Genomic DNA, 56,077 nt, shown 5'->3' on the forward strand with positions numbered 1-56,077 from the left:
CCGACAGGATCGGATTGCTCGGGGCCCTGCAGGTGGTTCCGCTGATCTCGCTGGTCGCAGCCGCCGTGTTCTTCATCGCCAGGCCGCGCTACCTGCGCGACCTGCGGCTTGCCGAAGCGCGCAATGAGGCAGAGCGCGCCGGCGCCTGACTCCTCCTTCACCCGCTGAGTAAACAACAAGATGCATCACATTGAATTACCCCCGATCGTCATCGTCCCCGGCCTGCGCGACCATGTCGCGGATCACTGGCAAACCTTGCTGGCCGACAAGTTGCGCGCCGACGGGCGCCAGGTCAGCATCGTGCCTCCGCTGGAGCACAACAAGCTTGACTGCGCCGTGCGCGTCGCTGCGCTGGAACGCACGCTGGCGAGCCTGCGTGAGCCGGCCTTGCTGGTGGCCCACAGCGCCGGCGTCATGATTACGGTGCACTGGGCGCGCCGTTCCGCGCGCGCCGTGCGCGGCGCGCTGCTGGCCGCGCCGCCCGATTTCGATCATCCGTTGCCTGAAGGCTATCCGGACGAAGATGCGCTGCGCCTGAACGGCTGGACACCAGCACCGCGCGCGGCCTTGCGCTTCCCAAGCATCGTCGCGGCCAGCCGCAACGATCCGCTTGCCCGTTTCGAGGAAGTCGCCGCGCTGGCCAGCGCCTGGGGCAGCCGCCTGGTCGACCTCGGCAACGTCGGCCACCTCAACCCAGCCGCCGGCTACGGCCAATGGCCGCGCGCCGAGCCGCTCATTCAGGAACTCTCCGAAATGACTGAACTGATTGGCCAGGGCAAGCAGCGGACGGCTTGACAGTCCAACGCCCCCTCAGGTCATGGCAGGACGCACCGCGACGCCTGGCTGCACTCGCTGTTGGTGCCTTCCATTTCGAAGACCTGATCGCAAGCCACCTCGGCCCCGGCCAGTAGCACGTTCATGTGGCCAGGCATGCGGCCTGCCGCCGCGAGGATCGCGTACTTCACCGCCACCCCCTTCCCTACCCGCTTCCCGGTCAGTTCCTGACAAAGCGGCGATTTGCCGCCAAACGAATCTCGACCTCGCGCTGTCAGCGGCAGTGCGGGGCGGGCCACTTCGATCCGGAAGCACCGCGCACAGGTAGCGTCTCCCCGACCCCACCAGCCCTGCGTTATCAATACGCATCGCGCGGGCCGCCTTTCCCGTCACCTTCAGCTTCCTTTGCTTCCCTTTGACAAGCCCTGACCCGCTACCGAACCCCCGTCGTCCATTTGCACCCATGCGCAGAAAATCTCTTGGTATCCGGAGAATCCCGCCCCCCTGCCATTGGGGGGCGCACGGCGCCCAATTCTTTGCATGATGACGGCGTCAATAACAGACGTAAACATGGATATGAGGAGGACAGGTAGTGAAATCGTCTAGGAAACTGAGCAAGCTTAATCTTGCACTCATTGCTTCGGGCGCAATCTGCGCCGGCAGCGCCCACGCACAGAGCAGCGTGACGCTGTATGGCGTGGCGGATATGAACGTTGAGTTCGCCAACCATGTCGGCGCCGTTCCCACCGCTGCCAACAAGTTCAATGCGGGCCCGTCCAACAACGTCTACCGCGCGAACTCCGGGGGCCTGTCCGGCTCGCGTTGGGGCTTGCGCGGTGCGGAGGATCTCGGCAATGGCGTGAAATCCGTTTTCGTTCTGGAAAGCGGCTTTAACCTGGATACCGGCACATCGCAGCAAAGCGGCCGCCTGTTCGGTCGCCAGGCATACGTAGGCCTGCAGAGTACGCAGTTCGGCCAGGTGACCTTCGGCCGCCAGTACACTTCGATGTTCGAGAGCATCGCGAACTTCGTGCCGGCAGCCTTTGCCACCCAGTATGAACCGATCGTGATGCTGACCGGCGCCAACTTCCGCGAGGACAACACCATCAAGTACTCCGGCCAGTTCGGTCCGGTGTCCGCACTGGCGCACTGGTCCTTCGGTACCGGCCTGGCGTTGCCGACGACGGTAGCCAACGGCCCGCTCCTCGGCGGTAACGGCGAAGTGCCGGGCCAGTTCCGCCGCGATACCGCCTATGGCGCGGCGCTGACCTACATTGCCGGCCCTGTCGGTGTGGCCGTTGCCTACGACCAGTTCAACCCGACCATTTCCAACCCGGCGACCGCGGCTGCCCTCGGCAGCGGCAGCTTCAAGAAGGCGACAATCGCGGGAAGCTATGCGTTCGGCCCGGCAAAGATCATGGGCGGCTACCGCTGGGGTCAGAACAAGGACCAGAATGGCAGCCTGATCGAGCGCGACGACTTCTACTGGATCGGCGCCAACTACCAGGTGACGTCGGCGCTTAGCCTGACGCTCGAATACGACTACGACAACGTCAAGAGCTTCTTCGCCAACAAGTCGGTGCCGAACCCATGGCAAGTTGCCTTTATCGCGGACTACACGCTTTCCAAGCGGACTGATGTCTACCTGACCACGGCATATTCAAAGAATGCGGGTCTGGGACTGGATTCCCCGATGATTGGCTTTGCTAACAGCCTTTCCCTTGGCAATAGCTACGCGCTTGCCAGCGGCCAAAGCAACATGCTCGGTGTCGCCGTAGGTATTCGCCACAAGTTCTGACGATAGTTCAACGGTATGTGACAAGGCCATATTTGCGCAGTGGTGCGGGCAGTCCCGCAGGGAAGCTCGCGTGCATCCAGCCCCACCCATGCTCTTTGTGCCGCTTCGGCGGCATTTTTTTTGGGTTCGGAGGTTCCTCGAAGTGCGCGATGGGGACCAGGGAAGAACCGGGCGAATAGCGATAGCCAGTGACAGCTCAGATCAAATCAGACGCCAAAGGCACGCATATCGCGATACCAACGGGAGCCACACCAGGATCATCGAGAGGACGGTTAGGCAGCGCAAGGGATGCGCTCCGATCAAAGACGGATGTCGCGTTACGCGAACACTTTCAGGCCCCTCAGCACGGCAGGCCTACGCGCAACCTCCCGATACCAGCGAGCAAGTTCTGGATGCTCGCTCCATTCGATGGCGTCGTGAAATGCGCGTGCAATGGTGAATGCCGCGATGTCGGCAACCGAAAACGACTCGCCTGCCATAAAAGCGGAAAATGCCAGGAACCGGCCGCCGTCAAGTAGTGCGGATACGGCGAGTTCGTTGATGGATTTCGCCTGGTCGGACGCTCCGATCTGTTGGAGCTTGAATGCCCCATGGCTCACCGCAATGACGTCGGTCAAAAAATAGAAGAACCGCTCGTACACCTTGGCCCGCGCGACTGGATCGGCCGGCAGCAGAGTGGTCGGAGAGGACTCTGCCGCGAACAAGATGATGGCGTTGGACTGCGCGAGGACAAACCCGGCGCCAGAGGCACGTTGGACAAGAACCGGAACCTTGCCGAAGGGGTTCAACGACCGTAGCTCCTGCCCCTGGTGCTCTCCAGTTGCCAAGTTGACGGGTCTTGCGGAATAGGCAATACCAGCCTCTTCCAGCGCGATGGCGGCACGGATGCAATTCCCGGTTTGGGCCCCGTACAACTCCAGTGCATTCTGCATATAGGCCCCTCTCTCCCTGCGATCATCACTAGATTGCCGCTCTGGAGTGTATATGAGATCCGGAACAAGGGCAGGGTCATCCATATGCCACCTCATGCCTGGCTGCGAATGCCATCAGGTTTCGATACGGTTCCGCGGCTTTCCCGTCGGCATCCCCGGCAAGTGGAACCGGCATTCCCATTCGTTTCCATTTTCGATGCCTGGCACGAGACGACAGGACCTTCATTCGCCCCCTCGATATCGATGAAATGTTCGTGGCGATCACGGTCCCGGCGCGCGCCATCGACTCAATCTGGCGTCTTCATGACAAACGCCGCCCCAGCGTTTCGGGCACCATCGCGAGTCCGATCAGCGAGACAACCCCGCAGCCAATGACATAGAGAGCCGGCGCGTTGGGGTTGCCCGTGACCTGCATCAGCATGGTCGAGAACAACTGCGCGAAGCCGCCGAACAGCGCGATCGCCACGTAATAGGTCACCGACATGCCGGTTGCGCGCAGCCGCTGCGGCAGCACCTCGCTGACCAGCACCATCGTGGCAGGAGACGTCATCGCCATCGGTACGGCCAGCAGCCCTACCACGATCAGCAGGCAGGTCAGGGATGGAATGCGGTTAAGGAGCGAGAAGGCCGGATAGATCATGACGAGCAGCGCCACCCGGGACCACCACACGACTTTCCGGCGCCCGACGCGATCGCAGAGCCAGCCGGACAGCGGTGCGAACACCGCCAGCACCAGGGAGGCGACGAAGCCTGCCCAGATGGCATCGCCGCGCGAGATGTGCAGCTGGAAGGTCGCGTAGTTGGCCAGGTAGAAGGCGATGACGTGGATCGAGGCCGCGAGGCCGATCATCAGCAGGACGCTCGCCACCAATTCGCGCCAATGCGCCCTCATCAGCTGGCGGCCGGCGCCCTTCTTCGACGCCTTCTTCGGCTCCGGCACCAGCGTCTCCTCCAGGCGGCGCCGGATGACCTGACCGATCGGAATCACCAGAATGCCAATCAGGAAGGCGACGCGCCACCCCCACGACTCAAGCGCGGAAGGCGGCAGCGCATTACTCAGCACCAGTGCGACCAAGGCAGCGAACACAGCGGCAACGCCCTGGCTGGATGCCTGCCAGCTAGTGTAGAAGCCGCGCGAGCGCTCATCCGCATACTCGAGCAGCATCGCGCTGGCGGAGCCCATCTCGCCGCCAATGGCGAAGCCCTGGATCAGGCGGGCGAGGATCATCAGCACGGGGGCAAGGACGCCGAGTTGGGCATAGGGCGGCGTCAGCACCAGAATCAGCGCGCTGAAGGCCATCAGCCACATCGAGAGCACCACTGCCGGCTTGCGGCCGACGCGGTCGGCATACGCACCGATCACCAGTCCGCCCAGTGGCCGCATCAGGTAACCGGCCCCGAACGTGCCGAAGGACAGCAGCAGCTGGCCGAGCGGATTGCCGACGGGAAAATACAGGGGAACGATCAGCAGGGCGAAGAAGTTGTAGACACCCGAGTCATACAATTCCAGGGCGCCGCCAATGGTAATGGCCGAAACGGCCGAAACCTTGGATAGCGGCTTGGGTGCCGTCGCGTTAGGCGTGGCGCATCGGGATGTGGCTCCCATCGCGGTTGGATCAGAGGGCATTGGTGTCTCCTGCCTTGCGGCGGTGGATCAGCGAGTACATGGCTCGCCGTCGGTAGTCGTTGCTGAGCGGATGGCAATCTCAGAGTCGAAGATTCAGTTGCCTGACCAGGCTTGCCCAACTCACCTGCTCCGCCCCGATCAGCGCGGAGAACTGCTCGGCCGTGCCGCCGGCGGGTTCAAAACCCTTGTTGGCGAGGCGCGCATGCACATCCGGCATATTCAGGGCTTTCACAATCTCGCCATTGAGCCGCGCCACGATGTTCTTCGGTGTCCCGGCTGGCGCGACCACGCCATACCATTCGGTTGAATCGACGCCCGGGAATCCCGCTTCCGCCATGGTCGGCACGTCCGGCAGCAGCGCCAGACGCCGTTTGCCGACCACCGCGAGTGCCTTGAGTTGCCCGGACTTGAGCAGTGGCTGGACCACCGGGAGGCCAGGGAACATCATCTGGATATGGCCGCCGATCATGTCCGTCAGCGCCGGCGGCGCACCCTTGTAAGGCACGTGCACGATATCGATGCCAGCCTGCTGCCTGAATGCTTCGCCGAGCAGGTGCAGCTGGGTTCCGGGCCCGGACGACGCGTAGCTGATCTGCCCCGGGCGGGCCTTGGCTTGCACGACCAGCTCCTTGACCGAGCTGGCCACGGCCGGGTTCACCACCAGCACATAGTTCAGCGTGACCAGCAAGCTCACCGGCGCGAAGCTCTTGACCGTGTCAAAAGGCAGGCCGCCATAGAGGCTCTGGTTGATGAGCATCGGGGTGGTCGCCACCAGCAGCGTATAGCCATCGGGCGCGGCCTTGGCGCCGGCCGCCGCGCCAATATTCCCGCCTGCCCCGGGCCGGTTGTCGACTATGACCTGCTGCCCGAGGCTGAGTGTCAGTTTCTCCGCAACAATCCGCGTGGCGACATCGACACTGCCTCCGGCCGGCCAGGGTACGATCATCCGGATCGGACGGCTGGGAAAGCCGTCCTGCGCCCAGGCCGGGGACAGGCTTGCCGCAAGCGTGATGACGCACAGAGCGCGCTGCGCGAGACGCCGTACGAATCTCATATGGATTCCCTGTATGTTGTTTCCATGAGGTAGCAACCCCGAAGGCAATGGCTCTGCGCTTCCGCACAGGTATCCGCTAATCCAGGCGCACCCCGGATTGCTTGACCACGATGGCCCACTTCTTCTGCTCGGCAGCGATAAACGTGCTGAACTGCTCGGGGGTGTTGCTGGCCGGTTCATAGCCTCTGCCGATCAACTGATCGCGGACACTTGGCATGTTCAGGGCTTTCCCGATCTCCGTGCTGAGACGAACCACGATCTCCTTCGGCGTCCCGGCAGGCGCCACCAGGCCATACCATTCGCTCGCCTCGATACCGGGAAACCCCGCTTCCGCCATGGTCGGCACATCCGGCAGCAAGGCCAGGCGCTGCTTGCTGGCGACCGCGATGGCTCTGAGCTGGCCGGATTTCATGAACGGCAACACCGCGGGAAGGCCGTGAAACATCATCTGGATATGGCCGCCTACCATGTCGGTCAGCGCCTGCGGCCCCCCCTTGTAAGGGGCGTGGATGACCTTGATGTGGGCGGCTTCCTTGAATGACTCTCCGATCAGGTGCTGTTGCGTCCCCGGCCCTGGCGATGCATAGCTCATCCGCCCCGGCTCCGACCTGGCGCGGGCCACCAGTTCCGTCACCGATTTCGCCACCGCCGGATTCACCACCAGCACATAGGGTGAACTGGCCAGCAGGCTGAGCGGTGCAAAATCCTTGCTCGTGTCGAAGGGCAGGTTGCTGTAGAGGCTCGGGTTGATCGTCATCGGCGCGCTTGCCACCAGCAGCGTATAGCCATCCGGCGCCGCCTTTGCGCCCATGCCCGCGCCGATATTGCCGGTGGCGCCGGGCCGGTTGTCCACCAGGACCTGCTGGCCAAGGCTGATGGAGAGCTTTTCCGCAACCGTACGGGTGACGGAGTCGACGCCGCCGCCAGCGGGCCACGGTACGATGATGCGAATCGGCTTGTTTGGGTACCCACCCTGCGCCCACGCGCCGGGGACAGTAGCAGCCAGTGCTATGGCGGACAGAAGCAGGCCTGCACGGCGCAGTACGAAGTTCATCACGGTCTCCAGTCTTTATAGTGTTTTGATGATGCTCTACACACAAATCTGCCTATGGGCACGCTGCCTTTAGCTCAGGCATTGGCCTTGCGCTTCGGCCCGGCTTCGCTCGGGGCGCCCTGCGCGTCATGCCACTGCGCCATCAGGCGCTCCCATCTGGCCCGCACAGCCACGAGATTGCGTGCCTTGACATGGCCATAGCCGCGGATGTCTTCCGGAAGGCGTGCGATTTCCAGTGCCAGATCGAGATTCTGTTGCGACAGCGTCGGCAGAAGCGCTTCGATGCTCTTGCGGTACTCGCCAATCAGTGCTCGCTCCACCTTGCGTTCCCCGGTGTAGCCGAAGGCGTCGAACGGGGTACCCCGCAGGCCTTTCATCTGGGCCATCACGCGGAACGCAGTGCGCATCCACGAACCAAATGGCCGCTTGACGAGTTCGCCCTTCTCGTTCTTCCTGGCCATCATCGGCGGTGCGAGATGGTGGACCAGCTTGAAGTCGCCTTCGAACATCGCGGCAACCTTCCCGATGAAGGCCGGGTCGGTATGCAGCCGCGCCACCTCGTACTCATCCTTGTAGGCCATCAGCTTGAACAGGTAGCGTGCGACCGCTTCGGTGACCTTGCTGCTGCCGAGGCGCGACTCCACCGCCTGCACCCTGGCGACAAAATCTTCATACTGCGCGGCATAGGCGCGGTTCTGGTAGCTGACGAGGAACTCGGCGCGCTTGTCGATGAAATCGCCGAGCGATGGCTTCCTGACGAACTGAACCACCTGGGCATCGGCGGATCGCACCGGCACCTTGGCCAGATCGTGCGCGCAGTGCCGGCCCCACTCAAAGGCCGCCTTGTTGTTGTCGACCTGCACGGCGTTGAGTTCGATCGCGCGCATCAGCGCTTCACGCGACAGCGGCACCCTGCCCTTCTGCCAGGCGTAGCCGAGCAGCATCAGGTTGGAGTAGATCGACTGGCCGAGCAATTGCGTCGCCACTTGCTCGGCATCGAAGATGCCGAAATGGCCTGCCTCGACGCCTTGCGCGATCGCCGCAATGGCCTGGTCGCTGTGAGACTGCCAGTCCGGATCGCGGACAAAGGCCGAAGTCGGCGTCACGTGGCTGTTGAGCACGACAAAGGTGCGGCCCTGCGACAGGGTCGCCAGCGTTGCCTTGCTGGCGCCGACCACCGTATCGGAGGCGATCACCAGGTCAGCCATGGCGACATCGACGCGCGTTGCGTGCAGGGCGTCGGGCCCGTCGGCAATCTGGATGTGGCTCCAGGTCGCGCCACCCATCTGCGCCATGCCGGTGGCATCCTGCGTGATCACGCTCTTGCCTTCCAGGTGGGCCGCCATGCCGAGTACCTGGCCGATGGTGACGATCCCCGTCCCGCCGACGCCCGCCACCACGATGCGCTGGGCCTTGGCGGCATCCGGCAGCTTCGGCTCGGGCAGTACCGGCATATCGGAGAGCTTCGCCTTGCGCGCCGCTTCCGGCTTCTTGAGCTTGCCGCCCTCCACCGTGACGAAACTCGGGCAGAAACCCTTGACGCAGGAAAAGTCCTTGTTGCAGGTGTTCTGGTTGATCTCCCGCTTGCGGCCGAACTCGGTTTCGAGCGGCTGTACCGCTACGCAGTTGCTCTCGACCGAACAATCCCCGCAGCCTTCGCAAACCAGCTCATTGATGATGACCCGCTTGTCCGGATCGACCATCGTGCCGCGCTTGCGTTCCCGCCGCTTCTTGGTGGCGCACGCCTGGTCGTAGATGATCACGGTGGCACCCTCGACCACCCGCAACTCGCGCTGCACGGCATCGAGCTCATCGCGGTGGCGTATGGTGACGCCCGGCGCCAGGTCCTTGACGACGGCATATTTCTGCGGCTCGTCGGTCACCACGACAATGCGCTTCGCTCCCTCCGACGCCAGTTCGCGCGTCATGCCCGGCACGTCCAGTTGCCCGTCGACCGGTTGCCCGCCCGTCATGGCAACGGCGCTGTTGTAGAGGATCTTGTAGGTGATATTGACGCCGGCATTGATCGATTGCCGCACCGCCAGCGATCCGGAGTGGTTGTACGTGCCGTCGCCAAGATTGGCGAACATGTGCGCGCGCTTGCTGAACGGCGCCTGCCCCATCCAGGGCACGCCCTCGCCGCCCATCTGCGTCCACGACGTGGTCGAACGGTCCATCCAGACCACCATGCCGTGGCATCCGATCCCGGCCATGGCGATCGATCCTTCCGGCACGCGCGTGCTGGTGTTATGCGGGCAACCGGGGCAGAACCACGGGAGACGGTCGGTGCCGCGGCTGTCGCCCTGGGGGAACTGGCGATCCTTGGCCTCGATTTGCGCCAGGCGCACGTCCATCCGCGCGGCGATATCCGGGGGCACGCCCAGCTTCTTCAACCGGCCCGCGATGGCCTTGGCGATCAGCGCGGGGGTCAGGTCGGCCTTGGCGCGCAGCAGCCAGTTTTCCGCCGGCTTGCGGTGACTCCATTCACCGCCGGCGCCTTCACCGTCGGCCGGTTCGTACTTGCCGATCACGGCAGGCCGCGCGTCGGCGCGATAGTGGTACAGCTCATCCTTCAACTGCTGCTCGATGATCGGGCGCTTCTCCTCGACCACGAGGATTTCGCGCAGGCCGTGCGCGAACTCGCGCACGCCCGCCGGCTCGAGCGGCCACACCACGCCCACCTTATGGAGCCGCACGCCGATGGCGCGGCACAAGGCATCGTCCAGGCCAAGGTCGGCCAGCGCCTGCCGGGTATCGCTGTAGGCCTTGCCGCTGGCAATGATGCCGAGACGGTCGTTCGGCCCTTCAATCACATTGCGGTTAAGCCGGTTGGCGCGGATATAGGCAAGCGCCGCCGGCCACTTGATCTCCATCATCCGCGCTTCCGCCGCCAGCGGATCGTCGGGCCAGCGGATATGCAAGCCGCCCTCCGGCCTGGCAAAGTCCTCGGGCAGCAGGATGCGCACCCGGTCGGCATCGGTCACCACCGATGCGCCCGCCTCCACCACCTCCTGCACGGTCTTCATGCCGGCCCACAAGCCACTGAAGCGGCTCATGGCGAAGGCATGCACGCCCAGGTCCAGAATGTCCTGCACGCTGGCGGGAAAGAACACCGGCAGCCCGCAAGCGATGAACGTATGGTCGCTCTGGTGCGCGAGCGTGCTGCTCTTGGACACATGGTCGTCCCCGGCCAGTGCGATCACACCACCCAGCGGCGCCGTGCCCGCCAGATTGGCGTGCTTGAGCGCGTCGCCGCTGCGGTCCACCCCCGGGCCCTTGCCGTACCAGATGCCAAAGACGCCGTCGTACTTCTTGCTCTCGGCATCGAACTCGAGTTGCTGCGAGCCCCACACCGCGGTTACGCCGAGTTCCTCGTTGACGCCGGGCTTGAAGACGACATGATTGTCCGCGAGGTGCTTCTTGGCCTGCCACAACGCCTGGTCATATCCGCCAAGCGGAGAGCCCCGGTAGCCGGAAATGAATGCGGCGGTATTGTGGCCGGCCAGGGTATCGCGCTTGCGCTGCAGCAGCGGCAGGCGCACCAGTGCCTGGACGCCGCTCATGAAAGCGCGCCCCGTGTCCAGTGCGTACTTGTCGTCGAGCGTGACGATTTCCATGGCCTTGCGTGAGGCGTCTGAGAGAGGAGCATTCATAGGACTGGTACTCGCCAATTATGTTGTGGGGAGGGCGGCCAGCGCCCGCCGGGCTCGCAAGGACCCGGTAAGTCTGGCGCTTCTGTGCTTATGCTGATGCTGATGTCGGAAACCGCACGCCGAGCCGTTCGCCAAGCGCGCCTAACTCCTGCGCGATCGCGGCGGGCAGCGCAATACCATGCTCGCGTGCCTCGCGCTCCAGGGCATCGCCACGATTGCCAGGCAGCCGCGCGTCGTCGCCGCCCGCGCAAAGGTAGGTGTCGGTCCACTGCTTCATATAGTCGCCAAAGGGCGCCTGCCCGGCGAAGGATTCCGGCTTTACCATCCACAGGAATCCGTCCTGCATGGCGGCGGCACGGCCATGCGGACTATTGCCCGGCGCCGGTGCGTGAGGCGCCGCGGTGGCCGCCAGGGCACCGGCGAGGCACTCCACCATCATGGCAATGCCGATGCCCTTGTGCCCGCCCATGGGCAGCAGTGACCCGCCCAGCGCGCGCTTTGCATCGGTGGTGGGCCGGCCGTCCGCATCCAGCGCCCACCCTTCCGGGATCGGCTTTCCCTCACGCGCCGCGAGCAGGATATGGCCGCGCGCGGCCACGCTGCACGCCACATCGAATACGATCGGCGCTTGCCCCGGCAGCGGGCAACCGAACGCAATCGGGTTGTGCCCGATCGCCGCGCGCGGGAATCCCTCCATCGCGAGCGCCGGCGGCGTGCGTTGCCCGATCATGGAGAAGGCTCCGGCCTCCGCCGCCAGCAGGGCGTGGATGCCGAGCGCCCCCAGATGGCCGCACGATTGCAGCACGATCAGTACGGAAGCGCTGGTCTCCAGGGCTTCCAGTCCCAGGCGCACCGCATAAGGACCGGCGATCTGCCCCATGGCGCCATCGGCCTGCAGCACGATGCCGCCGGGGAAGGATCGGTATGCCATCACCGGCCCGGGATTGAACTCGTTCGCCCGCAGCCGCTCCACATAAGACGCCAGGCGGGTCATGCCGTGCGTCTTGTAGCCCCGCAACTCGCTGCGTACCAGGATCGCGGCGGCTTCGGCCGCTTGCTCCGGCGGCACGCCGCAGCCTTCGAATACCCGGGTCGTCCATTGCTCCAGCGCCTGAACGTTCCAATGCGTGCTCATGAGGCCTTCTCCCGCACCACCATGAGGCGCTCTGAAAACGGGCCGGCATAGACCGTCTGGTAATACAGGGGGCGGTCACGCAGCGTATAGCCACGCAGTTCCATGACGAAGCCCGGCTGCCCGGCTTCGAGGCCAAGCTCGCGGGCCGCTACCGACGGGATTTCGTCGAATCGCACCCACTGGTCCACGCGCAGCGTCGGTAGCGCCAGGCGCTGCCCGAGCAGTTCCCGCAGATTCTTTTCGAGTTCGTCGCGTTCAACGCCGCCCAGTTGCGCGAATTCCTCCTCGCGCAGCCAGAACTCGCTGTACAGGTCGAAGCGCCCGCCCACATTGATGATGCGTTCAATGCGAACGAAGGCTTCGCCATCGAGAAACTCCGACCACGGCCCTTTGCGCTTGAGCCGCTTGACCGAGCGCGCATGGACGTAGGAAGGCAGCTCGTTTCCCTCGGCATCGCGAAAGCGCAGGTAGCGCACATCGGCAGGCGCGACCCTGGCGCCCGAGACGAAGGTGCCGCGGCCCTGCTCGCGGGTGATCAGTCCGGAGTTCGAAAGGCGCGCCAGCGCCTTCTGGATGGTGCCCACGCTGACGCCGTGCGCCGTGGCAAGCTCGCCCTCGGAAGGCAACCTGTCGCCCTCGCGCAGCGCGCCGGATTCAATGGAACGGATAATGGCGTCGGAGACGCTGATCAGCTTTGTCATGTTGACTCAGAGGCTAAGTGCAAATCGACTGATTGCGGTTTCCCTGATGTCGAGTATCTCGCTGCTGAGACGGGTGCCGGACGCCACATCCATGGCGTAGGCATACAGCCGATCGCCCACATCCGAGATCTTCTGTCCCTTCTCGAGGATCCCGCTTGCGTCGAAATCAATGTTATCGGCCATGGTTTCCAGCGTATTGACGTTGCCGCAAACCTTGACCGTCGGCGCGACCATGCTGCCGATCGGATTGCCGACCCCCGTACCAAAGAAGGTGAGCTGGCAACCGCCGGCGGCAAGTGCACTGAGATTTTCCACTGCCGCCGCCGGAGCGTCCATGAAATGCAGGCCTTTTTTTACCGGGGCCTCGCCGTAGCGCAGCACGCCGACCAGTGGGCTCGACCCGGCCTTGGCCATCGCGCCCAGCGCCTTCTCCTCAACCGTGGTCAGCCCGCCGCGCTTGTTGTCGGGCGAGGGCTGGGATTCGCGCATGTCGACGCCGCGCTCGATCGCGAGGTTCTCCATGCCGCGGACCGCCTTGACGAAGGCATCCCTCACCGAATCGTCGACGGCGCGTTCCGCGAAGAGGTGCTCCGCGCCGATGAACTCGGACGTCTCGGAAATAATGATGGTGCCGCCTGCTTCGATCACACGGTCGGCCAGACGGCCGATCGTCGGATTGCAGCTCAGGCCGGAGGTGGTATCCGAACCGCCGCACTCGACGCCCAGTACCAGGGCCGAAACCGGGCAGGGTTCGCGCCTGGCACGCGAGGCCGCAAGCGAGAGCTTCAAGGCCTTGCGGGTGCCGGCGGCAATGCAGTCGATCGTGCCATTCGGTTGCAGATGCACCGTTTCCACGGGTTTCCCCGTAGTCCGGATACGGCGCGCCACCTCCTCCGTCGACGAATCTTCAAGTCCCACCAGCAGGACTGCGGCGACATTGGGATTGCGTCCCAGTCCTGCCAGCGACTCATAAGCGAAATCCAGGTCCGCGCCGAACTGCCCACGCACGAACAAGGTGGTGACGGGAATGCAGCCGCTGACGGTTTGCGCAATGGTGCGCGTGACCGGGTTGCAGTTGTCCATCACGGAAATCACCGCTACCCAGTTGCGTACGCCAACTGCGTCGTTCTCGCGGCGGTAGCCAAGGAATGTCATTGCCATTTTCTTACCTCTTTTCCAGATCGCCGCGGGCGCGGGTCGACTCGATGTTGTGCACGTGCATGTGTTCACCAGCCTTCAGGTTCCGGCTGGCCCGCCCGATGACCTGGCCGTACTTCAGGACATTGGCGCTCTGCGGGGTATCCGCGATACAGACCTTATGGCCGAACGGCACATCCTGGAGCAGGGTCATCTGGCCCGATACCTCTCCTTGCAAGGTGCAGGGCTCGCCGGCACGGCCGGCATCGAGCAGCGTGGCGACGTTGTCCGCCTGGTTGAGTACGATGGCACGTGGCATTTTCTGGATTCCTATATAGGTGTTTGATGTACTGTAGTTAACGGAAAGCCAGCATGTCAAGGCTTACTGGGGGAATCCACTAGTCCAAAAGTCAAAGTCCTATATAGAAGTTCTTGACAGCAAGGCGCGCTGTGCCTATCTTCACAACAAGGGCGGCACAGCAGTGCCCGCCAATTCAGGAGACAAGGCATGAAGGTGGCTTCCCACATGGAGAAGATTGCGAAACTCGAAGCATTGCGCGAACGCCTCGATCCCCTACAGGACTTCGAGCTGTGGTTCTGGACCGGGATGACGGCTGGCACGCACGCCGTCAATGCAGCACTCCATCATGCCGCCGTCACGCTGGACGACGACGTGTTCCCGACGCAGCCAGGCGCCTACCTGGTGCCACAGCCGGACGGCTCGCTGCGTGCGGCATTCGGCCCGCTCGGCGATGTGCTGCACGTGGGCAGGCCGAAGATCGATGCACCGGTCCCGGAGGATGTGGCGGCGATGATGCATGAGATGGAGATCGTCGAACGCCATCGGGATCCCTGCCTGCGCGAGGGGGTGGCGCCCACGGCGGCCATTGCCGGGGAATGCGATGCAGCCCTTGCCCGTTGCCTGCGGCTGCTGGCCTGCCGGATGCAAGGAGAAAAAGATGCACGTTGAAGCCCACATCGCCATCGCGCGCCGGATCGAGCGCTCGCTGCAGAAGTGCGGCCCAGCCGACTACGAGATCAAGATCGAGGCCGCCATGCTGGCGGGCACGCACTGGTTGAACGCCGCGCTGCATCGCCTGCGTGCGAACCAGCCGGATAGCGACGTCTTTCACACTTACCTGCTGACCATCAACGAGTTCCGACGGCTCAGCATCGCGGACGGCGAGTTGATGCAGATGCTGGCCGAAATCGAGGATATCCGGCCGCCCTTTGTCCGCGGCAACCTGGCGGGCGGCGAGCGCGCCGCCGAGCGCGCCCTTGAATTGCTGGCGCTGATCCGCGCGAAGGCCCGCGCCAGCGAGTGATCAATCTACTGCAGCACCATATGAAAAGGAGACCGCAGTGAAAGCAGTACGAGTCATACCGAGCCCTACTGGCGGCAAAGTGGAAATACAGGACATCCCGGCTCCGGTTGCTGGCGCCGGCCAGGTTCTGGTCAGGGTGCGTGCCGCCGGTCTGAACCGGGGCGAAATCAACCAGGCCCGCGAATTGCGCACGGGCAACACGATCACCGCGGGCGTCGAGTTTGCGGGCGAGGTGGAAGCGGTCGGCGAAGGCGTGCACGGGTGGCGCGAGGGGGATCGGGTCATGGGCCACGGCCGTGCGTGCCAGGCCGAGTATGTGATTGCCGATCCACTGGCGCTGATGGCCGTGCCCGATGGTCTTTCCTGGATCGATGCCGCGGCGTTCCCCAATGTCTTCATCACGGCCCACGACGCCGTGGTGACCAATGGCCAGTTGCGCGCCGGCCAGGCAGTACTGATCAATGGCGCGTCCGGCGGCGTGGCCATGGCCGCGATCCAGATCGCTTCGCTGATGGGCGCCAAGCCGGTGATCGCCACATCGCGGTCGGCCGCCAAGCTCGATCGCCTGAGCCAGTTCGGTGTCGATGTGGGCATCAATTCATCGAGCGAATCCCAGGTCGACGCCGTCATGGCGGCCACCGACAATCGCGGGGTGGATCTCATAATCGACACCGTGGGCGGCCCGGTCTTCGAAGACAACATGAAGAGCCTCGCGGTCAAGGGACGGCTGGTCAATATTGCCCGCTTGGGTTCGAACACGGCCCAGATCGACCTGAGCCTGCTCTGGCTCAAGCGCCTCACGCTGGTTGGCGTGACATTCCGTACCCGCTCCGAGCAGGAACGCCTGGAATGCATCCAGGCCTGTGCGCGCGACATGCTGCCCTTCCTGGCGGCTGGGCGGATCCGCCTGCCGATCGACCGTACCTTCCCGATGACTGCCATTGGCGAAGCGCACGCCTATATGCAGCAAGACCAGCACGTCGGCAAGATCGTTCTTGTCGTCGAGTAATCCAGTCTTCCAGAATTCCCATACAGATTCGAGAAACGAACAGGAGACATCCATGAGTATCCAGATCACACCGCTCACCGGCTCGGTTGGCGCGTCGGTGGAAGGCGTCAATCTGAACGAACCGGTGAGCGATGCGGCCTTCGAAGTGCTGCATCGGGGGTTCCTTGAATACGGCGTGCTGGTCTACCGCGGCCAAAACCTTCAGCCCGCGGCGCAGATTGCCTTCGCCCGGCGCTGGGGCAAGCCCGTGCAGGGTAACCCGCTGCTGAAAGGCCTCTCGGACTTCCCGGAGCTCGCCCAGGTCACCAAGATTCCCAAGGAGACGGCATCCACCGAGGCCTGGCACTCCGACTCCATCTATACCGAGGTGCCGCCCAAGATCTCCATTCTTTCCGCGGTGGTGGTCCCGCGCGGCGGAGACACGATGTGGTGCAATCAATATCTGGCCTATGAGCGTCTTTCGCCCGCAATGCAACGCATGCTCGAAGGCCTGCGCGTGCGTTTCACGGGACTGCGGCTCGCCAGGATGACGGGATCGGATGCGGTGCCCTCGGCGGTCCACCCGCTGGTTCGCACCCATCCGGAGACACGCCGCAAGGCGCTCTATGTGGGGCATCCCGATACGGCTCACTCCATCGAGGGCATGACGCCCGCCGAAAGCCGGCCTTTGCTCGACTTTCTCTACGAACACTCGACCAGCCCCGATAACGTCTACCGCCATATGTGGCAGGAAGGCGATGTCGTGATGTGGGACAACCGGTGCACCATGCACTACGCCGTACACGACTACGGCGAGGCCGAGCGCATCCTGAACCGGGTGACGCTCGAAGGCGAAGTCCCCTGTTGACCGTTTGACCTGTTGACCTGTTGACAAGCAGCGGGCCCGGCGGCGGTGCATTCGCCGCCGGTGCCCATGCTGTCGGCGGTTTCTTTCCAGCAAGTCCGGATCGAGACCCTGTCCCCAGATGCTAGCAACGGCTTCACGCGAGCCACGCGGGTTCTCCATGATCCGCCAGGGCTCTGCGTGGGGAAGCGCTTCTTGAACTGAAGGCGCCCGGCAGTCCGGTCACGAGGCCGCGCGACGGCAAGACAAGAGCATAGGAGAATACACAATGCAGATGGGTATCCCGACAGAAGTGCGGGCAGGCGAAGCACGCGTTGCCGCCACCCCGGAGACAGTCAAGAAATATGTAGCACAGGGCCACCAGGTTATCGTGCAAGCCGGTGCGGGATTGCGCGCCAGCCAGCCCGACGCTGCCTACGAGGCGGCCGGTGCCCGCATCGGCAGCGCCGCCGACGCCTTGGGCGCGCAGTTGGTGCTCAAGGTCCGCGCCCCGACCCCGGCCGAACTGGACCGGATGAACGAAGGCGCTGTGCTGGTCGGCATGCTCAACCCTTTCGATGCGGAAAACAAAGCCCGCATGTCTGCCGCCGGCATTATCGGCTTCGCGCTCGAGGCGGCGCCGCGCACCACCCGCGCGCAGAGCATGGACGTGCTCTCCTCCCAGGCCAATATCGCAGGCTACAAGGCCGTGCTGGTCGCCGCCCACCACTACCAGCGCTTCATGCCGATGCTGATGACCGCCGCCGGCACCGTCAAGGCGGCGCGCGTGCTGGTCCTCGGCGCCGGCGTGGCCGGCCTGCAGGCCATCGCCACCGCCAAGCGGCTGGGCGCGGTGATCGAAGCATCCGACGTGCGCCCCGCCGTCAAGGAACAGATCGAATCGCTGGGTGGCAAATTCCTCGATGTGCCCTTCGTCACCGACGAAGAGCGCGAGATCGCGCAGGGCGTGGGCGGCTATGCCCGCCCCATGCCACCCGACTGGATGCGGCGCCAGGCCGAACTGGTGCACGAGCGCGCCAAGGCCGCCGACATCGTCATCACTACCGCGCTGATCCCGGGCCGCCAGGCGCCGGTGCTGCTCAAGGAGGAGACCGTGAAGGCGATGAAGCCGGGCTCGGTGGTGGTCGACCTGGCCGCGGCGCAGGGCGGCAACTGCCCGCTGACGGTGGCCGACGAAGTGGTGGAGCGCCATGGCGTCACGCTGATCGGCCACACCAACCTGGCCGGCATGGTTGCGGCGGACGCCTCCGCGCTCTACGCGCGCAACGTGCTGGACTTCCTCAAGCTGATCACCGACAAGGATGGCAAGCTTGCCATCGATATGAAAGACGACATCGTAGCGGCTTGCCTGATGACCAAGAGCCGTGAACTGGAACTGACAAGCTGAGGAGAAGTCGATGGAAATGGTGAACCACACGGTGATCAACCTGATCATCTTCGTACTGGCGATCTACGTGGGCTACCACGTGGTCTGGACGGTCACACCGGCCCTGCACACCCCGCTGATGGCGGTGACCAACGCAATCTCGGCCATCATCATCGTCGGCGCCATGCTGGCGGCCGGCCTGACCGAGGGGCCCGTGGGCCGCACCATGGGCGCGCTGGCGGTGGCGCTCGCCGCGGTCAACGTGTTCGGCGGCTTTCTGGTGACGCAGCGCATGCTGGAGATGTTCAAGAAGAAGGAACCCAAGGCCAAGCCCGCGGGCGCCCATGGCAAGGAGGCCGCGGCATGAGCAATCTCGTGAGCATGAACCTCGTCACCCTGCTCTACCTGCTGGCCTCGGTGTGTTTCATCCAGGCGCTCAAGGGCCTCTCGCATCCCAGTTCCGCACGGCGCGGCAACGCCTTCGGCATGACCGGCATGGCCATCGCGGCGGTAACCACGCTGGTGTTGATCGCCAAACTGAGGAACGACTTCATGGCGGCAAGCGCCGCCCAGTCGTCGGTCGCCGAAGGCCTGGCATTGATCTTCGGCGCGCTGGTGGTCGGCGGCGGCATCGGTGCCTACGTGGCGAAGAAGGTCGAGATGACCAAGATGCCCGAACTGGTGGCCGCCATGCATTCGCTGATCGGCCTGGCCGCCGTCTTCATCGCGGTGGCCGCGGTGGCTGAGCCAGCCGCCTTCGGCATTGCGCCCGCGGGCTCGCATGACATCCCGCTGGGCAACCGCATCGAGCTGTTCATCGGCTGCTTCGTCGGCGCCATTACCTTCTCGGGTTCGGTGATCGCCTTCGGCAAGCTGGCCGGGCGCTACAAGTTCCGGCTGTTCCAGGGCGCGCCGGTGTCCTTCGCCGGCCAACACATGCTCAACCTGCTGCTGGCGGTGGCGATGATCGGCTTCGGCGTGGCCTTCTTCCTGTCGCAGGCCTGGATGCCCTTCCTGCTGATGCTGGCGATCGCCTTCGTGCTGGGCGTGCTGATCATCATCCCGATCGGGGGCGCCGACATGCCCGTGGTGGTGTCGATGCTGAACTCATACTCGGGCTGGGCGGCCGCCGGCATTGGCTTCTCGCTCAACAACCCGATGCTGATCATCGCCGGCTCGCTGGTTGGCTCCTCCGGCGCCATCCTCTCGTACATCATGTGCCGCGCGATGAACCGCTCGTTCTTCAACGTGCTGCTCGGCGGCTTTGGCAACACCGCGGCGGCCGCCACGGCAGGCGGTGCGGAACAGCGCAATGTCAAGGCCGGCTCGGCCGACGACGCGGCCTTCCTGATGAGCAATGCCGAGACCGTGATCATCGTCCCTGGCTACGGCCTGGCGGTGGCGCGCGCGCAGCACGCGCTCAAGGAACTCACCGAAAAGCTGGTCGAGAAGGGGGTGACGGTGAAGTACGCCATCCACCCGGTGGCGGGCCGCATGCCGGGCCATATGAACGTACTGCTGGCCGAGGCCGAGGTCCCTTACGACCAGGTCTTCGAGATGGAAGACATCAACAGCGAGTTCGGCCAGGCCGACGTGGTGCTGGTGCTGGGCGCCAACGACGTGGTGAACCCGGCCGCCAAGACCGATCCCGGCTCGCCGATTGCCGGCATGCCGATCCTGGAAGCCTACAAGGCCAAGACCATCATCGTGAACAAGCGCTCGATGGCGGCTGGCTACGCGGGCCTGGATAACGAACTGTTCTACATGGACAAGACCATGATGGTGTTCGGCGACGCCAAGAAGGTGGTCGAAGACATGGGCAAGGCAGCCTGAGGCAGCATAGGCTGGCCGCCTTTGCCCGCAGGCGACGGGTGGCCGGGCAACACCGGCATCCATTCTGGCAATCAAAGGAGATTTTGCATGAAAGCGCATCCCGCCCCTAACCTGTTTGCCGACCTGGAGGGCAAGGTCGCGCTGGTGACCGGCGCATTCGGCGGCCTGGGCCGGCACTTCGCCCTGACCCTGGCGCGTGCCGGATGCCGGGTTGCACTGGCCGGACGGCGCGTCGGCGAAGGCGAGGCACTGCTTGCCGCGCTCCGCGAGGAAGGCGCTGAAGGCTGCGTGGTTTCGCTCGACGTCAGGGACCCGGCCTCGGTGGCGTCGGCCTTCGCGGCCGCGGCCAGCGCGTTGGGCACGGTCGACATCGTGGTCAACAGCGCAGGCATTGCTGTCACGCGTCCCGCCATCGAGGTGGCGGAGGACGAATGGCAAAGCGTGATCGACACCAACCTGAGCGGCGCGTGGCGGGTGGCACAGCATGCGGCGCAGATGATGCGCGATGGCGGCAAGGGCGGCAGCATCGTCAACATCGCCTCGATCCTTGGTATGCGCGTTGCCCAGCAAGTGCCCGCCTATGCCGCGGCCAAGGCTGGACTGATTCACCTGACACGGTCGCTCGCGCTGGAATGGGCGCGGTATGGTATCCGCGTCAATGCGCTGGCACCGGGGTATTTCGAAACCGACATCAACCGGAGCTTCTTCGAGACCGACAGCGGCCAGGCACTGGTCAAACGGATCCCGCAACGCCGGCTTGGACAGCCGGAGCAACTCGACGGCGCGCTGCTCCTGCTGGCATCGAACGCTTCGGATTACATCACCGGCGCCGTATTGCCGGTGGATGGCGGGCACATGGTCAGCACGCTTTAGCCCGAAGCGAACGACACAACCAATCGAAGAGACCCCGTAGTGGATCGGGGCACAGGGAGACAGACACGATGACGCATGCCAGCGCGCAACGCGAGACCGCCCCGGCGGATAAACACCCGCCGGATCTGGATTGCACCAGGCTGGCGGCCTTGCTGCACGGCCAGGGCCTGATCGAGCGGCCCTCGCTCATGGCGCAACGGCTGGCCGGCGGCCAGTCCAATCCCACCTATCGGATCTGGTGCGAAGGGCGGCAATATGTACTGCGCACCAAACCGCCCGGCAAGCTGTTGTCGTCCGCCCATGCCATTGACCGCGAATATCGCGTAATGCATGCACTGCGGGACAGCGAAGTGCCCGTCCCGCAACTGTTCCTCTACAGCGAGGATACGTCGATCCTGGGCAGCCCCTTCTACGTCATGGAGTTCCTGCAAGGCAGGGTCATGTTCGACCAGTCGCTGCCCGGCCTGTCGCGTGAGGAACGCACGGCGATCTACCGGGAAATGAACCGGGTGATAGCGGCATTGCATCGGGTGGACTATCAAAAGGCAGGTCTCGCCGACTATGGCAAAAGCGGAAACTACATCGCACGGCAAGTGAGCCGCTGGGCACGCCAGTGCCAGGACACCGGCACGGACGGCAATACCGCGCTGGAGGCCCTGGCCGACTGGCTTCCACGCCATCTTCCGCCGGAACACCAGACCAGCCTTGTCCACGGCGACTTCCGCATGGACAACCTGCTCTTTCATCCAACCGAGCCGCGCGTACTCGGTGTCCTGGATTGGGAATTATCGACGCTGGGCCACCCGGTGGCCGACCTTGCCTATCAGTGCATGGGTTGGCATATCCCGGCATCGCTCTGGCGCGGCATTGGCGGGCTGGACCTGCACGACCTGGGCATTCCGGACGAGGCCACCTACATTCGGTGGTATGGCGATGCCAACGGCATGCAGGAGATGGAACATTGGGATTTCTACCTCGCCTATAACTTCTTCAGGCTGGCCGCCATCATGAACGGCATTGCGCGGCGCGCGGAAGGTGGCAATGCGGCGGCCGCGGATGCGCTGGAAACCGGCCGCAAGGCAAGGCCGCTTGCAGAACTGGGCTGGGAATATGCGACCCGCTACGGGGCAACGCGGTCAGTCGGCGGCAAGTGCGCCTGAAGTGTCGTTTTCCCGGCGCATGAAGCGGCCTGATGGTGCCAGCCCGCTTGCAGGCCAGCGGGTAGCCGGGCGCTTCGCCCGGCCAGCCCCGGCTGGCCTCCCCCTCACGCCACCTTCGGGAAATCCACCACGGTATCGTTGACGCGATTGACCATATTGGTGAACAGGATCGCACTGACCGCCTGGATGGCCTCGATGATCTGGCGGTCGGTATAGCCGGCTTCGCGCACATTGGCGACAGCGCTGGCGGGCAACGTGCCGGCGGTCTTCACCAGGGCCAGCGCAAAGCGGACCAGGGCGTCGATCTTGCTGTCTTCCGGGTAGCTGCCGGCGCGCAGTTCGCGTGTCTGCTCCGCGCTGTAGCCCGCCATCTTGCCGGTCATGGTGTGCGCGGCGACACAGTAATCACAAGCCGAGGCTTCGCTGACAGAGAGATTGATGGCCTCCAGCTCGCGGGCGCTGAGGGTGGCGTTCTTCAGCAACGCCCCGGTTTGCAGCACGTTGGCAAGCACCTCGGGGGCATTGCTGCCGATAACCAGGTAGGCGTTGGGCACCTTGCCGACGGCGCCCTTGATCGCAGCGAACAACTGGGCGGTCTGGCCGGTGGCTTCAGTGGCGTTGATGGTGTGAAGACGGGACATGATGGACTCCGGTTAGTTTGGTCGATGGATCGCGCCGTGTTTGTTGCGCTGCTTCCATGGACTGAAGTCTAGGCGTCCATCTTGTCATTTACCGCATACAATAGTCGCAATCTCTTGCTCCATCGTCTCAACATCCCGTCATGGACGCCTTGACCGAACTGGTGCGCATGCTGGCTCCCGCCGGCACCGTGGACCTGCACTGCCACTTCGCCGGCAACTGGCGCGTGGACAACGCGGCGGCGCCGCCCGGGCACCTTCGCTATCACATCATCCTGGGCGGGCAGGCGCGCGCGCTGGTGGAGCAGGACGCGATCTCGCTTGGCGCGGGTGATGTGCTGCTGTTTCCCCATGGCACCGCGCACACGCTGCGCAGCCTGCCGGACGGCGCAGCGCCCGCCGGCGCGGACATGCCGGCCCACCGGACGCGCTTCAACGGCTTGCTGACGGAAGTGACAGTGCCGGGCGACGAGCGTCCGCTGGATATGTTGTGCGGCACTTTTGTGCTGGGCTTGCCGGGCACCATGCTGTTGCGCAACCTGCCCCCCGTGCTGCGCATCGCCACCGCCGAACGCGCCGATTGCGCCTGGCTGGATGCCTTGATCGACATGATGCGCAACGAGGCCCAGGCGCCCGAGCCCGGCGGCATGGCGGTCATCGCGCAGCTTTCCACCGCCTTGCTGACCTTGCTGCTGCGCGCCCTGATCGCCCAGGGCGGGGTCACGCACAGCCTGCTGGCGCTGATGGCCGATGCGCGCATGTCCAGGGCGATCGATGCCGTGCTGCGCGCACCCGCCGAGCCGTGGTCGGTGGCGTCGCTGGCCGAGGCATGCAATATGTCGCGGGCGACCTTTGCCCGGCGCTTTACGCAACTCAGCGGCGAGACGCCGCTGCAGCTGGTCACCACCTTGCGCATGGAAATGGCCGCCCGCCTGCTGACGCAAGACCGCGATTCCGCGGCCAGCATCGGCGAGCATTGCGGCTATGCCTCCGAGGCGGCATTCGGGCGGGCCTTCAAGGCGTATTTCGGCATGGGGCCAGGCGCGTTCCGGCGCCAGGCGCGGGAACGCCGCGCAGCCGCCGCCGTGACGGCGGACACCAGGGGCTAGGCGGCGGCGCGCTGGGCCTCGTAGACCTGCAGGTGGGCATAGGCGATGCGCGCCAGCGGCGCGTCATGTCCCAGCCGCGCGGCGCGCTGCGCCATGTCGCCGACGATGTCCAACGCCTCCAGGCGGGGCGCGCCTTGTCCGATGTCGCGCATCATCGAGGCGGCCCACGTCGAGGTCTCGTCCAGCAGCCGCGCGGCCATCGCATCGGCCACCGGCTCGGGCAAGGCATGCCCGGACAAGCGCGCCACCGCCGCGCACTCGTCCATGGCCTGGCGCATCAGCGCCCGTCCGTCGGCCGTCCTGACGATCTCGCCGACGGTGCCGCGCATCAGGCACGTCATCAGCGCACCGGCCGAGATCATCACCCACTTGTTCCACAGCGCCTGGTCGATCGCCGGCGACAGTTCGCGCATGCCAGGCGTGCTCGCGGCGAGTGCATGAAATGCGCCGGCCAGGGCTTGCGCCGGTTCGGCACGGGCGCCCACGACGAGTCTGTCGACCGCCCCCTGGTGCACCACCGCGCCGGAAGCGTCCAGCGTGGTCGCGATGTAAGAGACACCGCCGAGCACCCTTTCCCGGCCGTAGCGCGCATCCAGCGTCTCATACGCGCGCAGGCCATTGACCAGCGGCAGGATCGCCGCGCCCTTGCCGTGGGTGCCGTCCAGCGCCGGGTCCAGCGCTTGCATCGCGCTGGCCAGGTCATAGGTCTTGCAGGCCAGCAGGACGAGGTCGTAGTCCGCCCTGACCGCGCCGGAGAGCACGGTCTTTACGGCAGTATGGATATCGCCAAGCTCGCTGCGCACGACCAGGCCGTCCCTGGCCAGCACCTCGGCGCGCCGTGGCCGCACCAGGAACGTGACATCGGCGCCCGCCTGCATCAGCCGTCCGCCGTAGTAACCGCCCATGGCGCCAGCGCCCAGGACCAGAATCTTCATGACGTTCCCCGCTTCGATGGATGGGATAAATAAAAAAAAAGCCTATGAGGCGCCGCTCCCGGCAAGCTCGTCGCCTGCCTCCGCCGCGTCCTCGCCGCCCGACAAGAAGCCGGCAGCGGATTCGAGCCGCCGGCGCATGCCGTCTCCGGCGGCGGGACCGGGCACCAGCGCGTGCCGCGCGAAACTCAGGCGCTCCCCCGTGCCGGCGTCCACCAGCACCGGTTCGACGACCTTGCCGGTTTCCTTGTCGAGCAACTCCACGCTGGGGCCTTCCGGCGCGAAGTGCTTATTGCCCCAGGCCAGCATGGCCAGCAGCACGGGCAGGAAGTCGCGCCCGCACTGGGTCAGGACATACTCATAGCGCGGCGGCTTCTCGGAGTACTGGCGGCGCTCCAGCAAACCCTCCTCCACCAGCGCGGTCAGGCGGCGCGTGAGCATGTTGGGCGCGATATCCAGGTTCTTCTGGAAGTCGTCGAAACGCCGTGCGCCATAGAACGCCTCGCGCATCAGCAGCATGCTCCACCACTCGCCAACCCGTTCCAGGCCACGGGCGATGGGGCATTGCATGTTCCTGAAGGTCTTTCTTTGCATGGTCGAGGGCTCCAATCCGGCATCTTGATACTTTCAACATGATAGCTGGATTGAAATGTCCCGATGCCGGAAAACCCGCCCTGCCAGTGCTGCTTAATCCAGGATTTCGAGCGCCAGCGCGATGCCCTGCCCACCCCCGATGCACAGCGTCACGATGCCCCGGCGTATCCCGTCCATGCGCATCGAATAGAGCAGGCGCGTGGTCAGCACCGCGCCGGTCGCGCCGATCGGGTGGCCATGCGCGATGGCGCCGCCATCCACGTTGATGATGTCGAGCGGCAGCCCGAGTTCGCCCGCGACCGCCAGCGGCACCGCCGCGAAGGCCTCATTGATCTCGATCCGCTCGATATCGCCCAGCGTCCATTGCGCGCGCTGCAGCGCCTGACGCACGGCGGGCACGGGGCCAAGGCCGAACAGACCCGGCTCGACCGCGCCGACGCCGTAGGCCACCAGCCGCGCCATCGGTGCCAGGCCCTGGCTCTCGGCCAGGGCGCGTTCGGCGACGAGCATGGCAGCCGCGCCGCTATTGAGCCCCGGCGCATTGCCCGCGGTGATGGTGCCATCCTTGCGGAACGCGGGGCGAAGCTTGCTGAGAATCTCGAATGTGGTGTCCGGCCGGTTTGCCTCGTCCACGCCGAACATCGCCGTCCCGCCCTTCGCCTTCACCGGAACGCCAACGATCTGCTCCACGAAACGGCCTTGTTCCTGCGCGTGGGCAAAGCGGCTCTGCGAGCGCTCCGCCCAGCGGTCCTGTTCATCGCGGCCAATCTTGTTGCGGGTCACCAGATCCTCGGTATGCCAGCCCGAGTGCTCGCCCGAGAAGGCATCCACCAGCCCGTCGCGCAGCATGCTGTCCTGCAGCACCGCGTCGCCCATGCGGCTGCCCCAGCGGCCGGCGGGCATCAGGTAGGGGGCCTGGTCCATGTTCTCCATGCCGCCGGCAACCGCTGCATCGACATGGCCAAGCCAGATTTCATCGGCGGCGCTGGCGATGGCCTGCGCGCCGGACCCGCACACGCGGTTGACGGTCATCGCGGGCAACGACACCGGCAGGCCCGCGCCGATGGCGGCCTGCCGCGCCGGGTTCATCCGGTTGCCCGCCTGGATCACATTGCCGAACACCACGCTGCCGATCCGTTCCGGGTCCAGCCCGGAGCGGCGGACCGTCTCGCGGATGACGGCCGCCCCCAGTTCGGTCGCCGGCGTGGCCTTGAGCGAACCGTTATAGGCGCCTATGGCGGTGCGAACGGGGTGGCATAACACGACTTCCCTGGCTTTCATCACAGACTCCCTGGCTTGGTGGACGAGGATGGCCACGCGGTCGCGGACCATTCCGCTTGGGCTTCGCCGGCGGGAACACCGCGCGGCGCCTTGCAGTAGCGGTTATCGGCACGGGCGCATCCCACGCCGCTGTCGCGCGGGCGCTCCGTAGCCGCATGGACGGGCTGGGCCGCCATGCCGGCAAACAGTGCGGCGCTGGCTAAGGCGCTGGCCAGCGCGTTGGCTAAAATGGCTTTCATCATGCATCTCCCGATTGAAGGTCTCAATGCGCGTCGGCCGACGGCGCTTTCGGCGCCGCCACCTTGCGCATCAGCGGCACCATCGCGGTGGTGATCACAAAGCAGACCATGATGACCAGGAAGGCATCGCCAAAGGTCTGCGTCTGCGCCTCGCGCCACGCCAGCGCCCACAGTTGCCTGAGCGCCGCGCTCTGCGCGTCGACAATGTCGTTGCCCCACGCGGCCATATTGCTGCCGACGGCCTGCAGCAGCGCGCCCATCGCCTCGTTGCGGTAGTTCAGGTGCTCGGCGATGCGCTGGAAATGCAGGTTGGTGCGGTCGTTCAGGATCGTCGCGCAACCAGCGATGCCGATCGCGCCGCCCAGGTTGCGCATCAGGTTGAACAGGCCGGACGCCAGCTTGAGCCGCTCCGGCGACAGCGCCCCGAGCGTGAGCGTGACCGCCGGCGCCACCGCGAACTGCTGCGCCATGCCGCGAAACGCCTGCGGCAGCAGCAATTCCTGCGCGCCCCAGTCATGCGTGATGGGCGCGAACTGCCACATCGAGAACGCAAAGCAGCCCAGCCCGAACATCATCAGCCAGCGCAGGTCCACACGGTTGGCGAAGAAAGCGTACACGGGGATCGACATGACCTGGAACACGCCGGTGGAAAACACCGCCAACCCGATCTGCAACGCGCTGAAGCCGCGCACGCGGCCAAGGAACAGCGGCGTGAGATAGATGGTGGCGAAAATGCCCACGCCGGCCATGAAGGAAAAGAAGCAGCCCAGCGCGAAGTTGCGGTCCTTGAGCGCGCGCAAATCCACCACCGGCTGCGCATAGGTCAGGCTGCGCCAGACAAAGCCCACGCCCGCGATGCCCGAGATCCAAGCCGTGGCGCGAATCACGTCGTCGCCGAACCAGTCCCAGCGCGGGCCTTCCTCCAGCGTGTATTGCAGGCAGCCGAGGAACAGCGCCATCAAGGTCATGCCGAGGTAGTCGGCGCCGCGTATCAGGGACCAGTTGGGCCGGTCCACGCGCACCAGCATGGGCACGGCTACGGTGACGAAGATACCGGGAACCAGGTTGATGAAGAACAGCCAGTGCCAGGAGTAGTGGTCGGTGATCCAGCCCCCCACGGTGGGTCCGAGCGTAGGCGCCAGCGAAGCCAGGGCCCCGATGGTGGCGGCGGCAATGACGCGCTGCTTGCCGCCGAAGAACGCAAAGGCGGTGGTGAACACCAGCGGGATCATCGAGCCGCCCAGGAAGCCCTGCATGGCGCGAAAGGCGATCATGCTCTGGATGTTCCAGGCAATGCCGCACAGCAGGCTGGTCAGCGTGAACCCGGCCGCCGACGCGGCAAACAGCCAGCGCGTGGACATTACCCGAGACAGCCAGCCCGACAACGGGATGACGATGATCTCGGCGATCAGGTAGCTGGTCTGCACCCACACGGTTTCATCGGTGCCCGCCGAGAGCCCGCCGCCGATATCGCGCAGCGAGGCCGAGACAATCTGGATATCCAGCAAGGCGATAAACATGCCCACGCACATGGTGGCAAAGGCGAACACCTTGGCGCCCGTGGTCATGGAGGCCGCGGAAAATGCCGGGGGTGAAGGCTTGGTCTCGGCCGGCTGCGCGCCCTGCCCGGGCGCGGCGAGGACACCGGTGCTCATGGCTGCACCTGCGCATCCGCGCGGGAATCGACTTCGGCGACCACGGACAGGCCGGGCCGGAGCATGGCCAGCGTGGCCTCGTTCTCCTCCAGCATGATGCGCACCGGCACGCGCTGGACAATCTTGGTGAAGTTGCCGGTGGCGTTCTCCGGCGGCAGCACGCTGAACTGCGCGCCGGTGGCCGGCGCCAGGCTGGTCACGCGGCCGTGGAAAACACGCCCCGGCAGCACATCGGCCTCCACGGTGGCGCGCATGCCCGGCCGCAGATGCGCAAGCTGCCCTTCCTTGAAGTTGGCATCGACCCACAGGCCGCGCGCCGGCACGATCGAGAGCAATTGCGTGCCGCCGGCGGCGTAGGCGCCCACGCGGGCGCGGCGGTTGCCGACAGTGCCGTCGATGGGCGCTCGCAACTCCGTGTAGCCAAGGTTCAGTTTGGCGATATCGCGCTCCGCGGTGGCCTGCGCGAGCGCCGCCTGGGCCTGCAGCTTCTGCGTGGCGATCACGTCGACCTGGCGCTGCGCGGCGAGCAGGCTGGCCTGCGCCTTCTGCGTGTTGGCCAGCGACTGCTTGTAATCGGAGTCTGCCTTTTGCGAGCTCTGGATCGATACGGCCGACTTGGCCGCCAGGCTCTGGTAACGCGCCTGGTCATCGCGGGCTCGCGCGGTGTCGGCATCCACCGCCGTCACCGCCGCCCGGGCCTGGCTGATCACGGCCTCCTGCAGGGACCGGGTGGCGTCGAGATTGGCCAGCAGCGCCTGCTGGGCGGCCACCGCGCCTTCCGCCTTGGCCAGCGCGGCGCGGTAGTCGCGATCGTCGATGCGGGCCAGCAAGTCGCCTGCGCGTACCTGCTGGTTGTCGGTCACCGTGACTTCGGCCAGGTAGCCCGGCACCTTCGGCGCGATCACCGTCACCTCCCCGCCCACATAGGCATCGTCGGTGCTTTGCAGGAAACGGCCGTGCGACCACCAGTGCTGGCCGTAAGCCGCGGCGCCCAGGCCGGCGGCGACGAGCGCGCCGGTCATCAGCAGGCGCCTGGGGCTGAGCCGGGGTTTAGAGACGGGAACGGGCTCCGAGCCAGCACGCTCGGCGGCGATGTCGCTTGTCATGACGCTTCCTCTTGCTTTCGTATTGACGCTTTCAGATGTGGCCCGCTGCGTGCGGGACGTTCGGGGTGGCGGCCGCGCGCGCGGCTGCCGATTTGTGAAGCTTGGCGCGCAAGCGCTCGCTGGCGGCCGGTCCGGGCACGACCATGTGATCCGCTTCGGTGATGGGATGCCCGGTCGCCGCATCCACCAGGACCGGCGTGACGGTGGCGCCGGTATGCCGGTCCACCAGTTGCACGCTCTCGCCCTCGGGCGAGAAGTGGCGGTTGCCCCAGGCCAGCAGCACCAGCATCACCGGCCGGAATTCGCGGCCCCGCGCGGTCAGCAGGTATTCGAAGCGCGGCGGCCGCTCGCAATACTGGCGCCGCTCCAGCAGGTCCTCGCGCACCAGCGTCTCCAGGCGGCGGGCCAGCATATTGGGCGCGATGCCCAGTTGCTTCTGGAAGTCGTCGAAGCGGCTCGCGCCATAGAACGCCTCCCGCAGGATCAGGATGCTCCACGGCTCGCCCACCCGCGCCAGGCTGCGGGCGATGGGACAAGGCGCATTGTCGAGCGGCTTTTTCTGCATGTTCGCGACCTCCGGAAATCAGGTTGCTATCAAGATGAAAGTTAGTATAGAGTTGTGGATATCATCATGCAAGTAACTTGTTAAACAAAGTCTTTGCGGCGGCGGACACGCCGCTTCCGGAATAACCGAAGGAGATGGAAATGAGTCGTACCCCGCCCCGCACCGAAACCGCCCCGGCGCATCCGCGCATCCGCACGCTTGCGACCCGGGCCACGGCGCTCGCAGCGGCAACGCTGGCAGCGGTGGGCCTGGCTGCCTGCGCGGCGGTAGGCCCGGATTACCGGGTGCCCGCCACCGACACGGCGGCAAGCTACCCGCATGCCGATACGCTGGCCGCGCGCGAGGCGCAACGGCCCGCCCCCGCGCTGGATAGCTGGTGGACGGGCTTCGACGATCCCGCGCTGACGCGCATCGTCCAGCGCGCGCTGGACCAGAACCTGGACTTGGCCGCCGCGTTGGCCCGCGTGCAGCAGGCGCGCGCCGTTGCCGCCGAAGCAGGCGCGCAGTTGCTGCCGCAGGGCAGCCTGTCGGCGCAGGCAGTCAAGGAACGGCAATCGCTGGAAAGCCCGCTGGGCAAGATCGGCAGCCAGTTCCCGGGCTATAACCGGAATTTCGCGCTCTACGATGTGGGCGCCGGCGCAAGCTGGGAGATCGATTTGTTCGGCGGCCTGCGGCGTGGCGCGGAAGCGGCCGACGCCGAAGCGCAGGCCGCGCAGGCCGACCAGTTCGGGGTGCGCATCTCGGTCGCGGCCGAAGCCGCCGATGCCTATTTCCGGGTACGCGGCGCGCAGCAGCGCATCGCCATTGCGCAGGACCAGGTTGCGACCAACGCCAGGCTGTTGGAGCTGGTGCGCCTGCGCTTGCGCGACGGCCTGTCGTCCAGCCGCGAAGTGGCGCAGGCGGAAGCGCTGGTGGCTCAGGCGCGCGTAACCATCCCGCCGCTGCGCATCGAGCTGCAAACCCAGTTGAACCGGCTCGATGTGCTGATGGGCGCCCAGCCCGGCACCTACGCCGCGGAGCTTGGCCCGCTGCAGGAGGGCGTGGCGGTGCCTGCCATCTCCGTGGCCCAGGGGCCCGCCGACCTCCTGCGCCGCCGCCCGGACGTGATCGCCGCGGAACGCAGGCTGGCGGCCAGCAGCGCCCGCATCGGGGCGGCCACCGCCGAGTACTATCCCAAGCTGTCGTTGTCGGCCCTGCTCGGCTTCGAGAGCCTGAGCGCCGGCAAGCTGTTTTCCGCTGCAGCGTTCCAGCCGCTGGCGGCGGCTGGTTTGCGCTGGCGCCTGTTCGATTTCGGCCGCGTCGATGCCGAGGTGGCGCAGGCCAAGGGCGCCAATGCCGAAGCGCTGGTCAATTACCGCAAGGCCATGTTGCGCGCCACGGAAGACGTGGAGAACGCCATCGTCACCCTCACTGAACTGGAGTCGCAAGGCAAGGAACTGTCCACCGAGATCGACGCCCACGTGCGGGCGCGTGGCGCCTCCGAAGACGCCTACAAGGGTGGTGCCGTCAGCCTGTTCGAGGTGCTGGACGAGGAGCGCCAGTTGCTGGCCGCGCGCGACCAGCAGGCCCGCGTGCATGCCGACAACGCGCGCGCTGCGGTGGCCACGTTCCGCGCCCTTGGCGGCGGCTGGTGACATGCGTGGCTGGTGGTGGCGCCCCTGGCGCCGCGCCACCACAGACATCCACGCACCATTCCCGTGCCGCCGCACTCCCCCGGCACAAAGGCGCGCACAACTGGTGCGTACGCCTGGCCGTTGACCGGCCCATTGCGTACAAAACATGCGCACCACGCTTGTATATCAGGCTGGCATACCTCTTGCCTCATAGCCTGCCATGACCTTCTCCATCCCATCCTTTACCGATGCCTCCGGCCCCATGCGCGGCAGCACATCCGCCGGGATCGCCGAGCGCATCACGCAATCGGTCCTGGCCCAGCGGCTGGCCCCCGGCACCCGGCTGGGCGAGCAGGCGCTGGCGGGACTGTTCGGCGTTAGCCGGACCCTGGTGCGCGAAGCGCTGACGCGGCTGGCGGCACGCGGCATCGTCACGGTGTCGGCCCGGCGCGGCTGGTTCGTGATCGAGCCGTCCCGGCAGGAGGCCAGCCAGGCGTTTGCCGCGCGGCGCGCGATCGAACTGGGCTTGCTGCGCTATGCGGCACCGGTCTCGGCGGCTGCCATTGACCGGCTGCAAGCGCATGTGGCGCAGGAACAGCGCGCGCTGCGCGGCGACGACACCGCCCTGCGCAGCTACCTGCTGGGCGACTTCCATGTGTGCCTGGGCGAGTGCGTGGGCAATGTGCTGCTGGCCGACACGCTGCGCGACCTGACCGCGCGCACCACGCTGATCGCCATGCGCTACCAGTCCAGCCACCAGGCCAGCGAATCCTGCGCCGAGCATGTGCGGATCGTGGCGGCGCTGGCCCGGGGCGACACCGAACGCGCCATTGCACTGATGGATGCGCATCTCGGCCACGTGGAGGCTGGCCTCAGCGCCGCCACGCCGGAAGTCCCGCCCGATCCGCTTCGCCAGGCGCTGCGCCCGCTGGGGCCGCGCGCCTGAAGCATCGACTCTCAATTCGTACCCCGCCAACCTCATCACCTAATCGCCTCAACGGCAAGCTTGCAAGGACCCTTTATGAAACTCTCGAAACTCCTCCTCGGCCTCGGTGCCGCCGCCCTCGCCTTCTCGATGCAGACCGCCGGCGCCGAAGCGCTCGATGACGTGATCAAGGCCGGCGTGCTCAAGGTCGCGGTACCGCAGGACTTCCCGCCCTTCGGCTCGGTCAACGCCGAGATGAAGCCGCAAGGGCTGGACATCGACGTGGCGGCGCTGATGGCCAAAAGGATGGGGGTGAAGCTGGAACTCGTGCCCGTGACCAGCACCAACCGCGTGCCCTACCTGCAGACGAAGAAGGTGGACCTGGTGATCTCCAGCATGGGCAAGAACCCCGAGCGCGAGAAGGCCATCGACTTCAGCGAAGCCTATGCGCCGTTCTATAACGGCGTGTTCGGCCCGGCCGACCAGAAAGTGACCGCCGCCGCCGACCTGGCCGGCAAGACCGTCGGCGTGACGCGCGGGGCGGTCGAGGACCTGGAGTTGAGCAAAATCGCCCCGCCCACCGCCACCATCAAGCGCTACGAAGACAACAACGGCACCATCAGCGCCTTCCTGTCCGGCCAGGTGCAACTGGTGGCGACGGGCAACGTGGTCGCGGCCGCCATCCTCGCCAAGAACCCGCCCAAGAAGCCGGAGCCCAAGTTCCTGATCAAGAACTCGCCTTGCTTCATCGGCCTGAACAAGGGCGAACCCAAGCTGCAGGCCAAGGTCAACGCGATCCTGGCGGACGTGAAGAAGGACGGGGAACTCAATGCGCTGACGGTGAAGTGGCTGGGCATGCCGCTGCCGGCCACGCTTTGATACGGATGCCCTGAAACGGAAAGCCGCGCCGGACGGACGACCGCTCCGGCACGGTGTACTGCGCCAGCCTCGCGCGCATGAGCGCACCCGCGGCGCGCCCCCAACAAACGCATTCGCATGTCCTATCAATTCGATTTCCTTTCAGCCTTCGACTATGCCGGCGTGTTCGCGCACGGCGTCGCCGTCACGGCTGAACTCACCGTCGTGGGCGGCGTGCTGGGGGTAGCCCTTGGCATTGCCTGTGCCTGGGCGCGCACCCAGGGCCCGGCCTGGCTGGCGGCCATCGCCGGAGGCTATGTGGAGCTGATCCGCAATACGCCTTTCCTGGTCCAGCTGTTCTTTATCTTCTTCGGCCTGCCGAGCGCGGGCGTGCAACTGGGCGAAATGCAGGCCGCCATCCTGGCCATGGTGATCAACCTCGGCGCCTACAGCGCGGAGATTGTCCGCGCGGGCATCGCGGCCGTGCCGCGCGGCCAGTTGGAGGCAGGCGCGAGCCTGGCGATGGCGCCCTTCCAGGTGTTCCGCCACGTGGTGCTGCGCCCGGCCCTGAAGAAGATCTGGCCTGCGCTATCCAGCCAGGTGGTGATCGTCATGCTGGGCTCGGCGGTGTGCTCGCAGATCGCCGCCGAGGACCTGACCTTTGCCGCCAACTTTGTCCAGGGGCGGAATTTCCGGGCCTTCGAGGTCTACCTGCTGACCACCGCCATCTACCTGCTGCTCGCCATCGGCCTGCGCCAGATACTGCGCGGCGTCGGCGGCATGCTGTTCCGGAGGGCGTCATGACCGAATTCTCAAGCTGGGACATCCTGCGCAACCTGCTGCTGGCGGCCCGCTGGACCGTGGTGCTGTCGCTGGTGGCCTTCGCCGGCGGCGCCGTGACCGGGCTGCTGGTACTGATGATGCGCATCAGCCGCCGCGCGCCGCTGCGCCGCGCGGCCTGGGGCTTTATCGAGGTCTTCCAGGGCACGCCGCTGCTGATGCAGCTGTTCCTTGCCTTTTTCGGGCTGGCGCTGTTCGGCGTGGAAATCCCGGCCTGGCTGGCCGCCGGGCTGGCGCTGTCGCTCTGGTCGGGCGCTTACCTGGCGGAGATCTGGCGCGGCTGCGTGGAGGCCATCCCCAAGGGCCAGTGGGAAGCCGCCGGCTGCCTCTCGCTGGGGCATCTGCAGCAGATGCGCTACGTGATCCTGCCGCAGGCGCTGCGCATCGCCGTCGCGCCCACGGTGGGCTTCGTGGTGCAGATCATCAAGGGCACGGCGCTGGCATCCATCATCGGTTTTGTCGAACTGTCCAAGGCCGGCACGGTGATCACCAACGCCACCTTCAGCCCCTTTACCGTCTATGCGCTGGTCGCGCTGATCTACTTCGCGCTGTGCTGGCCGCTATCCCGCTACAGCCGTTATCTGGAAAGGAAGCTCAATGTCGCTCATCGCCATTGAAAACGTAAAGAAGCGCTTTGGCGCCAACGAAGTGCTCAAAGGCATCGACCTGAAGGTGGAGCCGGGCGAGGTGATCGCCATCATCGGCAAGAGCGGTTCGGGCAAGAGCACGCTGCTGCGCTGCATCAACGGCCTAGAGAGCATTGACGAAGGCAATATCACCGTGGCCGGCGCCAAGCTGGGCAGCAGCGAGCTTGAGCTGCGCGCGCTGCGGCGCAAGGTGGGCATGATCTTCCAGCAGTTCAACCTGTTCCCGCATCTGAGCGCGGGACGCAACGTGATGCTGGCGCCGACCGTGGCGGGCGGCGTCAGCGAGTCCGAGGCGCTGGCCCGCGCGCGCGAGTGTCTGGCCAAGGTGGCGCTGGGGGAAAAGTTCGATAGCTATCCGGACCAGCTTTCCGGCGGGCAGCAGCAGCGCGTGGCGATCGCGCGGGCACTGGCCATGCAGCCGCGCGCGCTGCTGTGCGATGAGATTACCTCGGCGCTGGACCCGGAACTGGTGATGGAAGTGTTGAACGTGGTACGTCAACTGGCGAGCGAAGGCATGACGCTGTTGATGGTGACGCATGAAATGCGGTTTGCGCGGGAGGTGTGCAACCGCGTGGTGTTCATGCACCAGGGGCGCGTGCATGAAATCGGGCCACCGGAAGAGATCTTCGCCAATCCGGCCACGCCCGAGCTGCAGCAATTCCTGGGCATGGCGGCCTGACATCCGCCAGCCAGGAACCGCGCCGGCAGGCTGCCTGCGCGGTTTCCATCCTGGCGGTGGATCTTCGGCGGGAATTGCCGCGCGCCATCCGGCTCTCAGGCAAACGCGATGCGAGAGGATGGCAGCACCGTGCCGACCGATTGGGCAAAGCGCCCGACGATGCGATCGATATCCGCTTCCGTGCAGATGAACGGCGGCGCAAACAGCACGTGGTCGCCGTGCACGCCATCGACCGTGCCGCCCATCGGATAGATAAGAAGGCCGTTCTGCATCGCGGCCGACTTGAGCTTCGCGTGGACCTTCAGCGCCGGGTCCAGGGTCGCCTTGGATGCGCGGTCCTCCACGAACTCGACGCCAACGAACAAACCGCGCCCCCGGATGTCGCCAACGTTCGGATGATCGCCCAGCACTTCACGCAGCCTGGCGCGCAGTTGCTCGCCGCGTGCCAGCACATTGGCAAGCAGCCCCTCCTCGGCAATCGTGCGTTGCACGGCCAGCGCCGCGGCACAAGCCGTGGCGTGCCCGATGTAGGTGTGGCCATGCTGGAAGAACCCGCTGCCGCCCACGATGGCATCATAGATGCGGCTGGTCGCGAGCATGGCGCCGATCGGCTGGTAGCCCGCGCCCAGGCCCTTGGCAATGGTCACGATGTCCGGCACGACACCGTCTTCCTCGCAGGCAAAAAGATAACCGGTCCGTCCCATGCCGGACATGACCTCGTCGAGGATCAGCAATACGCCGTACTTGTCGCATACGGCACGGATGCGCTTGAGATAGTCGGCAACCGGCGCAACCGCGCCGGCGGTAGCGCCAACCACGGTCTCGGCCACGAACGCCGCCACGCTTTCCGGGCCAAGCTCCAGGACCTTGGTCTCGAGTTCGTCGGCGAGGCGCTGCGCGTACTGCGCGTCGGTCTCGCCGGCCGCCTGATCGCGGTAGGCATAGCAGGGCGACACATGATGCGCCGGCACCAGCAGCGGCAGGAAAGGCTCGCGCCGCCAGGCATTGCCGCCAATGGCCAGCGCCCCGAGCGTATTGCCGTGGTAGCTCTGGCGGCGGGCGATGAAATGCCGGCGTTCGGTCTGCCCGATTTCCACGAAGTATTGGCGAGCCAGCTTCAGCGCGGCCTCGACGGCCTCGGAACCGCCCGACACGAAGTAAACGTGGTCAAGGTCGCCTGGCGCGGCCTGTACCAGGGTATCGGCCAGCGTTTCGGACACCTCGGTGGTGAAGAACGAGGTGTGCGCGTAGGCGATCGTGTCGACCTGCGCCTTGATCGCCTCGATCACGCGGGGATGGCCATGACCAAGGCAAGATACTGCCGCTCCGCCCGAAGCATCGATGTAATGCTTGCCGTTGCTGTCGATGAGTTCGATGCCCTTGCCCCCGACGGCTACGGCGAGGGACTGGCGAGGATTGCGGTGGAATACGTTGGTCATGATGTGTGCTCACTTTACTGCGACTCGATGCCGGCCTGCGCAACGGCGGCCCGCTTCGCGGCGAACTTTACCTTCAAGGCTGCATCATCCCGGTCATACCGCATGCGCATTGACCTGAAGTATAAGAAGGCCACCCCCATATTGCAACACTTGTGTCTTTTATGATTTTTATGATTTATATGATTTATATGATTCCAATTTGAGGGCGACCCACCTGCGGACGGTAGCCGTGCATCCGGCGCTTGCCTGTGCAACAATCGTTACAGACACCCTGACCGCGACTGACCATGCCAATCGAATCCTCCGCGCCGCCGCAGCACCTGGACGAATTGCTCGCCCTGCTCCGGGAAAACTTCGCGGCGCTTAGCCCGCAATTCCAGGGGGGCGCCCGCTACCTGCTCGACCATCCCCAGGAGATACCCATCCTGTCCATGCGCAAGATTGCCTTGGACGCCGGAGTCCAGCCCGCAACGCTGGTACGCCTGGCGCAGTTTCTCGGGTTCGAGGGTTGGCAAGGACTGCGCGAGCTCTTCGTGGAGGCATTCCGCGGCGGCCCCCAGCCCTATGCAAAACGGGCCAAAAAGCTGGTCCGGGAAAGCGGTTCGAGCCGGATGCTCGCGGAGATGCTCGATACGCAGCACCGGAACCTCGACCTCACAGGCGCCAACAACGCGGAATCGATGCCACGTGCCGCAGAACTGCTCAGCGCCGCACCCAATGTCTACATTGCGGGTTTCCGCTCCTGCTATCCGATCGCCTTTACGTTTCACTACATCTATCGGCTGTTCCGCTCGTCGGCGCACCTGATCCACGGAGATGCCGGCACGCTGGAAATGGAACTGCGGGCCCTGGAGCCCAAGGATGCCGTCGTGGTTGCGAGTTTCGCTCCGTATTCGCAGGAGATCATTCGCGTCGCCGGCGCCGCGAAGCAAGCCGGCTGCCGCGTCATCGCCCTGACCGACAGCACGGTAGCGCCGATTGCACTGGAGGCGGACTGCACGTTGCTGTTCTCGGTCGACAGCCCTTCGTTCTTCCCCTCGATTACCGCCGGCGTGGCGGTCGTCGAAGCACTGGTCGAACAGCTTCTGGCCAAGAAGGGCAAGGGTGCAATCAAGGCGCTCGAACTTGCCGAAGGGCAATTGCACAAGACTGGCGCGTATGTGCGGGCGAAGCACGGCTAGCCAACGCGCCATGGTGCCAGGCGCGGGCAACCTGAACGGCAGAGGACTTACTCGAATGCCTCATCGCCCGGCTGCTCGTAAGCCTTCCTGACCTCTGCGCTCATCGGGAATTCGAAGTTGATGTTCTTTGGCGGGACGGGCTTGTTGAACCACTTGGCGTAGATGGCCTTGATCTCGCCGCTCTTCATCAGGCCAACGATCACGCCATCGACCAGTTTCTTGAACTCGGGATCGTCCTTGCGCATCATGAAGCCGTAGGCTTCGAAGGACTGCGGCATGCCGACCACCGTCCATTCGGTGGGGTTCGGCGACATGGTCCGCACGCCGGAAAGCAGGACGTCATCCATCATGAAGGCGGCCACCCGGCCAGACTGCAGGATCAGGAACGATTCGCCATAGTCCTTGGCGCTCTGAATCGTGATGTTCGCCTTCTTCTCGTCATTGAGTTTGCGCAGGATCCGTTCGGAGGTGGTGCCCGCGTTCGTCACCACCGCCTTTCCGGAAAGATCATGGAAGTCCTGGACCGGACTCCCCTTCTTGACCAGCAGGCGCGTGCCCGCAACAAAAAAGGTGGTAGAGAAGGCTACCTGCTGTTGCCGCGACTTCAGGTTCGTGGTGACGCCGCACTCCAGGTCGACCGTCCCGTTCTGCACCAGCGAGATCCGGTTTTGCGAGGTCACCGGGATCATGCGCACCTGCAGGTTTGCTACCGCCGTCTGCTTGCCGACCTCCGCAATGACCTTTTCGCAGAGGTCCTGCGAATACCCAATCACCTTCTGGTTGCTGTCGTAGTAGGAAAACGGGATCGACGAGGTCCGGTGTCCGATCGCGATGGTCCCCGACGCTTTGATCCTCCCCAGGGTCGGACTGGCGGCTGCGTCAATAGCCTGGGCGGCGCCCGCGCCAAGAATGGATCCAACCAGCGCCACTCCCAGGCAGGTGACTTTAACGGCTTTCATCTATCGCTCCTTGTTTAGCAAACACGCGATGGGCCATCGCGCTTGAATGCTAGTCACCGAGCAACATCTGTTCCATACTTGTTAACCATGAAACATTCGTATTTTCAAAGCCGGATGTGACGCAACAAGCTCTCCAACGGGAAAAGACAACGCAACATTTGGTGCAATCTCGCCTCAAGTTGAGGCACGCGGCCGGCTCCGCACCGCATGCGAGCGCCCGAGCAAGTCACGGGTGGATAGCACCGTCATAGGTGTACGCCGGCGGCTGCCGGGGAGCAGATCGGCCCGGCGGCGGACGCAAGCCAATGCCACGCTTCGTCCGGCGCCTGGATGTGCCGACGATAGCGATGGGGTGAATGCAGGGGGGAGATGACTACGGCAAGCGGCGCCCCAACCGGCACGGTGGGGCCCGACTTCAGTGATGAATACAACAGGGACCGGCGGACGTCTGCGTACAGCGTCTCACCGGCCATACACGCCGGGCGATTTCCGCAATGGCCTGTGGTGGAGGACTGCCGGCGGCCGTCCTCCGGTCCATCTCAACGCGCCAGCACGCCCCGGATCGTATCCGCGAGGTCCTTGGCCAGGAACTTCGACACATAGGCGTCGGCCCCGACCTTGCGCACATGGTCTTCGCTGGCGGTCCCCGACAGCGAGGAATGAATCACCACCGGGATCGACTTGAACCGCGCATCAGCCTTGATCTTGCGGGTCAGCGTGAAGCCGTCCATCTCGGGCATTTCCAGGTCGGTCAGCACCAGCGCGATCTCGTCCTGCACGGTCCGGCCGTTGGCGGCGGCGTGCTCGGCGATCTCGCCCAGTTGCTGCCAGGCTTCCTGGCCGGTCTTGGTCATCAGCACCGGCACGCCCATGGCCTTGAGGCCTTGCTCGATCAGGCTGCGGGCAAAGGCGGAGTCGTCGGCGGCCAGGATCTTGGTGCCGGGGCGCAGCGTGACCTGCGGTCCGACGGTCTTGGGATCGACTTCCGGCTGGCGCGTCGGCAGCACGTCGCGCAGGATCTGCTCGACGTCGAGCACCTGCACCAGGCGCGGGTTCTCGGTATCGGTATCGAGCTTGGCGATGCTGGTCACCATGTCGCCCTTGACGCTGGTCTCGGCCGAGACCACCTGGTTCCACTCCAGGCGCACGATCTCTTCCACCGCTTCCACGGCGAAGCCCTGGGTGGAACGCGCGTACTCCGTCACCAGCAGGATGTTGAGGCCGCTACGCGGCGTGCACCCGACCATCTTGGGCAGGTCGATCACCGGGATCACCTGGCCACGGATATCCGCCATGCCCAGCATGGCCGGGCCGCCTCCCACCACGGTGGTGACCTGGGGCATCACCAGGATTTCCCGGACCTTGAAGACGTTGATGCCGAACAGTTCGCTGTTCGCGGACTGGTCCGACTCGCCCAGGCGGAACAACAGCAACTCGAACTGGTTGTTGTTGGTCAGGTTGGTCCGTTCGTCGATGTCTCTCATCGAGCTGCTCATACGCTTCCTTTGTCCCCGCAAGGCGCGTGCTCGCCGCGCGGTGTTGATCGTTTCGCCGGGCCCGCCTGCCCTGCGAGGCGCCCGGGGCACTTGCCCCCAGGCGGCGGCGCTGCAATGACGGGCCACTGCTCCGGCTAACGGCCAATCTTTGGGGAAATTTAGCGGCAAAGCGGCGACAGGCATGCGATTTGGCGCCGCACACCGCTAAAGTGCGGAATGAGACAGGCCGGGGACAAGCTGACGGGTGTGCGACGACATGGCTGACACTTCCGGGCAATGAGCAACATGCCGCAGGAAGCACCTGAAAGAGAACGCCAGCCCAGCCGCTGGCGCTCATGCAACAGTAAATTCCGTGACCGATTTACACGAACTAAACAGCCGCTTAAAATCGCACGGCCAGCGCCGGCGACTATCGCATACGACCGCGCAGCCTTGATTTCACCGGCAGCTTCTGGGGACACACGCCGGCCAACCGCCTCCCTCGCCATGTCCCTGCCCATGCTGCCAGTCCATCGCCCACGCGCCACGGTTCCGGTCCGGCGCCTCGAGTAGCGCCCGCGTCATGCCGGGTTCCCCGGCTTCCCGCCTTGTATTCGCCCCAGGACGACAATTACCGCTGCGCGCCCGCGACGCGCCATGGTCCGTTGCCTGAGGCTGCCGCTTTGACCGCCAAGATATTCCGCCCCGCCCCACCATGTCCTCGAACAGCACGACGCTCGCCGCCCCGGATTCCGGGGAGCATCGGCAAGGCAGCATCAGCCGGCGCATCGTCGCCATCGTCTTCTTTAACTTCATTGCCTATCTCGCCGTCGGCCTGCCGCTGGCGGTGGTGCCCGGCTTCGTGCATGGCGACCTCGGCTATGGCACGGTCGTGGCCGGGCTGGCGGTCAGCATCCAGTACCTGGCGACGCTGCTCAGCCGGGCTTACGCGGGAACCCTGTGCGACCTGCAAGGCCCCAAGAAATCCGTCACCCTCGGGCTCATGCTATGCGCCGGCAGCGGCCTGCTGGCGGTGTTGTCCGCCCTGTTCGTGCAAACCGGCTGGCTCAGCCTGGCCTGGCTGTTCGCCGGCCGGCTGGTGCTCGGCGCGGGCGAGAGCCTCGTCACCACCGGCACCATCGCCTGGGGCATCGGCGACGTGGGATCCCGCCACACCGGCAAGGTGATCTCGTGGAACGGCATGACAACCTACGGCGCGCTGGCGCTGGGCGCACCGGTTGGCGTGCTGCTCGACGCCCGCTGGGGCCTTGCCTCGCTGGGCATCGTCACCACCATCATGGCCGCCGGCGCGTTCGCGCTGGCACGCCGCAAGGCAGCCGTGCCTACGGTGAAAGGCGCGCGCATGCCGTTTCGCACCGTGTTCCGCCATATGACGCCCTTCGGCCTGTGCCTGGCACTGGGCTCGGTGGGCTTCGGCGCCATCACGGCCTTTGTCACGCTGTACTACGCCAGTCACGGCTGGGACCACGCCGCGCTGGCGTTGACCAGCCTGGGTGTGAGCTTCATCCTGGCGCGCCTGCTGCTGGCCGACAGCATCGGGCGCTTTGGCGGCTATCCGGTGGCGCTGTGCTCCTTTGCGGTGGAAGCCGCCGGGCTGGCGCTGATCTGGCTGGCGCAGGGGCCAGCCCAGGCGCTGGCGGGCGCGGCGGTCACCGGTTTTGGCTTTGCCCTGGTGTTCCCTTCGCTGGGCATGGAGGCGGTCAAGCTGGTGCCCCCGAGCAACCGCGGCTCGGCGCTCGGCGCCTATGCGCTCTTTCTCGATCTTTCACTTGGGCTGACCGGCCCGGTGGCGGGGGTGATTGCCAGCCATGCGGGTTATGGCTCGGTGTTCCTGTTCTCGGCCGTGGCGGCGCTGGGCGGGCTGGGCTTGAGCCAGGTGCTGGCGGCGCGGGCACGGGCACGGCTGACGGATTGAGGCGCGGGCGCGGATATGCCGGCCGAGTACTCCCACGGCAAACGACCACACGATCAACGCGCGACAACGCCGCCTCGACCACACGGTCACGGCGTGCTCACACCTCATTGACCGGGGTACTCCATCTGCAGGCTTATCCAGTCCGCGGTCCGTTGGCCAAAGCTGGCGGCGATGCGACCGAGCGCCTCGTCGAGCGCGCGCAGCGGGCGTTCGGTCCGGGGTGCCGCCAGCATGCGGCGCGGCGCATCGACGTTCGCCACGCGGTCCGGCACGATCGTGACTCCGCGTTTGGTGACGATGGGCTCCCGGTTCTTCGACACCGTATAGATGGTCGACCGGAACGTGGTCGCGAAGGCGTCCGCTTCAAGCACCAGCGCGATCTCGTCCACGCCGGGCGCAACTGGAATGCCGATGTCCTCGTGCGACCAGAACGAAACATAGTTGCGGGCAATCGTCAGCATGGCCGGCAGCCCCAGGTGGAATCGTTCGCTCGGGTGCCCGGACGACCAGCGCTCAATGCCGAGCGACCTCGCCAGCGCCACCGCCCGCTCGCGCCCCCCGATCGCCTCGACCAGCGCAAACGAGACCGGGATCGTGGCCGTGACACCGGTCGTGGTCACCACCTTGCGATCCGCGACATAGCGCTTGCCGCGCACCCATTTGGTCCCGGGATACGCCTTACGCAGGTCGTCGAACGAGTACCAGTGGCCCGTGGCATTGCGCCCCTCGAGCAACCCCGCGCGCGCCAGCACCCAGACGCCGTCGCAGACGCCCACCACCGTGGCACCCTTGCGCGCCTGCGCGGCCACCCACGCCAGCAGCTTCGGATCCTCGTCGCGATGGACCGCCGGCACGATCACATAGTCGGCGCCTTCCGGGAAGCGACGGTCGAAGTCGTCGGTCGTCGCCTGCGGCGTGATTGTTAGGCTCGCGGGGAACATGCGGACTGAGCCCGGCTGGGTTGCGAGCGCATGCACGTCGGCTGCGTTCGATGCGGACAGAATGCCATAGGGCACCACGTAGTCAGACAGTTCCGTGTAGTAGTTCTCCGCCACCACGGCTACGAGGGGCTTGGCGCGGCCGAAGCGCGGCTCGTACGCCGGCAGCCGGTCCGGTTGCGGCTCGACCGCCTGCGGCACACCAGCGGTCGGGCCAGCGACGGCAGGCATTCCGGACGCCGCCCCCCAAGCAGCCTGTTCGACTATCAGGACAGATATCAGCAACACGATGAATCTACGCATGCATTCCTCTAATCTTCGGAGTCAATGCCACGACCATGTCGCTCCATGCCATGGCAAGACAAAGCGGCTTCTTGCATGACGCGGGTTGGTGCTGGCGCAATATCCCGCACCAGTCCGGCCAGGCTATGCAGCCCAAGGGGCCTGATGGGCGTCGCCGGATCACGGCGTCTCCCCCGCTGCTTCTGGTTTTCCCTTGAAATGGCGGCCAGGCTTCGACCGCGCACTTCGCGCCTGTCCCTGCGGCCTTCGTGACGCCTGCCGTCGCGCGCGTACAGCTTGCTCCGCCGTCACCTTGCCCGCAAACTCTCCGTTCAGGTCCAGGCGCGGTGCATCCTCGACCAGGCACGCCCAATAGCGGCTTCCCCGGCACCAGGTGGCAATGGCCTGCGTCAACTGCTCGTGCGTGATACCCAAACGCTCCAGATGTTGGGCTGCGTCCCCGAGGATGCCTAGTTTGAGGGGCACCTTGGGCGCAGGGTTGACAGGAAAGACAAGCGGAAAATATTTCTGCAAACGCCGGATCGCCTCCACTACCGGTTCGACCGACTCGCGCGCCTTCCTGCGGGTGGTGGCGGCCTTCGGCTTGGCTGGCTTGGCTTGTTCGGCTTGCGCCCGCAGGCGATTGCGCAATTCGGCTAATTGTTCAAAACCCATTTTGCACTTCACTGAAGGTGGTTCATCTTGCCGCGAGGTTACCCGATCAACGCCAGAGCCGCATTCAGAATGGTCTGAACGCGTTTGAAAACACGGAGATAGAACATGCCGGATTGCCCGTGGCAGCTTGCTCCGTACTGGCCTATATCTGGAGCCTCGATAAATGGCAAGAAGCCTGCCCATGCCAATGAATACCATCTGGTCGCGCCACCGCCAAAACCGCAGCCTCCCACTACGTGAGCAATGATGACCTTGGTTAGGCGTACCTGCATGGGAAGTCGGTCAATGGCTTGGCGCGCATCCGCCCGCCTGGAATACAAGTGAGCCTGCTCCTGAAGCGGGAACACCGAAAGAGCACCCGCCGCGAATTGAGGTTCTAACATGGCCAGCATGGCCCGACGACCGCCGTCCAAGATAAATGGGGTCAACGGGTAGTCCAGCGCCGCAGAGCCATCCGAACGAATCTTGACTTTTCCCGCGCTCGCTTGCTCACGGAGACCATCGCACACGAGCGCGGCCACGACGTGCATATTTACAAGTACATGGCGGGGCCATTTTGGCCAAGTGCGAACGGTAGCGGCCCTTGATATAAAGGAATTTTATTTCAGAATTAAAATTATTGTGACGAAAAGTAGGATTAATTAGATGGATTTTACCGAGAAGGTAGAGTAATTTCGCCCGGCATTCGTCCTTGTTCTAATAAGGACTAGCGAGAGAAATCTTGGATTTCTTGGCGCGCAAGGAAGTCTTTCTCAAAGGGCTCGGCTTGGGGTTGTCTGGCCTGAATTCCTCTAGATCGATAGAGCACTAGACCAATGTCCGGAATTCGGGCACGTCCTTGTGGACAGTGACCTCCCTCTCCTTGCATGTGGCTTGTTCGCTTGCCTGGGCGACAGAAAGCATCAGAGGGCGAATCAAAGTTTTCACTCACAGGTCATGCACTACATTTAATCGGAGCATTTTGAATGCAACTCAGACTATTTCGCCTCTTATTTAGACTGCTTGATGCTATTTCATCCAGCCTGGCGGCGCGGCTCGCTGTCGCGGTGTTCTACGCGCCGCGCAAGTTTCCGGCGGCTAGATGGTGAATACCACGGTCTTCACCCCCGCAGGCGGCCTCTACCTGCTCCTGGGCGTCCTGTTGTTTTGCGCGGGGACGATGCTGGGCATCCCCCACGGGCTAACGAAGCGCAGCGGAGATGCCAAAAGAACTGAGCTTTGGCGCATTGCCCACCTCTCGACCTGCGTTGGGGGCGTATCGATCATTGCGCTCACGGTGGCGTTGGAAAGACTGTTTGCGGCCGCTGCGGTCTATACCCTGGCGCCCTTCTCTGCGGCCGCGTACAGCTTTTTCCTGGCCTGCACGCTCAGTGGATTGTTGAATAAGGCGTGGGATGACGATCGAACACAGGCCAGTGCTGCGCTCATCTACGGCCTGCAGATCTTTGCCTCTGCACTGTCGGTCGTTGCGGTAGGCGGCTTTTTTGCCACCTTATTTTTGAAAGTCGCGTCATGACAGCAACCAATTCCTCGGGTTTTCTGACGTACCCCGAGAACGTTGGCCATGAGTATCAGGATCTTCGTTGCTCCATCGAAGCTGATGCACTGACCTCCTTGCTGCTGCCAGCATTCGAGCTAGAGCCGTGTGTCGAGATCATCGTGCAACGGCAACTTTCGAGACCGTATCTACCTGGTGACAGAGCACGCGAGGAGCGACGGATACGAGAGCGATTTCCAAAGTTCATGGCGTTGTCATGCGCCCGGTTTCGAAGCGATGCTGCGCCCGACAAAACCGCGTCGCAGATTGAGCGGTTTGTGCGCGGACGTAGCGTTCCCCTTGAGTAGGTACCCTTGGCCGCCCCAGCGGATACCATCGCCGACCTGCTCACGATGCTCGACTCTGCCGTGGACACTTCCGGCCCACCGGTCGCGGAGAAAAATAGTCCCGCGTCGGCCGCGCCGGAGTTGGAGTTGGAGCCTGCCACGGCTACGCAAGCACCAGCATCGCCATTTTTTTCAATTTTCCAGTGCATTTTCGTACATGTCCGATTGATATTTGGACAAGTAACGTTCTTTCACCCATCAACCTCCGTCAATCGCGTGTAATCGTCGACTTTCGCTTGACCCATTCAATTCGCGCCGCTACAGTACGCGGGTTATTAATTCCAGGGCTTGCCCAGTGAGCACTTGTTCCGACGACAGTAGTCGATCCAGGATCGGCACCTCCGCCTGACCGGAGCACGGTACCCTCAGCGACCGTGCCCCGCTTGCGGCATGGTGCTATCGAGGCCGGACGTCCTGTCCCGCCTCTCTTCTTGAATACGGCTTCACTCTTCTGACCCCGCATGCGTTGCAGCTTGCCGCTGCCCGCGTTTGCCCGTGTCATTGACAAGACTCACCGGATCTTCCTGATTGTTACGGGAGTTCTTATGGTGTGGCACGAATTCGCCCTGCGCTTGCTTGAAGCGCTCGCGCTGGGCGCGTGTATCGGTACCGAACGGCAGTTGCGCCAGCGCATGGCGGGGCTGCGCACCAACGCGCTGGTAGCCGCCGGCGCGGCCTTGTTCGTATCGGTTTCCGCCTTTACCTTCGATCCGCAAGGCCATGCGCGCATTGCCGCGCAGGTCGTTTCCGGCATCGGCTTTCTCGGTGCCGGCGTGATCATGCGCGACGGCCTGAACGTGCGCGGCCTGAATACCGCCGCCACGCTGTGGTGCTCCGCCGCCGTGGGCGTGCTCGCCGGCCTTGGCCACGCCGCGGAGGCCGCGATCGGCACCGCCTGCATCCTTTGCGCCAATTTCGGCCTGCGCATGCTGGGCCAGCGCATCAACCGCGGCGGCACGTCCATCACCCCCGAAGTGGAGATGGTCTACCGCATCACCACGGTCTGCACCGCGCAGGAAGAAATCCGTGTGCGCGGCTTGCTGTTGCATGCGCTGACGGAAATGCCGGCCTTGCTGTTGCAGTCCCTGCACAGCGAGGACACCGCCGCTGGCGGGCACATCGAAGTCCGCGCCGATGTGCTGGCCGCGCCCGGCAATGAAGGCAAGCTGGAGCAGATCGTCAGCCGCATCAGCATGGAGAAGAGTGTTTCCCTCGTGCGCTGGGCCATTCCGGCCGGCGCGCTCGAATAACCCCAAGGAGATAGAAAGGAGCTGGATATGCGTTTGTTCAACTGGATGCTCCCCCAGACCACCAACCGCCGTACCCCCCAGGCAAGCCGCGGCGCAACCGCCCAGCTGTTCCAGGTGGTACTGCTTTGCAAGGACGACTATGGCGCGGGCCTGGAGCAGCAGATTCGCCGTGAACTGGCGTCGCGCGAGCTCTCGCTGCAACGCCTGCGCATGCGGCAATGCGAGCGGCGCGAACTGATCGAGATGCGCGTGCTGGTGCACTGCCAGCCCGGCGGCAGGCCCGGCATGGTCAGCCTGGTGCAACGACTGGGCCTGGAACCGCTGGTCCGCGCGGTGCGCTGGGAAACCGTTCCGCAGCCCGAGCGCGCGCTCGCCGCGGCCTGAGCCCCCGATCCACCGATCCAAACCGATTGCCGGAGGAAGAACATGGACCCCGACCCTTCTAGCAGGCGGCGCCGAAGGCATGGCGCGATCCCGTTGGCCTGATTCCGCTTCCTGCTCCCTGCCGGAACCGCGAAACCCACCACCCGGATCCGCCAGGCTCCCTTTGCGTGACGCGGCATCCTGACTGCCCGCGCGCGGGATCCACCCCTTCCTTCCGCGCTGCCACCCACCCGTAAGCAACACGGGCGATTTCGCCCATCACCGGCTACCTGCGCGGACTTGCCCTCCCGTAGCGCCGGGGATGCGTCACGCCTGTCGATTCCTGTCGTCCGCGGATCCCGCCTTGATGCGATCCCGGCGACGAAGCACCGGCAACAAGCGGCGCGCTTGCCCTGGCGGCGGCGCCCACCCGAGGAGAAAACCAATGCAAACGCCCACCACTCGCCAACGCTTGCTCCTGCGCCGGCCGCCAGGCCTTGCGCTCGCCGCCGCCTGCGCGGCCTGCATCGTACTGGCCGGCTGCGATGCCAACAGCCTGTTCGGCGCGCATGCCAACACGCCCAGGCAGAGTACCGAACCGGTGCGCGAGGGCAACTTCATCACGGTGCCCGAGGCATCGCCGCTGCGCACCCAGCTGCAGGTGCAGACCATTGTCGAGCAGGTGCTGGAGCGTCCCATCGAGGTGCCCGGCTCGATCGAGGCCGACGCCGCCAAGCTGGTCAAGATCGTACCGCCGCTGGCCGGGCGCATCGTCCGGCTGCACGCCGCGCTGGGCGATGTCGTGCGCAAGGGCGATCCTCTCTTTACGCTGGATTCCGCCGAACTGAGCGCGGCCCAGGGTGAGGCCGGCAAGGCGCGCGCCGCCTTGCTCGAAGCGAAGCTGAACCTGGATCGCCAGCGCACGCTGTTCGAGGCGGAGATCGTGGCGCGCAAGGACTACGAGCAAGCCCAGCTTGCCTACTCGCAGGCAAGCAGCGACGCCGAGACCACGGCGGCCCATCTCGCGCAACTTGGCGCCGCCGGCACCGCGCCGTCGCATCGCCAATACACCATGACGGCGCCGCTGGCGGGCCGCGTCATCGAACTCGAGGGCGCGCAGGGCGGCTTCTGGAACGACACCGGCGCACCGGTCATGACCGTGGCCGACCTGTCCACCGTCTATCTCGCGGCCAGCGTGTCCGAGAAAGATATCGCTTCGATTTTCGTCGGCCAGCCCGCCGAAATCCTGCTCAATGCCTACCCCGGCAAGCCCGTGACCGGCCAGGTCCGCTACATCGGCGAGATCCTCGACCCCGACACCCGCACCGTCAAGGTCCGCGTGGCGGTCGACAACAAGGACGGACGCTATCGCCCCGGCCTGTTCGCCAAGGTGATCTTCGCGGGCGAAAAGCATCCGGCGCTGCTGGTGCCGCCGGCGGCACTGCTGCAAAGCGGGCTCTACACCCGCGTGCTGGTGGAAAAGGCGCCCTTCCGCTTCGAGCCGCGCGTGGTCACCACGGGCGCGCATGCCGACGGGCAAGTCGAGATCCTCGCCGGGCTCAAGGCGGGCGAGCGCATCGTCGTGAAGAACGGAGTCCTCCTCCATGATTGACCGCCTCGTTACCCTATGTTTCGACCGGCGTGCCATCGTCTGGCTGGTCTTCGCGCTGGTGGCGCTGTATGGCGCCTATAGCTGGAAACAACTGCCCGTCGAGGCCTATCCGGACATCGCCGACGTCACGTCGCAGATCGTTACCCAGGTGCCAGGCCTGGGCGCGGAGGAAATCGAGCAACAGATCACCATCCCGCTGGAGCGCGCGCTGCTGGCCACGCCCGGCATGCATGTGCTGCGCACCCGCAGCCTGTTTGCGCTGTCGCTGATCACCGTGGTGTTCGAGGACGGCACGGACGGCTACTGGGCGCGCCAGCGTTTGCAGGAACGCCTGAACGAGGTGGACCTGCCTTATGACGCCAAACCCGGGCTAGACCCCTACACCTCGCCAACGGGCGAGTTCTACCGCTACACGCTGGAGTCCGACACGCGCGACCTGCGCGAACTGTCGGAGCTGCAGGCCTGGACCGTGATACCGCGCCTGAAGAAAGTCCGCGGCGTGGTCGACGTGACCAACTTCGGCGGGCTCACCACGCAGTTCATGCTGGAACTCGACCCCGCGCGGCTGACCCAGTACAACCTGACGCTGGCGCAGGTGACCGATGCGCTCAACGCCAACAACGTCAACGCCGGCGGCAGCGTCATCGACCGCGGCGAGCAATCCTACGTGGTGCGCGGCGTGGGCCTGCTGCGCTCGCTCGACGACATGGGCAACGTGGTGGTCACGAGCAAGGGCGGCACGCCCGTGCTGGTCAAGGACCTCGGCACGCTGCGCTATGGCAATGTGGAGCGGCGCGGCATCCTGGGCAAGGACGACAACCCCGACACGATCTCCGGCATCACCCTGCTGCTCAAGGATTTCAACGCCTCGCAAGCGCTTGAAGGCGTGCACGAAGCCGTGCGCGACCTCAACGACAACCTGCTGCCCAAGGACGTGAAGGTCGTAGCCTATCTCGACCGCACCTCGCTGATCGACGCCACCATGCGCACCGTGGGCTTCACGCTCACGGAAGGCATGCTGCTGGTCGGCGTGGTGCTGCTGCTGTTCCTCGGCAGCCCCCGCGCCGCGCTGATCGTGGCGCTGACGATCCCGCTGTCGCTGCTGATCGCCTTTGTCTTCATGTATCACCTGCGCATTCCGGCCAACCTGCTGAGCCTGGGCGCGATCGACTTCGGCATCCTGGTGGACGGGGCCGTGGTGCTGGTGGAGAACATCCTGCGCCGGCGCGAACAGGAAAAAGACCGCGTGCTGACGCCGCGCGACGCCATCGATGCCACCTTGCAGGTGGCGCGGCCCATGTTCTTCGGCATGCTGGTGATCGTGGCGGCCTACCTGCCCTTGTTCTCCTTCGAGCGCATCGAGTACAAGCTGTTCTCGCCCATGGCCTTCGCGGTTGGCGCGGCGCTGATCGGCGCGTTGATCGTGGCCCTTGCGCTGGTGCCCGGGCTGGCGTGGATCGCCATGCGCAAGCCGCGCCGCATCTTCCACAATCCCGTGCTGGAATGGCTGGCGATGCGCTACCGCGCCGCGCTGGAACGCGGCATCGGCCGGGTGCGCTGGGTGGCCGCGAGCTGCGCCGTGGCCCTGGCCTGCGTGCTGGCGCTTGGCGCCAGCATCGGCCGCGATTTCCTGCCCTACCTGGACGAAGGCTCCCTGTGGCTGCAGGTGCAGATGCCGCCTGGCATCACCCTGGAGCGCGCCTCCGCGATGGCCAGCGAACTGCGCCGGGTCACGCGAGAGTTCCCGGAAGTGTCCTACATGGTGACGCAGACGGGCCGCAACGACGACGGCACCGACTACTGGACGCCCTCGCATATCGAAGCCAGCGTCGGCCTGCATCCGTACAAGACCTGGGCCTCCGGCATGACCAAGCAGCAACTGATCGACAAGCTGGCGGCGCGCTACGCGCAGATGCCGGGCTACACGGTCGGCTTCATGCAGCCGATGATCGATGGTGTGCAGGACAAGCTCTCCGGCGCCCATAGCGACCTGGTGGTCAAGGTGTTCGGCGACGACCTTCGCGACGTGCGCCGCATTGCCGGTGAAGTCGCCACCTCGCTGCGCGGCGTGCCCGGCGCGGCCGACGTGGCGATCGACGTGGAACCGCCGCTGCCCAACCTGAAGATCGACCTGGACCGCGCCGCCGCCGCGCGCCACGGCATCAACGCGGCCGACGTGGCCGAGCTGATCTCCACCGGCATTGGCGGCTCGCCGGTCGGCCAGCTCTATGTGGGCGAAAAGAGCTACGACATGACGGTGCGTTTCCCGGCGGTGGTGCGCTCCAGCGCGGATAACATCGGCGGCCTGATGCTGACGGCGGCCAACGGCGCCAAGGTGCCGCTGGCGGAAGTCGCGCGCATCACCACCGTCTCCGGCGAAAGCGTGATCGTGCGCGAAATGGCGCGCCGCCACATCATCGTGCGCCTGAATGTGCGCGACCGCGACCTGTCCAGCTTCCTGAAGGAGGCGCAGCCCGCCATCGAACGCGCCGTGTCCTATGACCACAAGCGCAACCAGATCGAATGGGGCGGCCAGTTCGAGAACCTGGAACGTGCGCAGGCGCGGCTGGCCATCATCCTGCCAATGACGCTGGCGCTGATGTTCGTGCTGCTGTTCGCCGAGTTCCGCAACCTGCGCCAGCCGGCGCTGGTACTGCTGGCGGTGCCGCTGGCCACCATCGGCGGACTCGCGGCGCTGCATCTGCGCGGCATGACGCTGAATGTGTCCAGCGCGGTCGGGTTTATCGCCCTCTTTGGCGTGGCGGTGCTCAACGGCGTGCTGATGATCGCGCAGATCAACCGGCTGCGCGCGCAGGACGGCATGGGTCTGCGGCAAGCGGTGATCGAAGGCGCGGCGAGCCGCATGCGGCCGGTGCTGATGACCGCCACCGTCGCCGCCATCGGGCTGACGCCCGCGATGCTGGCGGTCGGGCTCGGCAGCGACGTGCAGCGCCCGCTGGCCACCGTGGTCGTGGGTGGTCTCTTTACGGCCACCTTGCTGACCCTGCTGTTGCTGCCTGCCCTTTACTACCTGGTGGAAGCACGCGCCGAGCGCGCGGCCCAACGTGCCGGGGATTTGGAAACCGATGCCGAAGGCAACGCACCGGCGGCCAGCGCCGCGGGCCAGGCCTGAGGAGAACCCAATGCAAATCAAGAACAAGATCCACAAGAACCTGCAAGCTGCCCCCGCCCTGCGCAACACCCTGCTCGCCACACTGGTGCTGGCGGCATCCGCATCCTGGGCGCAGGACACCACCGCCACCGCTGCGGCGGCGGCCAGTGCGCCGGTACGCTTCGCCACCTATCTCGACGCGGTGGAGCGCCAGAACATCGGCCTGTCGGCGCAGCAGGAAACCATCCGCAGCGCCGAGGCCGGGATCTCGATCGCCGGCGTGCGCCCGGATCCGGTGCTCAAGTACGGCCGTGGCGACATCGAGACAAGCAGTGCGGTGTCGGCCAAGCCGCCGCGCACCCATGAATTCGAAGTTGAGATCCCGATCGAACTGGGCGGCAAGCGCAGCGCGCGCATCCGTGCCGCCAGGAGCAACCTGCGCCTGACCGAGGCCAACCTGCAGGGCTTCAAGCACGCGCTCTACGCGGATTCCGCCACGGCCTTCGTCGAGGCCTGCCGCAGCCGCGAAGCCCTGGTCCGGCAGGAATCGACGCTGGCCGCGCTGGCCAATGTGGTGCGCGCCAATGAGATCCGCCGCAAGGCCGGCGACATCGGCGGACTGGAGCTATCGCAGTCGCGCGTGGAACGCGACCGCTTCGGCGTCGAAGTGAAATCCGCCCGCGCCGCGGCGCAGGCCGCCTTGCAGAAGCTGTCGGTCCAACTCGGCGTGCGCGTTGCCGAGGCCTTCGGCAACGCGCCGCTGGCATGTGAATTCCAGGCGTACGACCCCGGCACCGACACCGGGGCGCTGATTGCCCGGGCGATGGAAGCGCGTGACGAGGTCCGCATCGCCCGCGCCACGCTGGATCATGCCCGCGACAACGCGGGGGTGGCGCGCGCCAATCGCTGGGTGGATCCCAGCATTGGCTTCAGCCTGACCCTGACCCCCGGCGTGCGCGCCGGCATGAACGAGGAAGGCGAGCCCACCGGCGACGGCACGCCACGCTCGCGCATGGTCGGCGTATCGGTGTCGATTCCCCTGCCCTTGTCGCGGCTGCAGCGCGGCGAGCTGATCCAGGCCGAGTCGGAGGTCACACAGGCCATGCTGGGCTTGCGCGAGGCGGAACTGAAAACCGAGGTCGACGTGCGCAACGCCTTCACCACGTTCCAGGCAGCGCGGGAAAACCTGCAACGCTATCGCGAGTCGGTGATTTCCGATGCCGACCGGGTGCTCGAAGGCATGCGCCAGTCCTATCGCCACGGCTCGGCGTCGCTGCTGGAGCTGCTCGATGCGCAGCGCACCGCGGACGAAACCTACCTCGACTACCTCCAGGCCCAGGCGGACCTGGCGGCGGCCACCGTGGAACTGCAACTCTCCACCGGCCTGAGGCCGGCCCTTTGATGACACCGGCAGCACGAACGCCACGCATGGCACCGGCATTGCCCAATGCCATGCGTAACAGGAGAAAAACATGAAAGCAGCCAACCATGCCCCATTCCAGCGGTGGCGCCTGTATCGCCTGAGCGTGATCGCGCGGCTGGACGATGTGCCCGATGCGCGCCAGGCGATGCGCTGTGCCGTCAGCGACTGCGGCCAGTACCCGCTCAACGAGCGGCAATTTCCGCTCGGCCTGCCACCGTGCAAGTCCATGCTGAGCTTCGAGGTACGCATGCCGCAGCAGCGGGCCGCGCAACTCCTGGTTGCGCTGGAACGCGCGTTGGCACCGGTTCCCATCGTGCTGCTGCGCCTGGAGGTGATGGGCGGCCATGCCGAGGCGCCCCACACGGGACGCTTCCGGCGCGGGGCCGGGCTGGTTAACGGAGCGGCGGCTTTGCCAGCCGCGGCCACGCCGGCGGCGGAACGCCAGAAAGCGGAGCCCGTGGCGGGGTGAAACCGGGCCCGCCCCGCGCGTGGCTGCGCGCGATGGGCCATTTCCATAAGCGCCTTTTTAATCACAAAACGAACTTGACACGTATATACCCGACTCCTACCATGTACATACCATGTGCATGTACATTGGAGTCCGGAATGGCCACTGCAACTGAACGGATTGTCGTACAGGTTACGGCGAGCCAGAAGCGCGCAATCGCAAATACCGCCAAGCGGCTTGGCCTCAACGTGAGTGAGCTGATGCGGCAAGCCGCGCAAGGCTTTACTCCCGCGAACGATGAGGAAGACATCAACGCCCTGCTTGAGCGCGTCAACATTTCCACCAAGGAGGCGAATGAAGCGCTGGACGATGCATTGTCATTCGTCGCTGAGTCCAACAAGCGTATCGCCGCGATGTCGAAAGGGAAGGCGTAATGGGTGTGACAGACAAAGTGTGGGACGCGCTCACGACCGTCATCAAGATGAACGAAAAGGTTGTCTCGCTGGCCGGCACGGTGAAGGAACAGCAGACAAGGATCGAGGGCCTGACAGAGCGCGTCATCCGGCTCGAAGCGACGCTTGACCTTCTGCTGCGCGCCAATGATGTGAAGAAGATCAAGGGCTAGGAATATCCCTTGAACAGTCACTTTAACCACTGAGCCCTCGAAAAGTGGCAACCCTCATGCCGGCCAAGGATGCCCCGCATCGGGCGGAACCGGATCGCAGCCACATCGACGAGGCGAGCGCCGGCACGGATTGTCCCGCGCGCCTGCCCGGCAAGATGCGGTTCTCGCTGTGGCGCGCAGCATGGATAGCGTTGCTGCTGATATTGCCAGCCCTGCCGTGGCCCATCCGCGCCGCGCCACTCCCCAGTTCCCAGCTACAAATCATCGACCGGGCCACCATTGGCGCCGGAGACGGTACACCGGCCACAGTCCCCCTGCCCTATTACTGGGACCGCTCCCGTCCCGGCGAGAGCGGCGGCGCCCGTTTCAGCCTGCGCTTCCCCGACCTGCCCGGCCGGCAGGGCATGGCAGCGCTCTATCTGGAACGTGCCGCCAACAGCTACGAGGTACGGCTCAACGGCAGCCTGCTCGCCCATGCGGGCAGCCTGTCGGCCCCGGTTCCCTATGCCGGGCAGCATC

General features: G+C 65.3%; 53 protein-coding genes and 1 pseudogene (1 of these 54 cut by a window edge). 30 read left to right on the top strand and 24 right to left on the bottom strand.

Going from position 1 to position 56,077, the window contains the following annotated elements; translation table 11 throughout:
- Positions 1-180 precede the first annotated feature (180 nt).
- Positions 181-795 (top strand): RBBP9/YdeN family alpha/beta hydrolase, encoded by a 615-nt coding sequence (locus tag AC1DS6_RS19340; protein WP_441637498.1) that lies wholly within the window; start codon positions 181-183, stop codon positions 793-795.
- A gap of 41 nt (positions 796-836) precedes the next feature.
- On the opposite strand, the pseudogene AC1DS6_RS19345 reads toward AC1DS6_RS19340, so the two are convergent.
- Positions 837-1,004: pseudogene (locus AC1DS6_RS19345) on the bottom strand (NAD(P)(+) transhydrogenase (Re/Si-specific) subunit beta); the annotation flags it as partial.
- Between the two features lie 362 nt (positions 1,005-1,366).
- On the opposite strand from AC1DS6_RS19345, the gene AC1DS6_RS19350 reads away from it, so the two are divergent.
- Positions 1,367-2,572 carry a porin gene (locus AC1DS6_RS19350; protein ID WP_477102935.1) on the top strand — a complete coding sequence of 402 codons (1,206 nt, stop codon included), beginning with the start codon at positions 1,367-1,369 and terminating at the stop codon, positions 2,570-2,572.
- A 317-nt stretch (positions 2,573-2,889) separates the two neighbouring features.
- Here the strand turns inward: AC1DS6_RS19350 and AC1DS6_RS19355 are convergent, their stop codons facing one another.
- The 9 genes from AC1DS6_RS19355 to AC1DS6_RS19395 all read right to left on the bottom strand — a co-directional run bounded on the left by AC1DS6_RS19355 (position 2,890) and on the right by AC1DS6_RS19395 (position 14,184).
- Positions 2,890-3,504: a glutathione S-transferase family protein gene (locus AC1DS6_RS19355; protein ID WP_441626581.1), complete on the bottom strand. Its 615-nt coding sequence runs from the start codon at positions 3,502-3,504 to the stop codon at positions 2,890-2,892.
- Between the two features lie 301 nt (positions 3,505-3,805).
- Positions 3,806-5,131, bottom strand: a complete 1,326-nt coding sequence (locus tag AC1DS6_RS19360) for an MFS transporter (protein WP_441626583.1) — start codon at positions 5,129-5,131, stop codon at positions 3,806-3,808.
- 79 nt (positions 5,132-5,210) lie between these two features.
- Entirely contained in the window at positions 5,211-6,185 is a 975-nt protein-coding gene (locus tag AC1DS6_RS19365) for a Bug family tripartite tricarboxylate transporter substrate binding protein (protein ID WP_441626585.1), read from the bottom strand.
- Between the two features lie 76 nt (positions 6,186-6,261).
- Positions 6,262-7,239, bottom strand: coding sequence for a tripartite tricarboxylate transporter substrate binding protein (locus tag AC1DS6_RS19370; RefSeq protein ID WP_477102936.1), 978 nt, complete (start codon positions 7,237-7,239; stop codon positions 6,262-6,264).
- A gap of 74 nt (positions 7,240-7,313) precedes the next feature.
- Entirely contained in the window at positions 7,314-10,892 is a 3,579-nt protein-coding gene (locus tag AC1DS6_RS19375) for an indolepyruvate ferredoxin oxidoreductase family protein (RefSeq protein WP_441626587.1), read from the bottom strand.
- A gap of 88 nt (positions 10,893-10,980) precedes the next feature.
- Positions 10,981-12,027, bottom strand: coding sequence for an Ldh family oxidoreductase (locus tag AC1DS6_RS19380; RefSeq protein ID WP_441626589.1), 1,047 nt, complete (start codon positions 12,025-12,027; stop codon positions 10,981-10,983).
- A complete protein-coding gene (locus AC1DS6_RS19385) occupies positions 12,024-12,728 on the bottom strand; it encodes a GntR family transcriptional regulator (RefSeq protein ID WP_441626591.1) in 705 nt (234 codons plus the stop codon). Before AC1DS6_RS19385 ends, AC1DS6_RS19380 begins: the two co-directional genes overlap by 4 nt.
- Before the next feature lie 6 nt (positions 12,729-12,734).
- Complete coding sequence (locus tag AC1DS6_RS19390) at positions 12,735-13,889, bottom strand: UxaA family hydrolase (protein ID WP_441626593.1); 1,155 nt, start codon at positions 13,887-13,889, stop codon at positions 12,735-12,737.
- Between the two features lie 4 nt (positions 13,890-13,893).
- On the bottom strand, positions 13,894-14,184 hold the full coding sequence (locus AC1DS6_RS19395) for a UxaA family hydrolase (RefSeq protein ID WP_441626595.1): 291 nt from the start codon (positions 14,182-14,184) through the stop codon (positions 13,894-13,896).
- A gap of 189 nt (positions 14,185-14,373) precedes the next feature.
- Here AC1DS6_RS19395 and AC1DS6_RS19400 point away from each other — a divergent pair, with 189 nt between their 5' ends.
- The 9 genes from AC1DS6_RS19400 to AC1DS6_RS19440 all read left to right on the top strand — a co-directional run bounded on the left by AC1DS6_RS19400 (position 14,374) and on the right by AC1DS6_RS19440 (position 22,275).
- The gene (locus tag AC1DS6_RS19400; protein ID WP_035867129.1) at positions 14,374-14,835 is read left to right on the top strand and encodes a hypothetical protein; all 462 of its coding nucleotides are present in this window, start codon (positions 14,374-14,376) and stop codon (positions 14,833-14,835) included.
- Positions 14,825-15,190 (top strand): hypothetical protein, encoded by a 366-nt coding sequence (locus AC1DS6_RS19405; protein WP_441626597.1) that lies wholly within the window; start codon positions 14,825-14,827, stop codon positions 15,188-15,190. Before AC1DS6_RS19400 ends, AC1DS6_RS19405 begins: the two co-directional genes overlap by 11 nt.
- Before the next feature lie 37 nt (positions 15,191-15,227).
- Entirely contained in the window at positions 15,228-16,199 is a 972-nt protein-coding gene (locus AC1DS6_RS19410; RefSeq protein WP_441626599.1) for a zinc-binding dehydrogenase, read from the top strand.
- Between the two features lie 52 nt (positions 16,200-16,251).
- The gene (locus AC1DS6_RS19415) at positions 16,252-17,046 is read left to right on the top strand and encodes a TauD/TfdA dioxygenase family protein (RefSeq protein WP_441626601.1); all 795 of its coding nucleotides are present in this window, start codon (positions 16,252-16,254) and stop codon (positions 17,044-17,046) included.
- 265 nt (positions 17,047-17,311) lie between these two features.
- Positions 17,312-18,430 (top strand): Re/Si-specific NAD(P)(+) transhydrogenase subunit alpha, encoded by a 1,119-nt coding sequence (locus AC1DS6_RS19420; protein WP_441626603.1) that lies wholly within the window; start codon positions 17,312-17,314, stop codon positions 18,428-18,430.
- A 10-nt stretch (positions 18,431-18,440) separates the two neighbouring features.
- Positions 18,441-18,776 carry an NAD(P) transhydrogenase subunit alpha part 2 gene (locus AC1DS6_RS19425; RefSeq protein ID WP_045237502.1) on the top strand — a complete coding sequence of 112 codons (336 nt, stop codon included), beginning with the start codon at positions 18,441-18,443 and terminating at the stop codon, positions 18,774-18,776.
- Positions 18,773-20,242: an NAD(P)(+) transhydrogenase (Re/Si-specific) subunit beta gene (locus AC1DS6_RS19430; RefSeq protein ID WP_441626605.1), complete on the top strand. Its 1,470-nt coding sequence runs from the start codon at positions 18,773-18,775 to the stop codon at positions 20,240-20,242. The genes AC1DS6_RS19425 and AC1DS6_RS19430 overlap by 4 nt, the downstream gene beginning before the upstream one ends.
- 87 nt (positions 20,243-20,329) lie before the next feature.
- The gene (locus AC1DS6_RS19435; protein ID WP_441626607.1) at positions 20,330-21,115 is read left to right on the top strand and encodes an SDR family NAD(P)-dependent oxidoreductase; all 786 of its coding nucleotides are present in this window, start codon (positions 20,330-20,332) and stop codon (positions 21,113-21,115) included.
- A 68-nt stretch (positions 21,116-21,183) separates the two neighbouring features.
- Positions 21,184-22,275, top strand: a complete 1,092-nt coding sequence (locus AC1DS6_RS19440; protein ID WP_441626609.1) for a phosphotransferase family protein — start codon at positions 21,184-21,186, stop codon at positions 22,273-22,275.
- A gap of 104 nt (positions 22,276-22,379) precedes the next feature.
- Here AC1DS6_RS19440 and AC1DS6_RS19445 read toward each other — a convergent pair whose 3' ends face one another.
- On the bottom strand, positions 22,380-22,916 hold the full coding sequence (locus AC1DS6_RS19445) for a carboxymuconolactone decarboxylase family protein (protein ID WP_441626611.1): 537 nt from the start codon (positions 22,914-22,916) through the stop codon (positions 22,380-22,382).
- 140 nt (positions 22,917-23,056) lie between these two features.
- Here AC1DS6_RS19445 and AC1DS6_RS19450 point away from each other — a divergent pair, with 140 nt between their 5' ends.
- Complete coding sequence (locus tag AC1DS6_RS19450) at positions 23,057-24,022, top strand: AraC family transcriptional regulator (protein WP_477102937.1); 966 nt, start codon at positions 23,057-23,059, stop codon at positions 24,020-24,022.
- On the opposite strand, the gene AC1DS6_RS19455 is transcribed toward AC1DS6_RS19450, so the two are convergent.
- The 7 genes from AC1DS6_RS19455 to AC1DS6_RS19485 form a co-directional block, all read right to left on the bottom strand.
- Entirely contained in the window at positions 24,019-24,957 is a 939-nt protein-coding gene (locus AC1DS6_RS19455; RefSeq protein WP_477102938.1) for a 2-dehydropantoate 2-reductase, read from the bottom strand. The two genes, AC1DS6_RS19450 and AC1DS6_RS19455, sit on opposite strands and share 4 nt — an antisense overlap.
- Positions 24,958-24,999: 42 nt before the next feature.
- A complete protein-coding gene (locus tag AC1DS6_RS19460) occupies positions 25,000-25,548 on the bottom strand; it encodes a winged helix-turn-helix transcriptional regulator (protein WP_441626617.1) in 549 nt (182 codons plus the stop codon).
- A 93-nt stretch (positions 25,549-25,641) separates the two neighbouring features.
- The gene (locus AC1DS6_RS19465; RefSeq protein WP_441626619.1) at positions 25,642-26,829 is read right to left on the bottom strand and encodes a thiolase family protein; all 1,188 of its coding nucleotides are present in this window, start codon (positions 26,827-26,829) and stop codon (positions 25,642-25,644) included.
- A complete protein-coding gene (locus AC1DS6_RS19470) occupies positions 26,829-27,071 on the bottom strand; it encodes a hypothetical protein (protein WP_441626621.1) in 243 nt (80 codons plus the stop codon). Before AC1DS6_RS19470 ends, AC1DS6_RS19465 begins: the two co-directional genes overlap by 1 nt.
- A 20-nt stretch (positions 27,072-27,091) precedes the next feature.
- Positions 27,092-28,723 (bottom strand): DHA2 family efflux MFS transporter permease subunit, encoded by a 1,632-nt coding sequence (locus AC1DS6_RS19475; RefSeq protein ID WP_441626623.1) that lies wholly within the window; start codon positions 28,721-28,723, stop codon positions 27,092-27,094.
- A complete protein-coding gene (locus AC1DS6_RS19480; RefSeq protein ID WP_441626625.1) occupies positions 28,720-29,829 on the bottom strand; it encodes an HlyD family secretion protein in 1,110 nt (369 codons plus the stop codon). Before AC1DS6_RS19480 ends, AC1DS6_RS19475 begins: the two co-directional genes overlap by 4 nt.
- Before the next feature lie 31 nt (positions 29,830-29,860).
- Positions 29,861-30,394, bottom strand: a complete 534-nt coding sequence (locus tag AC1DS6_RS19485; RefSeq protein ID WP_441626627.1) for a winged helix-turn-helix transcriptional regulator — start codon at positions 30,392-30,394, stop codon at positions 29,861-29,863.
- 140 nt (positions 30,395-30,534) lie between these two features.
- Here AC1DS6_RS19485 and AC1DS6_RS19490 point away from each other — a divergent pair, with 140 nt between their 5' ends.
- From AC1DS6_RS19490 to AC1DS6_RS19515, 6 genes are all read left to right on the top strand, one after another.
- Positions 30,535-32,028 (top strand): efflux transporter outer membrane subunit, encoded by a 1,494-nt coding sequence (locus tag AC1DS6_RS19490; RefSeq protein ID WP_441626629.1) that lies wholly within the window; start codon positions 30,535-30,537, stop codon positions 32,026-32,028.
- Positions 32,029-32,227: 199 nt separating this feature from the next.
- Positions 32,228-32,953, top strand: coding sequence for a GntR family transcriptional regulator (locus AC1DS6_RS19495; protein ID WP_477102939.1), 726 nt, complete (start codon positions 32,228-32,230; stop codon positions 32,951-32,953).
- Positions 32,954-33,028: 75 nt separating this feature from the next.
- A complete protein-coding gene (locus tag AC1DS6_RS19500; protein ID WP_477102940.1) occupies positions 33,029-33,811 on the top strand; it encodes a transporter substrate-binding domain-containing protein in 783 nt (260 codons plus the stop codon).
- A 117-nt stretch (positions 33,812-33,928) separates the two neighbouring features.
- Positions 33,929-34,594: an amino acid ABC transporter permease gene (locus AC1DS6_RS19505; protein ID WP_441626635.1), complete on the top strand. Its 666-nt coding sequence runs from the start codon at positions 33,929-33,931 to the stop codon at positions 34,592-34,594.
- Positions 34,591-35,247 (top strand): amino acid ABC transporter permease, encoded by a 657-nt coding sequence (locus tag AC1DS6_RS19510; protein ID WP_441626637.1) that lies wholly within the window; start codon positions 34,591-34,593, stop codon positions 35,245-35,247. The genes AC1DS6_RS19505 and AC1DS6_RS19510 overlap by 4 nt, the downstream gene beginning before the upstream one ends.
- Entirely contained in the window at positions 35,228-35,956 is a 729-nt protein-coding gene (locus tag AC1DS6_RS19515; RefSeq protein ID WP_045237526.1) for an amino acid ABC transporter ATP-binding protein, read from the top strand. Before AC1DS6_RS19510 ends, AC1DS6_RS19515 begins: the two co-directional genes overlap by 20 nt.
- 95 nt (positions 35,957-36,051) lie before the next feature.
- On the opposite strand, the gene AC1DS6_RS19520 is transcribed toward AC1DS6_RS19515, so the two are convergent.
- Complete coding sequence (locus tag AC1DS6_RS19520; protein WP_441626639.1) at positions 36,052-37,395, bottom strand: aspartate aminotransferase family protein; 1,344 nt, start codon at positions 37,393-37,395, stop codon at positions 36,052-36,054.
- Between the two features lie 287 nt (positions 37,396-37,682).
- On the opposite strand from AC1DS6_RS19520, the gene AC1DS6_RS19525 reads away from it, so the two are divergent.
- A complete protein-coding gene (locus AC1DS6_RS19525; RefSeq protein WP_477102941.1) occupies positions 37,683-38,576 on the top strand; it encodes a MurR/RpiR family transcriptional regulator in 894 nt (297 codons plus the stop codon).
- 47 nt (positions 38,577-38,623) lie between these two features.
- Here the strand turns inward: AC1DS6_RS19525 and AC1DS6_RS19530 are convergent, their stop codons facing one another.
- The gene (locus AC1DS6_RS19530) at positions 38,624-39,535 is read right to left on the bottom strand and encodes a glutamate/aspartate ABC transporter substrate-binding protein (protein WP_441626643.1); all 912 of its coding nucleotides are present in this window, start codon (positions 39,533-39,535) and stop codon (positions 38,624-38,626) included.
- A gap of 539 nt (positions 39,536-40,074) precedes the next feature.
- On the bottom strand, positions 40,075-41,031 hold the full coding sequence (locus AC1DS6_RS19535) for a chemotaxis protein (RefSeq protein WP_477102942.1): 957 nt from the start codon (positions 41,029-41,031) through the stop codon (positions 40,075-40,077).
- Positions 41,032-41,725: 694 nt separating this feature from the next.
- Here AC1DS6_RS19535 and AC1DS6_RS19540 point away from each other — a divergent pair.
- Positions 41,726-42,946: an MFS transporter gene (locus AC1DS6_RS19540; RefSeq protein WP_477102943.1), complete on the top strand. Its 1,221-nt coding sequence runs from the start codon at positions 41,726-41,728 to the stop codon at positions 42,944-42,946.
- Between the two features lie 104 nt (positions 42,947-43,050).
- Here AC1DS6_RS19540 and AC1DS6_RS19545 read toward each other — a convergent pair whose 3' ends face one another.
- The 3 genes from AC1DS6_RS19545 to AC1DS6_RS19555 form a co-directional block, all read right to left on the bottom strand.
- Positions 43,051-44,115 (bottom strand): DJ-1/PfpI family protein, encoded by a 1,065-nt coding sequence (locus tag AC1DS6_RS19545; RefSeq protein WP_477102944.1) that lies wholly within the window; start codon positions 44,113-44,115, stop codon positions 43,051-43,053.
- Positions 44,116-44,346: 231 nt separating this feature from the next.
- A complete protein-coding gene (locus AC1DS6_RS19550; RefSeq protein ID WP_477102945.1) occupies positions 44,347-44,841 on the bottom strand; it encodes a ProQ/FINO family protein in 495 nt (164 codons plus the stop codon).
- Between the two features lie 38 nt (positions 44,842-44,879).
- Positions 44,880-45,371, bottom strand: coding sequence for a hypothetical protein (locus AC1DS6_RS19555; protein WP_441626651.1), 492 nt, complete (start codon positions 45,369-45,371; stop codon positions 44,880-44,882).
- A 551-nt stretch (positions 45,372-45,922) separates the two neighbouring features.
- Between AC1DS6_RS19555 and AC1DS6_RS19560 the strand changes: the two genes are divergently transcribed.
- The 10 genes from AC1DS6_RS19560 to AC1DS6_RS19605 form a co-directional block, all read left to right on the top strand.
- Entirely contained in the window at positions 45,923-46,357 is a 435-nt protein-coding gene (locus tag AC1DS6_RS19560; protein ID WP_441626653.1) for a hypothetical protein, read from the top strand.
- A gap of 916 nt (positions 46,358-47,273) precedes the next feature.
- Positions 47,274-47,975, top strand: coding sequence for an MgtC/SapB family protein (locus tag AC1DS6_RS19565; protein ID WP_441626776.1), 702 nt, complete (start codon positions 47,274-47,276; stop codon positions 47,973-47,975).
- A 27-nt stretch (positions 47,976-48,002) separates the two neighbouring features.
- Positions 48,003-48,359 carry a hypothetical protein gene (locus tag AC1DS6_RS19570; protein ID WP_441626655.1) on the top strand — a complete coding sequence of 119 codons (357 nt, stop codon included), beginning with the start codon at positions 48,003-48,005 and terminating at the stop codon, positions 48,357-48,359.
- A 424-nt stretch (positions 48,360-48,783) separates the two neighbouring features.
- Entirely contained in the window at positions 48,784-49,950 is a 1,167-nt protein-coding gene (locus tag AC1DS6_RS19575) for an efflux RND transporter periplasmic adaptor subunit (RefSeq protein ID WP_477102946.1), read from the top strand.
- Positions 49,943-53,083, top strand: coding sequence for an efflux RND transporter permease subunit (locus AC1DS6_RS19580; protein WP_477102947.1), 3,141 nt, complete (start codon positions 49,943-49,945; stop codon positions 53,081-53,083). Before AC1DS6_RS19575 ends, AC1DS6_RS19580 begins: the two co-directional genes overlap by 8 nt.
- A 10-nt stretch (positions 53,084-53,093) precedes the next feature.
- Entirely contained in the window at positions 53,094-54,464 is a 1,371-nt protein-coding gene (locus AC1DS6_RS19585) for a TolC family protein (RefSeq protein ID WP_477102948.1), read from the top strand.
- A gap of 70 nt (positions 54,465-54,534) precedes the next feature.
- Positions 54,535-54,954 carry a hypothetical protein gene (locus AC1DS6_RS19590; RefSeq protein ID WP_441626665.1) on the top strand — a complete coding sequence of 140 codons (420 nt, stop codon included), beginning with the start codon at positions 54,535-54,537 and terminating at the stop codon, positions 54,952-54,954.
- Between the two features lie 137 nt (positions 54,955-55,091).
- Positions 55,092-55,367 (top strand): plasmid mobilization protein, encoded by a 276-nt coding sequence (locus AC1DS6_RS19595; RefSeq protein ID WP_045237533.1) that lies wholly within the window; start codon positions 55,092-55,094, stop codon positions 55,365-55,367.
- Positions 55,367-55,558, top strand: coding sequence for a hypothetical protein (locus AC1DS6_RS19600; protein ID WP_477102949.1), 192 nt, complete (start codon positions 55,367-55,369; stop codon positions 55,556-55,558). Before AC1DS6_RS19595 ends, AC1DS6_RS19600 begins: the two co-directional genes overlap by 1 nt.
- A 56-nt stretch (positions 55,559-55,614) precedes the next feature.
- Positions 55,615-56,077: the start of a sensor histidine kinase gene (locus AC1DS6_RS19605; RefSeq protein WP_477102950.1), read on the top strand. The gene runs 1,553 nt beyond the window's last position; the window shows 463 of its 2,016 coding nt (coding positions 1-463); the start codon lies at positions 55,615-55,617; its stop codon lies off the right edge, out of view.

It is taken from the genome of Cupriavidus sp. 05L310 (genome assembly GCF_056398185.1).

Bases quoted from the DNA above. Each gene is read 5' to 3' on its own strand.
- AC1DS6_RS19440 (WP_441626609.1), top strand. From the start codon at position 21,184: ATGACGCATGCCAGCGCGCAACGCGAGACCGCCCCGGCGGATAAACAC.
- AC1DS6_RS19340 (WP_441637498.1), top strand. From the start codon at position 181: ATGCATCACATTGAATTACCCCCGATCGTCATCGTCCCCGGCCTGCGC.
- AC1DS6_RS19385 (WP_441626591.1), bottom strand. From the start codon at position 12,728: ATGACAAAGCTGATCAGCGTCTCCGACGCCATTATCCGTTCCATTGAA.
- AC1DS6_RS19510 (WP_441626637.1), top strand. From the start codon at position 34,591: ATGACCGAATTCTCAAGCTGGGACATCCTGCGCAACCTGCTGCTGGCG.
- AC1DS6_RS19575 (WP_477102946.1), top strand. From the start codon at position 48,784: ATGCAAACGCCCACCACTCGCCAACGCTTGCTCCTGCGCCGGCCGCCA.
- AC1DS6_RS19540 (WP_477102943.1), top strand. From the start codon at position 41,726: ATGTCCTCGAACAGCACGACGCTCGCCGCCCCGGATTCCGGGGAGCAT.
- AC1DS6_RS19550 (WP_477102945.1), bottom strand. From the start codon at position 44,841: ATGGGTTTTGAACAATTAGCCGAATTGCGCAATCGCCTGCGGGCGCAA.
- AC1DS6_RS19500 (WP_477102940.1), top strand. From the start codon at position 33,029: ATGAAACTCTCGAAACTCCTCCTCGGCCTCGGTGCCGCCGCCCTCGCC.
- AC1DS6_RS19400 (WP_035867129.1), top strand. From the start codon at position 14,374: ATGAAGGTGGCTTCCCACATGGAGAAGATTGCGAAACTCGAAGCATTG.
- AC1DS6_RS19415 (WP_441626601.1), top strand. From the start codon at position 16,252: ATGAGTATCCAGATCACACCGCTCACCGGCTCGGTTGGCGCGTCGGTG.
- AC1DS6_RS19430 (WP_441626605.1), top strand. From the start codon at position 18,773: ATGAGCAATCTCGTGAGCATGAACCTCGTCACCCTGCTCTACCTGCTG.
- AC1DS6_RS19455 (WP_477102938.1), bottom strand. From the start codon at position 24,957: ATGAAGATTCTGGTCCTGGGCGCTGGCGCCATGGGCGGTTACTACGGC.
- AC1DS6_RS19420 (WP_441626603.1), top strand. From the start codon at position 17,312: ATGCAGATGGGTATCCCGACAGAAGTGCGGGCAGGCGAAGCACGCGTT.
- AC1DS6_RS19480 (WP_441626625.1), bottom strand. From the start codon at position 29,829: ATGACAAGCGACATCGCCGCCGAGCGTGCTGGCTCGGAGCCCGTTCCC.
- AC1DS6_RS19570 (WP_441626655.1), top strand. From the start codon at position 48,003: ATGCGTTTGTTCAACTGGATGCTCCCCCAGACCACCAACCGCCGTACC.
- AC1DS6_RS19580 (WP_477102947.1), top strand. From the start codon at position 49,943: ATGATTGACCGCCTCGTTACCCTATGTTTCGACCGGCGTGCCATCGTC.
- AC1DS6_RS19535 (WP_477102942.1), bottom strand. From the start codon at position 41,031: ATGAGCAGCTCGATGAGAGACATCGACGAACGGACCAACCTGACCAAC.
- AC1DS6_RS19470 (WP_441626621.1), bottom strand. From the start codon at position 27,071: ATGATGAAAGCCATTTTAGCCAACGCGCTGGCCAGCGCCTTAGCCAGC.
- AC1DS6_RS19355 (WP_441626581.1), bottom strand. From the start codon at position 3,504: ATGCAGAATGCACTGGAGTTGTACGGGGCCCAAACCGGGAATTGCATC.
- AC1DS6_RS19525 (WP_477102941.1), top strand. From the start codon at position 37,683: ATGCCAATCGAATCCTCCGCGCCGCCGCAGCACCTGGACGAATTGCTC.
- AC1DS6_RS19370 (WP_477102936.1), bottom strand. From the start codon at position 7,239: ATGAACTTCGTACTGCGCCGTGCAGGCCTGCTTCTGTCCGCCATAGCA.
- AC1DS6_RS19595 (WP_045237533.1), top strand. From the start codon at position 55,092: ATGGCCACTGCAACTGAACGGATTGTCGTACAGGTTACGGCGAGCCAG.
- AC1DS6_RS19380 (WP_441626589.1), bottom strand. From the start codon at position 12,027: ATGAGCACGCATTGGAACGTTCAGGCGCTGGAGCAATGGACGACCCGG.
- AC1DS6_RS19505 (WP_441626635.1), top strand. From the start codon at position 33,929: ATGTCCTATCAATTCGATTTCCTTTCAGCCTTCGACTATGCCGGCGTG.
- AC1DS6_RS19495 (WP_477102939.1), top strand. From the start codon at position 32,228: ATGACCTTCTCCATCCCATCCTTTACCGATGCCTCCGGCCCCATGCGC.
- AC1DS6_RS19590 (WP_441626665.1), top strand. From the start codon at position 54,535: ATGAAAGCAGCCAACCATGCCCCATTCCAGCGGTGGCGCCTGTATCGC.
- AC1DS6_RS19360 (WP_441626583.1), bottom strand. From the start codon at position 5,131: ATGCCCTCTGATCCAACCGCGATGGGAGCCACATCCCGATGCGCCACG.
- AC1DS6_RS19450 (WP_477102937.1), top strand. From the start codon at position 23,057: ATGGACGCCTTGACCGAACTGGTGCGCATGCTGGCTCCCGCCGGCACC.
- AC1DS6_RS19530 (WP_441626643.1), bottom strand. From the start codon at position 39,535: ATGAAAGCCGTTAAAGTCACCTGCCTGGGAGTGGCGCTGGTTGGATCC.
- AC1DS6_RS19425 (WP_045237502.1), top strand. From the start codon at position 18,441: ATGGAAATGGTGAACCACACGGTGATCAACCTGATCATCTTCGTACTG.
- AC1DS6_RS19600 (WP_477102949.1), top strand. From the start codon at position 55,367: ATGGGTGTGACAGACAAAGTGTGGGACGCGCTCACGACCGTCATCAAG.
- AC1DS6_RS19475 (WP_441626623.1), bottom strand. From the start codon at position 28,723: ATGAGCACCGGTGTCCTCGCCGCGCCCGGGCAGGGCGCGCAGCCGGCC.
- AC1DS6_RS19485 (WP_441626627.1), bottom strand. From the start codon at position 30,394: ATGCAGAAAAAGCCGCTCGACAATGCGCCTTGTCCCATCGCCCGCAGC.
- AC1DS6_RS19395 (WP_441626595.1), bottom strand. From the start codon at position 14,184: ATGCCACGTGCCATCGTACTCAACCAGGCGGACAACGTCGCCACGCTG.
- AC1DS6_RS19405 (WP_441626597.1), top strand. From the start codon at position 14,825: ATGCACGTTGAAGCCCACATCGCCATCGCGCGCCGGATCGAGCGCTCG.
- AC1DS6_RS19460 (WP_441626617.1), bottom strand. From the start codon at position 25,548: ATGCAAAGAAAGACCTTCAGGAACATGCAATGCCCCATCGCCCGTGGC.
- AC1DS6_RS19435 (WP_441626607.1), top strand. From the start codon at position 20,330: ATGAAAGCGCATCCCGCCCCTAACCTGTTTGCCGACCTGGAGGGCAAG.
- AC1DS6_RS19545 (WP_477102944.1), bottom strand. From the start codon at position 44,115: ATGCCTGCCGTCGCTGGCCCGACCGCTGGTGTGCCGCAGGCGGTCGAG.
- AC1DS6_RS19520 (WP_441626639.1), bottom strand. From the start codon at position 37,395: ATGACCAACGTATTCCACCGCAATCCTCGCCAGTCCCTCGCCGTAGCC.
- AC1DS6_RS19445 (WP_441626611.1), bottom strand. From the start codon at position 22,916: ATGTCCCGTCTTCACACCATCAACGCCACTGAAGCCACCGGCCAGACC.
- AC1DS6_RS19560 (WP_441626653.1), top strand. From the start codon at position 45,923: ATGGTGAATACCACGGTCTTCACCCCCGCAGGCGGCCTCTACCTGCTC.
- AC1DS6_RS19390 (WP_441626593.1), bottom strand. From the start codon at position 13,889: ATGGCAATGACATTCCTTGGCTACCGCCGCGAGAACGACGCAGTTGGC.
- AC1DS6_RS19365 (WP_441626585.1), bottom strand. From the start codon at position 6,185: ATGAGATTCGTACGGCGTCTCGCGCAGCGCGCTCTGTGCGTCATCACG.
- AC1DS6_RS19555 (WP_441626651.1), bottom strand. From the start codon at position 45,371: ATGCACGTCGTGGCCGCGCTCGTGTGCGATGGTCTCCGTGAGCAAGCG.
- AC1DS6_RS19490 (WP_441626629.1), top strand. From the start codon at position 30,535: ATGAGTCGTACCCCGCCCCGCACCGAAACCGCCCCGGCGCATCCGCGC.
- AC1DS6_RS19375 (WP_441626587.1), bottom strand. From the start codon at position 10,892: ATGAATGCTCCTCTCTCAGACGCCTCACGCAAGGCCATGGAAATCGTC.
- AC1DS6_RS19515 (WP_045237526.1), top strand. From the start codon at position 35,228: ATGTCGCTCATCGCCATTGAAAACGTAAAGAAGCGCTTTGGCGCCAAC.
- AC1DS6_RS19465 (WP_441626619.1), bottom strand. From the start codon at position 26,829: ATGAAAGCCAGGGAAGTCGTGTTATGCCACCCCGTTCGCACCGCCATA.
- AC1DS6_RS19585 (WP_477102948.1), top strand. From the start codon at position 53,094: ATGCAAATCAAGAACAAGATCCACAAGAACCTGCAAGCTGCCCCCGCC.